Origin of the sequence: Nocardiopsis yanglingensis, assembly GCF_045809185.1 — a bacterium.
GTDB lineage: Bacteria > Pseudomonadota > Gammaproteobacteria > Xanthomonadales > Xanthomonadaceae > Stenotrophomonas > Stenotrophomonas yanglingensis.
Genome location: NZ_JBJNRH010000018.1, coordinates 8,679 through 56,295, shown reverse-complemented (window position 1 = coordinate 56,295; position 47,617 = coordinate 8,679). Strand labels below are relative to the sequence as shown.

At 67.0% G+C, this 47,617-nt stretch carries 43 protein-coding genes; 18 read left to right on the top strand and 25 right to left on the bottom strand.

Translation table 11 applies throughout. The features are described 5' to 3' along the window. Positions 1-445: 445 nt before the first annotated feature. Both ACJ7C5_RS18815 and ACJ7C5_RS18810 read right to left on the bottom strand, forming a co-directional pair. Complete coding sequence (locus ACJ7C5_RS18815) at positions 446-712, bottom strand: DksA/TraR family C4-type zinc finger protein (protein ID WP_412704763.1); 267 nt, start codon at positions 710-712, stop codon at positions 446-448. Between the two features lie 169 nt (positions 713-881). Beyond that, entirely contained in the window at positions 882-1,439 is a 558-nt protein-coding gene (locus tag ACJ7C5_RS18810) for a DUF2058 domain-containing protein (RefSeq protein ID WP_412704762.1), read from the bottom strand. Positions 1,440-1,501: 62 nt separating this feature from the next. On the opposite strand from ACJ7C5_RS18810, the gene ACJ7C5_RS18805 reads away from it, so the two are divergent. From ACJ7C5_RS18805 to ACJ7C5_RS18795, 3 genes are all read left to right on the top strand, one after another. Then, positions 1,502-2,002 carry a M48 metallopeptidase family protein gene (locus ACJ7C5_RS18805; RefSeq protein WP_010482861.1) on the top strand — a complete coding sequence of 167 codons (501 nt, stop codon included), beginning with the start codon at positions 1,502-1,504 and terminating at the stop codon, positions 2,000-2,002. Positions 2,003-2,049: 47 nt separating this feature from the next. Beyond that, on the top strand, positions 2,050-2,748 hold the full coding sequence (locus ACJ7C5_RS18800; RefSeq protein WP_412704761.1) for an RNA pseudouridine synthase: 699 nt from the start codon (positions 2,050-2,052) through the stop codon (positions 2,746-2,748). 129 nt (positions 2,749-2,877) lie between these two features. After that, a complete protein-coding gene (locus ACJ7C5_RS18795; protein ID WP_097049392.1) occupies positions 2,878-4,443 on the top strand; it encodes a phospholipase D family protein in 1,566 nt (521 codons plus the stop codon). A gap of 3 nt (positions 4,444-4,446) precedes the next feature. Here the strand turns inward: ACJ7C5_RS18795 and ACJ7C5_RS18790 are convergent, their stop codons facing one another. Next, the gene (locus ACJ7C5_RS18790) at positions 4,447-5,430 is read right to left on the bottom strand and encodes an HDOD domain-containing protein (RefSeq protein WP_412704760.1); all 984 of its coding nucleotides are present in this window, start codon (positions 5,428-5,430) and stop codon (positions 4,447-4,449) included. Positions 5,431-5,802: 372 nt separating this feature from the next. Here ACJ7C5_RS18790 and ACJ7C5_RS18785 point away from each other — a divergent pair, with 372 nt between their 5' ends. Further along, the gene (locus ACJ7C5_RS18785; RefSeq protein ID WP_093999762.1) at positions 5,803-6,900 is read left to right on the top strand and encodes a Glu/Leu/Phe/Val dehydrogenase dimerization domain-containing protein; all 1,098 of its coding nucleotides are present in this window, start codon (positions 5,803-5,805) and stop codon (positions 6,898-6,900) included. A gap of 47 nt (positions 6,901-6,947) precedes the next feature. Here the strand turns inward: ACJ7C5_RS18785 and ACJ7C5_RS18780 are convergent, their stop codons facing one another. Beyond that, positions 6,948-9,776 (bottom strand): S8 family serine peptidase, encoded by a 2,829-nt coding sequence (locus tag ACJ7C5_RS18780; RefSeq protein WP_412704759.1) that lies wholly within the window; start codon positions 9,774-9,776, stop codon positions 6,948-6,950. 198 nt (positions 9,777-9,974) lie between these two features. Here ACJ7C5_RS18780 and ACJ7C5_RS18775 point away from each other — a divergent pair, with 198 nt between their 5' ends. The 3 genes from ACJ7C5_RS18775 (at position 9,975) to ACJ7C5_RS18765 (ending at position 12,184) form a co-directional block, all read left to right on the top strand. Continuing rightward, entirely contained in the window at positions 9,975-11,150 is a 1,176-nt protein-coding gene (locus ACJ7C5_RS18775; RefSeq protein ID WP_412704758.1) for a thiolase family protein, read from the top strand. A 124-nt stretch (positions 11,151-11,274) separates the two neighbouring features. Further along, positions 11,275-11,616 (top strand): hypothetical protein, encoded by a 342-nt coding sequence (locus tag ACJ7C5_RS18770; RefSeq protein ID WP_004153024.1) that lies wholly within the window; start codon positions 11,275-11,277, stop codon positions 11,614-11,616. A 157-nt stretch (positions 11,617-11,773) separates the two neighbouring features. Further along, entirely contained in the window at positions 11,774-12,184 is a 411-nt protein-coding gene (locus ACJ7C5_RS18765) for a hypothetical protein (RefSeq protein WP_097049389.1), read from the top strand. Positions 12,185-12,499: 315 nt separating this feature from the next. Here ACJ7C5_RS18765 and ACJ7C5_RS18760 read toward each other — a convergent pair whose 3' ends face one another. Continuing rightward, complete coding sequence (locus ACJ7C5_RS18760) at positions 12,500-14,137, bottom strand: acyl-CoA dehydrogenase family protein (RefSeq protein WP_412704757.1); 1,638 nt, start codon at positions 14,135-14,137, stop codon at positions 12,500-12,502. A 113-nt stretch (positions 14,138-14,250) separates the two neighbouring features. On the opposite strand from ACJ7C5_RS18760, the gene ACJ7C5_RS18755 reads away from it, so the two are divergent. Genes ACJ7C5_RS18755 through pdeM form a run of 4 tightly spaced genes read left to right on the top strand, consistent with a single transcriptional unit; the run spans position 14,251 to position 19,940 of the window. After that, on the top strand, positions 14,251-15,249 hold the full coding sequence (locus ACJ7C5_RS18755) for a ligase-associated DNA damage response exonuclease (protein ID WP_412704756.1): 999 nt from the start codon (positions 14,251-14,253) through the stop codon (positions 15,247-15,249). Next, the gene (locus ACJ7C5_RS18750; protein WP_412704755.1) at positions 15,246-16,853 is read left to right on the top strand and encodes an ATP-dependent DNA ligase; all 1,608 of its coding nucleotides are present in this window, start codon (positions 15,246-15,248) and stop codon (positions 16,851-16,853) included. Before ACJ7C5_RS18755 ends, ACJ7C5_RS18750 begins: the two co-directional genes overlap by 4 nt. Beyond that, entirely contained in the window at positions 16,850-19,309 is a 2,460-nt protein-coding gene (locus tag ACJ7C5_RS18745; protein ID WP_412704754.1) for a ligase-associated DNA damage response DEXH box helicase, read from the top strand. The genes ACJ7C5_RS18750 and ACJ7C5_RS18745 overlap by 4 nt, the downstream gene beginning before the upstream one ends. Then, positions 19,299-19,940: a ligase-associated DNA damage response endonuclease PdeM gene (gene pdeM / locus ACJ7C5_RS18740; protein WP_088026751.1), complete on the top strand. Its 642-nt coding sequence runs from the start codon at positions 19,299-19,301 to the stop codon at positions 19,938-19,940. Before ACJ7C5_RS18745 ends, pdeM begins: the two co-directional genes overlap by 11 nt. Before the next feature lies 1 nt (position 19,941). Here pdeM and ACJ7C5_RS18735 read toward each other — a convergent pair whose 3' ends face one another. The 9 genes from ACJ7C5_RS18735 to rlmD form a co-directional block, all read right to left on the bottom strand. Then, complete coding sequence (locus tag ACJ7C5_RS18735) at positions 19,942-20,211, bottom strand: hypothetical protein (RefSeq protein WP_412704753.1); 270 nt, start codon at positions 20,209-20,211, stop codon at positions 19,942-19,944. 180 nt (positions 20,212-20,391) lie between these two features. Continuing rightward, positions 20,392-21,660 carry an FAD-dependent oxidoreductase gene (locus tag ACJ7C5_RS18730; RefSeq protein WP_412704752.1) on the bottom strand — a complete coding sequence of 423 codons (1,269 nt, stop codon included), beginning with the start codon at positions 21,658-21,660 and terminating at the stop codon, positions 20,392-20,394. A 130-nt stretch (positions 21,661-21,790) separates the two neighbouring features. Then, a complete protein-coding gene (locus tag ACJ7C5_RS18725) occupies positions 21,791-21,997 on the bottom strand; it encodes a cold-shock protein (protein WP_005410590.1) in 207 nt (68 codons plus the stop codon). Between the two features lie 88 nt (positions 21,998-22,085). Continuing rightward, complete coding sequence (locus tag ACJ7C5_RS18720) at positions 22,086-22,832, bottom strand: S-methyl-5'-thioinosine phosphorylase (protein WP_088026754.1); 747 nt, start codon at positions 22,830-22,832, stop codon at positions 22,086-22,088. An 82-nt stretch (positions 22,833-22,914) separates the two neighbouring features. Next, the gene (locus tag ACJ7C5_RS18715) at positions 22,915-23,469 is read right to left on the bottom strand and encodes a hypoxanthine-guanine phosphoribosyltransferase (protein WP_005410592.1); all 555 of its coding nucleotides are present in this window, start codon (positions 23,467-23,469) and stop codon (positions 22,915-22,917) included. Continuing rightward, positions 23,469-24,476, bottom strand: coding sequence for a beta-N-acetylhexosaminidase (gene nagZ, locus ACJ7C5_RS18710; protein WP_097049382.1), 1,008 nt, complete (start codon positions 24,474-24,476; stop codon positions 23,469-23,471). Before nagZ ends, ACJ7C5_RS18715 begins: the two co-directional genes overlap by 1 nt. A 162-nt stretch (positions 24,477-24,638) precedes the next feature. Continuing rightward, the gene (locus ACJ7C5_RS18705; protein ID WP_012511804.1) at positions 24,639-25,334 is read right to left on the bottom strand and encodes a DsbA family oxidoreductase; all 696 of its coding nucleotides are present in this window, start codon (positions 25,332-25,334) and stop codon (positions 24,639-24,641) included. Positions 25,335-25,448: 114 nt separating this feature from the next. Next, positions 25,449-25,958, bottom strand: a complete 510-nt coding sequence (locus ACJ7C5_RS18700) for a CYTH domain-containing protein (protein ID WP_412704751.1) — start codon at positions 25,956-25,958, stop codon at positions 25,449-25,451. 9 nt (positions 25,959-25,967) lie between these two features. Continuing rightward, positions 25,968-27,302 carry a 23S rRNA (uracil(1939)-C(5))-methyltransferase RlmD gene (gene rlmD, locus ACJ7C5_RS18695; RefSeq protein ID WP_412704750.1) on the bottom strand — a complete coding sequence of 445 codons (1,335 nt, stop codon included), beginning with the start codon at positions 27,300-27,302 and terminating at the stop codon, positions 25,968-25,970. A gap of 128 nt (positions 27,303-27,430) precedes the next feature. Here rlmD and ACJ7C5_RS18690 point away from each other — a divergent pair, with 128 nt between their 5' ends. Further along, positions 27,431-28,159 carry a response regulator gene (locus ACJ7C5_RS18690; RefSeq protein WP_046985822.1) on the top strand — a complete coding sequence of 243 codons (729 nt, stop codon included), beginning with the start codon at positions 27,431-27,433 and terminating at the stop codon, positions 28,157-28,159. A gap of 225 nt (positions 28,160-28,384) precedes the next feature. On the opposite strand, the gene ACJ7C5_RS18685 is transcribed toward ACJ7C5_RS18690, so the two are convergent. From ACJ7C5_RS18685 to rpoE, 10 genes are all read right to left on the bottom strand, one after another. Continuing rightward, positions 28,385-29,299, bottom strand: a complete 915-nt coding sequence (locus tag ACJ7C5_RS18685; RefSeq protein WP_094002128.1) for an IS110 family RNA-guided transposase — start codon at positions 29,297-29,299, stop codon at positions 28,385-28,387. 621 nt (positions 29,300-29,920) lie between these two features. Further along, positions 29,921-30,640, bottom strand: a complete 720-nt coding sequence (gene recO, locus ACJ7C5_RS18680; RefSeq protein ID WP_093999748.1) for a DNA repair protein RecO — start codon at positions 30,638-30,640, stop codon at positions 29,921-29,923. A gap of 18 nt (positions 30,641-30,658) precedes the next feature. After that, positions 30,659-31,555, bottom strand: coding sequence for a GTPase Era (gene era / locus ACJ7C5_RS18675; RefSeq protein ID WP_006382863.1), 897 nt, complete (start codon positions 31,553-31,555; stop codon positions 30,659-30,661). Then, the gene (gene rnc / locus ACJ7C5_RS18670) at positions 31,552-32,232 is read right to left on the bottom strand and encodes a ribonuclease III (protein ID WP_088026761.1); all 681 of its coding nucleotides are present in this window, start codon (positions 32,230-32,232) and stop codon (positions 31,552-31,554) included. Before rnc ends, era begins: the two co-directional genes overlap by 4 nt. After that, a complete protein-coding gene (locus ACJ7C5_RS18665) occupies positions 32,222-32,605 on the bottom strand; it encodes a DUF4845 domain-containing protein (protein WP_088026762.1) in 384 nt (127 codons plus the stop codon). Before ACJ7C5_RS18665 ends, rnc begins: the two co-directional genes overlap by 11 nt. A 52-nt stretch (positions 32,606-32,657) precedes the next feature. Next, the gene (gene lepB, locus ACJ7C5_RS18660) at positions 32,658-33,452 is read right to left on the bottom strand and encodes a signal peptidase I (protein ID WP_014038087.1); all 795 of its coding nucleotides are present in this window, start codon (positions 33,450-33,452) and stop codon (positions 32,658-32,660) included. Positions 33,453-33,506: 54 nt separating this feature from the next. Beyond that, positions 33,507-35,315, bottom strand: coding sequence for a translation elongation factor 4 (gene lepA, locus ACJ7C5_RS18655; RefSeq protein ID WP_093999746.1), 1,809 nt, complete (start codon positions 35,313-35,315; stop codon positions 33,507-33,509). A 165-nt stretch (positions 35,316-35,480) separates the two neighbouring features. Beyond that, positions 35,481-37,016, bottom strand: coding sequence for a DegQ family serine endoprotease (locus ACJ7C5_RS18650; protein ID WP_412704749.1), 1,536 nt, complete (start codon positions 37,014-37,016; stop codon positions 35,481-35,483). A gap of 74 nt (positions 37,017-37,090) precedes the next feature. Beyond that, a complete protein-coding gene (locus tag ACJ7C5_RS18645) occupies positions 37,091-37,972 on the bottom strand; it encodes a sigma-E factor negative regulatory protein (protein WP_412704748.1) in 882 nt (293 codons plus the stop codon). Beyond that, the gene (rpoE, locus tag ACJ7C5_RS18640) at positions 37,969-38,589 is read right to left on the bottom strand and encodes an RNA polymerase sigma factor RpoE (protein WP_010482816.1); all 621 of its coding nucleotides are present in this window, start codon (positions 38,587-38,589) and stop codon (positions 37,969-37,971) included. The genes ACJ7C5_RS18645 and rpoE overlap by 4 nt, the downstream gene beginning before the upstream one ends. 235 nt (positions 38,590-38,824) lie before the next feature. Between rpoE and ACJ7C5_RS18635 the strand changes: the two genes are divergently transcribed. The 4 genes from ACJ7C5_RS18635 (at position 38,825) to ACJ7C5_RS18620 (ending at position 43,965) form a co-directional block, all read left to right on the top strand. Further along, a complete protein-coding gene (locus ACJ7C5_RS18635; RefSeq protein WP_412704747.1) occupies positions 38,825-40,888 on the top strand; it encodes a 3-hydroxyacyl-CoA dehydrogenase NAD-binding domain-containing protein in 2,064 nt (687 codons plus the stop codon). A 713-nt stretch (positions 40,889-41,601) separates the two neighbouring features. Continuing rightward, complete coding sequence (locus ACJ7C5_RS18630; protein ID WP_125432562.1) at positions 41,602-42,465, top strand: pirin family protein; 864 nt, start codon at positions 41,602-41,604, stop codon at positions 42,463-42,465. A 121-nt stretch (positions 42,466-42,586) separates the two neighbouring features. Continuing rightward, positions 42,587-43,306, top strand: coding sequence for an aquaporin Z (gene aqpZ / locus ACJ7C5_RS18625; protein WP_412704746.1), 720 nt, complete (start codon positions 42,587-42,589; stop codon positions 43,304-43,306). A 197-nt stretch (positions 43,307-43,503) separates the two neighbouring features. Continuing rightward, positions 43,504-43,965: a hypothetical protein gene (locus ACJ7C5_RS18620; RefSeq protein ID WP_093999741.1), complete on the top strand. Its 462-nt coding sequence runs from the start codon at positions 43,504-43,506 to the stop codon at positions 43,963-43,965. Positions 43,966-44,093: 128 nt separating this feature from the next. On the opposite strand, the gene ACJ7C5_RS18615 is transcribed toward ACJ7C5_RS18620, so the two are convergent. After that, the gene (locus ACJ7C5_RS18615) at positions 44,094-44,945 is read right to left on the bottom strand and encodes a pirin family protein (protein ID WP_110713136.1); all 852 of its coding nucleotides are present in this window, start codon (positions 44,943-44,945) and stop codon (positions 44,094-44,096) included. A gap of 215 nt (positions 44,946-45,160) precedes the next feature. On the opposite strand from ACJ7C5_RS18615, the gene ACJ7C5_RS18610 reads away from it, so the two are divergent. Together ACJ7C5_RS18610 and ACJ7C5_RS18605 are read left to right on the top strand one after the other, a co-directional pair. Next, positions 45,161-47,242, top strand: coding sequence for a carbon starvation CstA family protein (locus ACJ7C5_RS18610; protein ID WP_093999738.1), 2,082 nt, complete (start codon positions 45,161-45,163; stop codon positions 47,240-47,242). Then, positions 47,242-47,466, top strand: a complete 225-nt coding sequence (locus ACJ7C5_RS18605) for a YbdD/YjiX family protein (RefSeq protein WP_005410613.1) — start codon at positions 47,242-47,244, stop codon at positions 47,464-47,466. The genes ACJ7C5_RS18610 and ACJ7C5_RS18605 overlap by 1 nt, the downstream gene beginning before the upstream one ends. The last annotated feature ends 151 nt before the right edge of the window (positions 47,467-47,617 follow it).

Below are 47,617 nucleotides of genomic sequence, written 5' to 3'. Positions count from 1 at the left end.
GGGGGGGGGGGCCCCCCCCCCCCCCCCGGGCGGCGGGCGCCCCCCCCCCCCCCCCCCCCCCCCCCCCCCCCCCCCCCCCCCCCCACCCCGCCTTCGACAGATGGCCGCGATCTGCCGGAACGATGCATTGCCCTGGTGGGTGTCGACCTGGGTCGACACGGTAGATCCACGCCATGCGTGGATGACTCATTCGATATCTGACAGATGTGTCGACCAAGGTCGACACCTACCAACAGCCGCGGAAATCTGTCAGAGGCGGGGCGGTGTCGGATTGCGGGGTGTCAGCCGCATGGATGCGGCTGCCAAGCCTACAAGGACGTACTTGCGGCGTCCCCGCACTCCGACACCGCCCCGCCACCCCACGGAATGCCAGCTTTTGCTGTTGCTGTTGCCTTGGCTTGAAGGCTTCGGCAGGTGCAGGGCTGCAAGCCCTGCCGAACAACCTTTACCTCAACTGGCTGTCCTTGCTGCCACGCCGGTTGTAGCCGGCATGCGCCTGCGCTTCATCGTCCAGCGCCTGCTGGCACGCCACGCACAGCCGAACCCCAGGCACGGCCTGGCGCCGCGCCAATGGAATCGGCGCGTCGCATTCCTCACAGTGTTCCAGACCCGGCCCCTGGCGCAGCTGGCGCCGGGCACGCGCAATCGCATCGTCGACGGTGGCGTCGATCTGCTCCTGGACCGCGCCGTCTCCCGCCCAACCGGTGGCCATGGCCATCCTCCGCAGGTGTGTCGCCTGATATGGGGACGATACACCCGCGCACAAAGGAGCTGACCCGTGTTGAGCCGAGCCATGCCCGGTGGACCTTCAGCAAGCTGAGCAAGGGCAGACGGATCCGATCAGGTCAATCGCGACTTAATCCCCTCCGTCCCCTTTTTGCTTACCAGACCAGGTCGTCCGGCACCTGGAACTGGGCGTAGTAGGCGTCGTCCTCGGCGTTGCCGGTGGAGATCTCGGTGGTCGAGCCTGGCTGGCCGTGGTCGACGATGATCGCTTCCGGGGCGCGTTCACGCACCTTCTCGGCGGCGGCACGCGGCAGCAGGGCGTAGCCGTCGCCATGGGCGACGATGACCAGCACGCCCACCGACAGCGCCTTGCGCAGCTTGGGGTCGATCAGCAGGGTGCGGATCGCCGCGCCATCGCTGAAGCGGTACTCGTCGTCGCCCTTGTGGGGCACGGCATGGGCGGTGATGATCTGCTTGGCCTGCGCCTTCTGTTCAGCCAGCTTGGCCTGGGCGTTGCGCTCGGCAGCCAGCGCGCGGTCGCGCTCGACTTTCTCGGCACGGGCCCGTTCAGCCTCGCGCTGCACGTCGGCCGAGGTCGATTCGGCCTTGCCCTGGCGGGCCTTGGCCTGCGCGCTCGCGGCAGCGCTGGCCTGCGACTTCTTGGCCAGGCCGGCCTTGAGCAATTGTTCCTGCAGCGCGTTGGGCTTTGCCATGGTCGATGCGTACCGCGTGTAATCTTGGATGCTCCATTCTACCGACGCCCCGCCGCCCCTGCATGGCAGTCCTGAAGTACCTCACCGGCTATCCCGAACCCCTGGTCGCCCAGGTCAGCGACCTGCTGGCGCAGGGCAAGCTCGGCCCCTGGCTGCAGCAGCGCTACCCCGACCCGCACGAGGTGCGCAGCGACCGCCAGCTGTACGACTACACGCAGGACCTGAAGGACCGCTACCTGCGCAAGTCGGTGCCGCTCAACAAAGTCTGCTACGACAACACGCTGGAAGTGATCAAGCACGCACTGGGCACCCATACCGCCATCTCCCGCGTACACGGCGGCCGCCTCAAGGCCAGCCGCGAGATCCGCATCGCCACCGTGTTCCGCCAGGCACCGGCAGCGTTCCTGCGCATGATCGTGGTGCATGAACTGGCCCACCTGAAGGAAGCCGACCACAACAAGGCCTTCTACCAGCTGTGCCAGCACATGGAGCCGGACTACCTGCAGCTGGAGTTCGATACCCGCCTGTACCTGACCGAGCTGGCCAACCGCGGCCAGCGCTGACCGGCCGCAGCAGCTACACTGCGCGCCCCCTGCCTGACCTTTCCGCCATGGAACCGATCCGTCTCGACAAACGCCTGTCCGCCCTGCTCGGCATCCCGCGCGGCGAAGCGCGACGCTACATCGAAGGCGGCTGGGTCACGGTCAACGGCGACGTGGTGGAACAGCCGCAGCGTCCGGTCGATGACAGCGCCGAGATTGTCGTGGCCGAGCAGGCCAGCGATGAAAAGGCCGAGCGGGTCAGCATGCTGCTGCACAAGCCTGCCGGCGTTGCCGCTGAAACCCTGTGTGCGCTGGTCAGCAGTGGCAGCCGCAGCGAACTTGATGCCAGCGACATCCGTCCGCTTCAGCGTCACTTCCACGGCCTGCAGCTGGCCGCCTCGCTTCCGGCCAGCGACAGCGGCCTGGTGGTGGTCAGCCAGGATCCGGCCACGCTGGCCCATCTGCAGCGCAATCTGGGCCGCACCGAACAGGAATACCTGATCGAAGTGGCCGAAGGCGGCCCCGAGCGCGGGCCGTGGCTGATGGCGCGGCTGCAGCAGGAATCGGGCGGCGCCAAGGTCAGCTGGCAGAGCGAGCAGCGCCTGCGCTTCGCCGGCAAGGGCCTGACGGCCAAGGGTCTGCGCGTGGCGGTTACCGCTGCCGGCCTGCAGGTGACGGCCGTGCGTCGGCTGCGTATTGGCCGCGTGGCACTGGGACCGCTGCCTGCGGGGCAGTGGCGTTACCTGGGCAGCGACGAGCGGTTCTGACCCTTCAACCCCCGGGGTCGGATCCCTTTCCGCGGGAAAGGGCTCTGACCCTATCCACCCATGGTGTGCATCCACAGCAATGGGTCTGTCGGCTTTCATCCACGCACGGCGTGGCTCTACCATCGGGGCATGAGCCTGCCCAAGCCCCTGTGGCGACGCCTGCTGCGCGTCGCTGCAATCATCCTCGCCGCGCTGTTGCTGCTGGTCCTGTCCGGTCTGCTGCTGGCCGACCACCTCACGCCGCAGGCTCAGGGCGCACCCTCGCAGGTACTGCCACTGCAGCGGGCGCAGACCCGTATCGACCAGCAGATCGTGCCCTTGCAGGAGGCCCATCCGGGGCAGTCCGGCGTGGCCTTCCTCAGTGATGGCATGGACGCCTTCGCCGCACGCGCGATGATCACCACGCACGCAGGCCGCAGCCTGGACCTGCAGTACTACATCTGGCACGACGACCTGATCGGTCACCTGATGGCCAAGGCACTGTACGACGCCGCCGAGCGCGGTGTGCGCGTGCGCATCCTGCTTGACGACATGAACGCCAAGGACAAGGACGCGCTGATGATGGCGCTCGATGCGCACCCGAACATCGAGATCCGCCTGTACAACCCGTTCCGCAACCGCAGCGGCATCGCGCGCACGCTGGAGCTGGTGCAGCGCGCTTTCAGCGTGAACCACCGCATGCACAACAAGAGCTGGATCGCCGATGGCCGCATCGCCATCGTTGGCGGCCGCAACATCGGCGAGGAGTACTTCAGCGCACGCGACGATGTGAACTTCCAGGACCTGGATCTGGTGGTGGCCGGCCCCGCCGTGCAGCAGGCCAACCAGATCTTCGACGACTACTGGAACAGCAGCGCGGCGATCCCGATTTCCGCACTGGCCTCGTACACCGATGCGCAGTTGCAGCAGCTGGTGCGGCAGTCGGACCTGGATGCCATGCATGCCAAGGCACAGCCCTACCTGCAGCGCGTGGCCGAATCACGCGCCCTGCAGCGACCCAGCCCGGAGCCGCTGCACTGGAGCGCGAACGTACGCATCGCTTCGGATCCGCCGATGAAGCACCGCGATGACGATCGCCGCGACTGGCTGGTCAACACCCTCAGCGAGGAACTGCGCAGCACCCGCCGCAGTGCGCTGCTGATCTCGCCCTACTTCGTGCCCGGCAACGATGGGGTCGAGGCGCTGTCGGCGCTGGCCGCGCGCGGCGCGCAGGTGGGCGTGGTCACCAATTCGCTGGCCGCCAACGACGTGGCGGCGGTACACGGCGGCTACATGGGCTACCGGGTGCCGCTGTTGAAGGCCGGCGTGCAGCTGTACGAACTGAAGGCGCACGGCCAGCCGGATACCAGCCTGTTCGGCAGCAGCGGCGCCAGCCTGCACACCAAGGCGTTCGTGGTCGATGATCGCCGCGGCTTCGTCGGCTCGTTCAACCTCGACCCGCGCTCGGCCTACCTCAATACCGAGATGGGCGTGTTGTTCGACGACCCGGTGCTGGGGGCGCAGCTGCGCGTTGAATACCTGCGCCTGGCCGGCCCAGAGCACAGCTGGTGGCTGGCGCTGGGGCGCAATGATGACCTGCGCTGGCTGGAGCGCCAGCCACCGCCGCACTGGGTGGAGGCCGAACCCGGGGCCAGCCTGGGCAAGCGCTGGACCGCACGGGTGATCAGCTGGCTGCCGGTGGAATCGCAGTTGTAGCGCTCAGGGCGCTGCACCGGCCGGGTCCTGTCCGGCCTCATCCAGCGTTTCCACACTGCGCCCGTGCAGGCGCCGCCAGATCCAGCGCAGCGCATGCGGCGGCGCCGACGGCAGTTGTTCAAGCAGGGCCAGCATGCGGCTCTGGCTGGCGTGGCCATGGCGGCACAACAGACTGGCAGCGGCCGCAGCGCTGCCTAGACGCAGGCTGTCGGCCAGCGGGCCCTCGGCCTCCGGCAACAGCGCCTGATGCACCGGCTCGGGCAGCTCCCAGGCAGCCGCCACCCGTTGTGCCAGGGGCAACGACCACTGCTGGAGCAGCTGCAGGGCCAGCGCCGGCTCCACGGCTTCACCGCGCGCCTGGGCTTCCTGCAGCAGCTGGCGCATCACCAGCGCAGACCCCAGGCCCTGCACCAGTCCCAGCCACTGCGCGGCGAAGGCATCACCAAAGGTAACCGTGCGTGCGTGGTCTGCGGCCGCGCGCGAGGCCAGCAGTGCGTGCTCCCAGATGATCGTGCTGAACTGCGGAAACACCTCGCACTGCACCTGCATCACCGGCTGCACCAGCACCGCGCTGATGATCTGGCGCACGCCCTCGGTACCGACCAGGGTCACCGCCCGCTGCAGGCTTTCGACCGGGCGCTCATGGACCTTGTAGGCCGGGCTGTTGGCGATGCGCAGCAGGTTGCCGGTCAGCACCGGGTCCTGGCCGATGATCGCGGCCATCACCCGCGCGGAGGCGGCGTCGTCGTTGACGGTCTGGATCAGCTGCGGCAACAGCTGCGGACGCCGGGGCAGGTGCCGGGCCGCCCAGTCGCGGTCCTGCAGCGCGCGTGCCACCGCGTCCCCCAACGCCGGATCCTGTACCGGCGTCGGCTCACCGGCCAGTCGTGGATACAACGCCAACGCGTGCAGGCCGCGCTGCAGATGCGCGGCGATCTCCGCAGACGGCAGGGCCTCACCCTGCAGGCTCGCGGCAGCTGCCGCCACTGCCTGTCGCGATACAGCCGCCAAGCGGGACGGCGCAGCCTCGGTCGAGCGTGCCAGCCAGCCACACAGTAGTCGCCACCAGGCCGGCCTCATCGCCGCCCGCCCTGTCGTTGTGGAGCCCTTGCCGTCACTGACTGCCCTGCCTCTTCACACGAATCCGGCCACCCGCCGTCGTCGCAGCATCGGCCGCACTTTCATCTTCTTTAACCGGAAGGCCGCCGATGTCGACGGCAACGGCCGGGGGAATGGACTAGAATGGCGCCGCGCGACCCGTCACCCTGCACCGACGACGTCGCTTTTTTTGTTTTTGGGACCCTACCGTTCACTGGCCGTTCGCTGCAGTTCGCCGCTGTTCGCGCCATCGGAGACGCCATGCTATTCGAAACCCTCGCCACCACCGGCCACGAACAGGTGGTGTTCTGCCACAACCACGATGCCGGCCTGCAGGCGATCATCGCCATCCACAACACCACCCTGGGCCCGGCCCTGGGCGGCGTGCGCATGCGCCCCTATGCCAGCACCGACGAGGCGCTGGCCGACGTGCTGCGGCTGAGCCGGACGATGACCTACAAGAATGCGCTGGCCGGCCTCAACGTGGGCGGCGGCAAGGCGGTGATCATCGGCGACCCGAAGGTGGACAAGACCGAGGTGCTGTTCCGCGCCTTCGGCCGTTACGTTGACTCGCTGGGCGGGCGCTACATCACCGCCGAGGACGTCGGCACCGACGTCAACGACATGGAGAACATCTACCTGGAAAGCCAGTTCGTGACCGGCGTGCACCAGGTCCATGGCGGCTCCGGCGATCCGGCCCCGTTCACCGCCTACGGTGCGCTGCAGGCGCTGATGGCGGCGATGCGCTTCAAGTTCGGCCATGAGGAAGTGGGCAAGACCAGCATCGCGGTGCAGGGCCTGGGCCACATCGGCATGGAACTGGTCAAGCTGCTGCGTGACCGCGGCGCCAAGCTGTATGTCACCGACCTGGACAGCGCGTTGGTTGATCGCGCGGTCAGCGATTTCGGCGCCGAAGCGGTCAAGCCGGACGAGATCCACGAGGTGAACGCCGACGTGTTCGCACCGTGTGCGCTGGAAGGCGCCATCAACGCCGACACCCTGCCGCGGATCAAGGCGAAGATCATCTGTGGCACCGCCAACAACCAGCTGTCGAGCCTGGAAATCGGCGATGAGCTGCACGCGCGCGGCATCCTGTATGCGCCGGACTATGCGGTCAACGCCGGCGGCGTGATGAACGTGTCGCTGGAGATCGATGGCTACAACCGCGAACGCGCGATGCGCCTGATCCGCAGCATCTACCACAACCTCACCCGCATCTTCGAACTGTCGCAGCGCGAGAACATCGCGCCGCAGCGTGCAGCCGACCGCATGGCCGAAAGCCGCATCCTGTCGATCGGCAAGCTGAAGATGCCGCTGGGCCGCAGCACCCCGCGCCTGGGCAACCTGCGCGGCGGTTGAACCTGCTGATGTCGCGCCGGGGCTGACGTCCCGGCGCGACTGCCCACTCAGAACCCGGTGCTGTAGCGCAGCGCCGCCTGGCGCGCGCCCTCTCCACCGACGCGCTGGTCGAAGCCCAGGCTCAGGCGGCCATTGCGGCCCCACCACGATTCCAGCGCCACACCGAACAGCGCACTGCCGCGCGGCGCGTTCCATCCCGCCAGTGGTGCCCAGGCATCGACACCAACGAAGCTGGCCTGCCAGTCCGCATCCGCACCATCAAGCCGTTGCTGCCATTCGGCATGCCCACGCAGCGTCCAACGCCCCCAGCCACGCTCGCCGCGGACACCGGCCTGCATCTGGCTGCGCTGCACGCGATTGGCATCCCCCCGCAGGCCGAAGCCGAAACCGCCCAGCTCATTGAAGGCATCGGTATCCACACGCGTGGTGCTGGCGCCGAGGTACGGCGTCAACGACGCACCGGCACGCCCCAGCCGGTACCCGCCCTCCACGCTGGCACTGCTGAACCGGCCGCCGTAGCGTGCAGACACGCCATACGCGCCAGCGCCCAGCAGCAGCTGGCGGTCCAGCGCGCGGGTGAACTGGCCACTGCCGAACTGAGCCAGCGCGTAGCCACGCCCCAGATTCCAGCCGGCATACAGCTGCGCCTGCGCCTGGCGATCACGCCCACGATCACCAGCGAAGCTGCTGCCACCATTGCTGCGGGTCTCGCCAAAGGCCACGCCCATCAAGCCGTTGCTGCCCAGCGGCAGATCCTGGCCCGCCATCCAGCCACGGCTGTCGGCAGTATTGCCGGCGAAGCTGCCCTGCCCGGCCTCACCCAGCGCGCTCTGCCAGGTGCCGCGCAGGCGCGGCGCGGCCTGCACGCGGTCGAAGCGCTCGGCGATCGCGCGCCGCGACATGTCGATGCTGTCGAAGGTGGCCGCTTCAGCACGCGCATGCGCTTGACCGGACAGGCTCTGCAGGCTGGCGGCCAGACCGTCATTGCCACCGCCGGTCCATTGCAATGCACCGGCTGCCGCGCCGAACTGCGATCCCTGCAGGCCGGGATTGCCGTCGAGCACCGCGAATGCACCTTCCACACGCTGCGCGGCCGCCTGCGCCGAGGTACTCAATCCACTGGCCGCGGCAGTGACGCTGACCTGTGTCAGGTTCAACCAGGCATTGTTGCTGTCGTAGCCATAGCTGCTCTGCAGCAGGGACACTCCCTGCAGGCCAGTAGACGTGGCCGGGGTGCTGAAGGTGCCACTCAGTCTGCCCGCCGCATGGATCAGATCCTGGCGGGCGCCGTTCTGCGGCACGTAGCCGGTGACCATGCCGTGCACGCGCACACCGCCGTCGATCGCAGCATTGCCGGTGACCTGCAGTGCATTGGCGCCGAGGGCGATCATCAGCTGTGCACCGGCCTGCTGGGTGTAATTGCCCACGATGGTGCCGGTGGTATTGGCCGTGGTGAGGAACACACTGCTGCCGTTGGTCACGTCCCCGATCACCCGTGGCGTGCCACCGTTGAACTGCAGCCCAGTGGAGTCCGGATCGGGCTGACCGAGGATGGTCACGTTGGAACGGATGACGCCGCCGTTCTGCAGCGACAGAATGCCGCGTTCGATGCGGGTGGCGCCGGTATAGCTGTTGTTGCCGACCAGCACCAGCTTGCCGCCGCCCTGCTTGACCAGGCCACCGCCGCCGGTGATGTCGTTGCTCCAGATCGAATTGGTCGAGCCCGCATCCACGTTGGCGACCACATCCCCCCAGTCGAAGCGACCCGGACCGTTGATCGCACGACCGATGTCGAGCAGGCCATAGCCGAACACCGGATCCACGCCCGCGGCGCCGATGTCCTTGGCGGTGCCCAGCAGGGTCTGCCGGACCAGATCGTTGCTGAAGTACGGGAAGCGCTGCCAGACCAGGGCCGCCGCACCGGACACCAGTGGCGCAGCGAAAGACGTGCCGTAGTTCCAGTAGTAGCTGCCACCATTGGCATCCGGGTAGACCGCGCTGCCCGGCGCCGCCAGACAGTAGCGGGCCGCCTGCCCGCAGGCATTGGCATAGCCGGCCAGTGCTCCGGGCGTATACGGATCCACCGCCGTGGCCACCAGCCAGCCACGCTCCAGATCGGCCGCAGGCAGTGAACCGGCCACGCCCTTCTGGCTGGGCAACGCAGCCAGGCTGCTTGGCTCGCTGCGCCCATCATTGCCGGCGGCGAACACCACCAGGCCACCGTGATTGATCACGAACGGCCGGTACTCCGCGGCCACCTGCGCGGTGGTTGGCAGGTCGGTCCAGTACAGGCCGCCCCACGAGTTGTTCATCACCTTCACGTTGTAGTTGATCAGGTCCTGGTGGACCTGGGCCACGCCCAGCGGGCCGCTGAAGGCATTGCCCTTGCCACTGCCGTCATCGGCCGGCGGCTTGTCGGAAATGATCCGTGCCGACACGATCTGCGCGCCCGGCGCGATGCCGCCCGGCCACGACCCCACTGCCGCACCGGCAGCAAGGCTGGCGACGGCAGTGCCATGCCCGACCACGTCGTCGACGCCCAGGTTGTTTTTAGCCGGGTCGATGTAATTGAGGTTGGCGACCACCCGCCCGTTCAAGGCCACCGCATTGCGCTGCACGCCCGAATCGACGATGCCGATGCGTACGCCCTGCCCGGTCAGGCCGGCAGCCTGTGCGGCACGCGCGTTGGTGACTGACAGATGCGCATCGAAAGCCGGCTCCTGCGGCTTGGCCGGCGGCGGCGGGGTGGGAGGCGGCGTGGTCGGCGGCGTAGGCGTGGTCGGCGGCGGATCGATGCGCACATTGCTGCCGCCACCACCTCCACCACAAGCCGTCAGCGCCAGCGCCAGCGCGGTTCCCAGGGCAGACCTCACCATCGTCGTGCGTTCCATCGATTCCTTCCCATGAACGTTGTCCTGCCTTCATCCCGGCAGGCGTGCGGCCGCGCCCAGCGGCGGCCCTCCCCGACCCTCTATACTTGGGCCGACCCCCACGCAGTCTGCCGGGAAACCGGGGCACATCCAACGGCCCCCGGTCTCCTTTCCGAACATTGCTTACGCATCAACGAGATTGCCATGTCCAACATCGTCATCGCCGCCGCCAAGCGCACCGCCATCGGCTCCTTCCTCGGCCAGTTCAACGGCGTGCCGACCCCCACCCTCGGCGCGGCCGCCATCGCCGCCGCCCTGGAGCAGTCGGGTGTCCCGGCCAGCGACGTTTCTGAAGTCCTGATGGGCTGCGTGCTGCCGGCCAATCTCGGCCAGGCGCCGGCCCGCCAGGCTGCGATCGCCGCCGGCATCCCGCTGTCGACCGGTGCCACCACGCTGAACAAGGTGTGCGGCTCGGGCATGAAGACCATCATGCTTGGCCATGATCTGATCAAGGCCGGTTCGGCCCGCATCGTGGTCGCCGGCGGCATGGAATCGATGTCCAACGCCCCGCACATGCTGCCGAACTCGCGTACCGGCAACCGCTTCGGCAACTTCCAGGCGGTCGACCACATGGCCCACGACGGCCTGGTCAACGCCTACGACGGCAAGGCCATGGGCGAATTCGCCGAGTGCGCCGTGGACAAGTACAAGTTCAGCCGCGAAGAGCAGGACGCCTACGCCATCGAATCGGTCAAGCGTGCCCAGGCCGCGCAGGCCAACGGTGCATTCGCCGATGAAATCGTCGCGGTGAAGGTCGCCACCCGCAAGGGTGAGGTCGAGGTCACCACCGACGAGCAGCCCGGCCGCTCCGACATTGCCAAGATCCCGACCCTGCGCCCGGCCTTCAAGAAGGACGGCAGTGTCACCGCCGCCAGTTCCTCCAGCATTTCCGACGGCGCCGCTGCAGTGGTCCTGCTGACCGAGGAAGACGCAGCCGCGCGCGGCATCACCCCGCTGGCCCGCATCGTCGGCCACGCCACCCATTCGCAGGAGCCGGAGTGGTTCACCACCGCCCCGATCGGCGCGCTGCACACGCTGCTGGAGAAGACCGGCTGGTCGCTGGACCAGGTCGACCTGTTCGAAATCAACGAAGCCTTCGCCGTGGTGGCGATGGCGCCGATGCGCGAACTGGGCATCCTGCACGACAAGCTCAACGTGAATGGCGGTGCCTGCGCACTGGGCCATCCGATCGGTGCCTCCGGTGCGCGTCTGGTGGTGACCCTGGTCAACGCCCTGCGCACGCGCGGTGGCAAGCGCGGCATTGCCACCCTGTGCATCGGTGGCGGCGAAGCAACCGCAATCGCCATCGAATTGATTTAAAAAGATTTAACGATGGTTTCGCAAAAATGAATGCGGGATCGCTTGACACCCAATCTTGGCTTGTCATCATGTTGTCGGCGCGCAGCATGCGCGTTGCCTAATTCTAACGACGAGGATTTACACAATGAGCATCAACAAGCTGCTGGTCGCGATGTCCCTGGCTCTGGCCCTGGCCGCCTGCTCGAAGCAGGAAGCTGCCCAGGACGCCGCTGCTTCGGCCAACGAAGCCGCCACCGAAGCCCAGGCTGCTGCCGACCAGGCCGCCGCTGCTGGCGCCCAGACCGCCGACGCTGCCCAGCAGGCCGCTGACACCGCCGCCACCGCTGCTGACGCTTCGGTTGACGCTGCTGCCCAGGCTGGCGCTGCTGCCACCGACGCCGCTGCCGGCGCCGCTGCTGACGCTGCCAAGGCTGCTGAAGGCACCGCTGAGAAGGCCAAGGACGCTGCTGAAGAAGCCAAGAAGTAATAACTTCTTTCTTCACGCTGTTCTGGAAAAGCCGCTGGTTCGCCAGCGGCTTTTTCTTTTCCCGAATGCGCGCGACTGAGCCGCTGCATCGCGACCCCGTCTTCACAACGGCATGAATAGGCTGGCGTCCCCATCCATTGCAGTACCGGAGACCGCCATGAAGATTCGTCCGATCACCACCACCCTGCTGGCCGCCTCCCTGCTGCTGGCCCTGGCCGCCTGCAAGGGCCCGGAAGCCGAACAGGCCAAGCAGGACGCACAGCAGGCCGCCGACAGCGCAGGCGCTGCCGCCCGTGACGCCGTGGACAAGGCCGCCGAAGCCACCCGCGAAGCCGCCGACAAGACCGCCGCCGCCTCCGAGCAGGCCGCTGCCGATACCCAGCACGCGCTGGACAAGGCCGCCGACGCCACCGCCACCGCCGCTGACAAGGCCAAGGACGCCGCAACCGACGCCGCCGCACACGCCAGTGACGCCACCGCCAACGCGGCACAGAAGGTTGCCGACAAGGCCCGCGATGTCGCCAATGACGCCAAGGCCAACGCCGCCAAGGAAGAAGCCAAGCACTAACGGTTCGTTCGCCGGGCATGGCCCGGCGCTACCGACCAGCCGAGCATCGGCTCGGCTCCACAGGAAAAGCCACGGCATTGCCGCGGCTTTTCTGCTTTTTGCTCTCTGCTCTTTCTGTTGATTCCGTGGTGGACGCGTACGGAAAGTGTCCACGGACGCGCGGGTAGGTTGCGCAGGGGCGTAAGCGCCATGGATGGCGCGCCCGAGCCTATAAGGACGTATTCACGGCGCCCCCTGCGCAACCCACCCGCGCGGCCCGCTCACGACGCAGACTCCGCGCCGCCCACCACGAGGGGCTCCGCCGTTGGCCGCCTCCTACGGCAGCGCGCGCGCCAGCATCGCCGACAGATCCACGCCCACCGGCAGCGTCCCGAACACCAGCCCGTGCTCCCCTTCCAGCCGGCTGCGCACGAACGCCTCCGCCATCGGGCTGCGCGCACGCAACAGCAACGCGGCCTGCAACAGCAGCGCAGTACGCTCGCAGAACAGCCGCGCCTGCGATTCTTCCGGTGGCGGCGCCGATGCCCAGCGCTGCAATGCCGCTGCGAAGCGCGCATCACGGTCGGCCACCGCCGCCAGCTCACCACGCAGCGCCGCCAGCGCTTCCGGCTCACGGGCCAGCGCACGCAGCACGTCCAGGCACTGGATGTTGCCGCTGCCCTCCCAGATCGAATTCAACGGTGCCTGCCGGTACAGCCGCGGCAGCATCGACTCCTCCACGTAGCCCGCCCCTCCCAGGCACTCCTGTGCTTCGTTGACGAAGGCCGGCGCGCGCTTGCACAGCCAGTACTTCCCGAGCGCCGTCCCCACCCGTGCCAACGCAGCTTCGTTGGCGTCCACACCGGCACGATCCACGGCGCGTGCGATGCGCATCGACAACACCGTGGCCGCCTCCGACTCCAGCGCCAGGTCGGCCAGCACGTTGGCCATCAGCGGGTGCTCCACCAGCAGCTTGCCGAACGTGCGCCGATGGCGTGCATGGTGCAGCGCCTGCGACAAGGCCATGCGCATCTCCGCCGCCGCGCCCAGCATGCAGTCCAGGCGGGTCATCATCACCATGCCGATGATGGTGGGCACGCCGCGCCCCTCCTCGCCCACGCGCCATGCCTGCGCACCGCAGAACTCGACCTCGCTGGACGCGTTGGCCCAGTCACCGAGCTTGTCCTTCAGCCGCATCAACCGGAACGCATTGCGGTCGCCATCGGCCAGCCGGCGCGGCATCAACAGGCAGGTCAGTCCGCCCGGCGCTTGTGCCAACACCAGAAAGCCGTCGCACATCGGGGCAGAGAAGAACCACTTGTGGCCCACCAGGCGGTAGCGTTCGCCATCGATTGGTTCGGCACGCGTGCTGTTGGCACGCACGTCGGAACCGCCCTGCTTCTCGGTCATGCCCATACCCAGGGTGATGCCGGCCTTGTCCGCCACCGGTACATCGCGCGGGTCATAGACCGGGGCGGCGGCCTTGCGCGTCCACTCTGCAAGATGTGGTTGTGCCTGCAGCACCGCCACCGCGGCATGGGTCATGGTCAATGGACAACTGGTGCCGGCTTCGGCCTGGTGGTGCAGGTAGCTCAGCGCCGCCCGCGCGACGTGTGCGCCGGGCTGCGGCTCGTGCCAGGACAATCCAGCGACACCGTGCGACTTCGCCGTACCCATCAGCTGGTGGTAGGCCGGATGGAACTCCACCGTATCGATGCGGTGGCCCTGCGCATCGTGCGTGCGCAGGCGCGGACGATCACGGTTGGCATCGAAGCCGATCCGGTACAGCTCATCCCCCGCCAGTGCGCCATAAACCGCCAGGCGTGGCGCGAAGCTGCCGGCCCCCTCGCGCTGCACGGCGTCCATCAACGCCACGTCGTCGGTCCACAACTGTCGCCCGGCAAACGGCGGCGGCTGGTTCAGCACCACATGGGTTTCATACGGCGCGTTGCTGCTGAAGCTGGGTCCACTCATCCGGTCCGTCCTGGCGGCAAGAGGTCTGCGGCCCGATTGTGCCGCATCGACTGCCAAGCCCGTGTTCAGGCCGGTTCTCACCCCGTGCACGAGACGCAGGCCACAGTGACCACATGGCAGGCAACGACGATCTGGTGGTGCTGCGCCCGGAGGGGCTGTACTGCGCCGCCGGCGATTTTCATATCGACCCGTGGCGACCGGTAGCGCGTGCGGTCATCACCCATGGCCACGGCGATCATGCCCGCCCGGGCATGGGCGAATATCACTGCAGCGAAGGCAGCCTGCCGATCCTGCGCTGGCGGCTGGGTGACGTGCCGGTGCAGGCGCATGTCGAGGGCGTGCCGTTCCGCCTGGGGCAGGTGCAGGTATCGCTGCATCCAGCCGGTCACGTGCTCGGTTCTTCGCAGGTGCGCATCGACGACGGGCGACAGGTCTGGGTGGCTTCCGGCGACTACAAGCGCCAACCTGATCCAACCTGTGCGCCATTCGAAGTGGTGCCCTGCGATACCTTCATCACCGAGGCCACGTTCGCACTGCCGATCTACCGCTGGCCGGACACGTCGGCGGTGGCTGCGGAGATCGTGGCGTGGCGCCGCGAATGCGAACAACGCGGCGAGGCCGCGATCCTGCTGTGCTACGCACTGGGCAAGGCACAGCGGGTGCTGGCCGAGCTGCTGCCGCTGGACGATCGCCCAGCCTGGCTGCACGGCGCCATCGCCAATGGCGTGGCGGTCTACCGGCAAGCCGGCGTGCCGATGCTGGAGACGCTCACCGTGGCCGAGCAGGGCCGCCAGCCTGATGCCGCCGGCCAGCTGATCCTCGCCCCGCCGTCGGCTGCTGGCACGCCCTGGATGCGCCGCTTCGGCCGCCACCAGCTGGGCTTCGCATCCGGCTGGATGCAGCTGCGCGGCAATCGGCGGCGCCGTAATGTCGATCGCGGTTTCGTCATTTCCGATCACGCCGATTGGCCAGCGCTGCTGCAGACCATCGAACAGACGGGCGCCCAGCGGGTGATCGCTACCCATGGCAATACCGATGCGTTGATTCCGTTCCTGCGCGAGCGCGGCGTGGCTGCCGAAGCCTTCCGTACCGATTTCGGGAGCGAGGAATGAAGGCCTTCGCTGCGCTCTACCAGCGCCTGGATCGCAGCACTGCCACGCTGGACAAACGTGCAGCGCTGGTCGACTACTTCCGCCAGGCGCGCGCGCACGACGCCGCATGGGCGCTGTACCTGCTCAGCGGTGGCAAGGTGGGCGGCGCACGCCGCAAGATCGCCGCCAGCGGCGAGCTGCGCGCCTGGATTGCCGAAGAATCCTGCTTGCCGCCCTGGTTGGTGGAAGACAGCTATGCGCAGGTGGGTGATCTGGCCGAAACGCTGACCCTGCTGTTGGATGATCCATCGCAGCCAGCTGCCGACCGCCCATTGGCCGAATGGATCGAACAGCATCTGCTGGCAGTGGCCAATCAACCCGAAGCAGTGCGCCGTGCGGCGGTTGTCGCAGGCTGGCAGCAGCTGTGCAGCAGCGAACGCCTGGTGTTCAACAAGCTGCTGACCGGTGCCCTGCGCGTAGGCGTTTCGCAGCGACTGGTGCAGCAGGCGCTGGCCGAATGGTCCGGCCTGGACATCGCACGCATCGCCCAGCGCATGCTCGGCGAGTGGGTTCCCTCGCCTGGATTGCTGGCTGAGCTGCTGTCGTCGGACGAACTGCCATCGGACCGACAGCAGCCCTACCCGTTCTTCCTCGCATCGCCACTGGAAGGTGAACCTGCCGAGCGGCTCGGCCCGGTCGATGACTGGTTGCTGGAATGGAAATGGGATGGCATCCGCCTGCAGCTGCTGCGCCGGCGTGGCGAGGTCGCATTGTGGTCGCGTGGCGAAGAGCGGCTGGATGGCCGCTTCCCCGAAATCGAGCAGGCGGCGATGGCGCTTCCCGATGGCTGCGTGCTGGACGGCGAGCTGCTGGCCTGGGACGAGGCCACCGGCCTGCCGCGTGCCTTCACCGCGCTGCAGACCCGCATCCAGCGCCGCAAACCCGGTGCGGCCACCCTTCGCAACACGCCGGTGCGCGTGCTCGCCTATGACCTGCTTGAGCTCGATGGCGCGGACCTGCGCGAACTTCCGTTGCAGCAGCGGCGCGCGCAGCTTAACGAGGTCATCGGTGCGCTGGACGATGTGCGGATCCAGCTGTCGCCCGAGGTTGACGCCGATGATTGGCGACGGGCAACAGCGATGCGCGAGGTGGCACGCGAACGCGGCGTGGAAGGTCTGATGCTGAAACGGCGTGTCTCGCCCTACCAGACCGGGCGACGCCGCGGCGACTGGTGGAAATGGAAGGTCGATCCACTCACCATCGATGCGGTGCTCTTGTACGCACAGGCTGGCCATGGGCGGCGCAGCACGCTGTACACCGACTACACCTTCGGCGTCTGGGATGGCGACACCCTGGTGCCGGTGGCCAAGGCGTATTCGGGCTTGGACGACAAGGAGATCCTCGTGCTTGACCGCTGGATCCGCGCCAACACCCGCGAGCGTTTCGGGCCTGTACGCAGCGTACGCGCCGAACAGGTGTTCGAGCTGGGTTTCGAAGCAGTCAACCGCAGCAGCCGGCACAAATCGGGGATCGCCGTGCGCTTTCCGCGCATCCTGCGCTGGCGCCACGACAAGCCTGCCAGCGAGGCCGATCAGCTGGCCACCCTGCAGGCGCTGGCGCGATGACCCGCAGCCAGGCACTGCGCCGGCTGGAAGACTGGTTCGCGGCACGTGGCTGGCGCTCACTGCCGTTCCAGCGCGCAATGTGGCGGCACTATCTCGCCGGCGAATCCGGGTTGCTGCATACACCCACCGGCAGCGGCAAGACGCTGGCGATGTTCGGCGGCCCGCTGCTGCAGGCCATGATCGACCCACCGCCGTCGCCCCGCCGCGCCAGTTCGGTGCGCCCGCTGCAGGTGCTATGGGTGACGCCCTTGCGCGCATTGGCAAGCGACACCGCACGCGCACTGCAGGCCGTGGTCGATGGATTGGGGCTGGGATGGCGGGTCGGCCTGCGCAGTGGTGACGCCAGCAACCGCGAGCGACGACAGGCGCGCGAGGGCCGCGTCGACGTGCTGGTGACCACGCCGGAATCGCTGGCGCTGCTGCTGAGCTATCCGGATACGCAGCCGCGCATGCGCCAGCTGCGCTGCGTGGTAGTGGACGAATGGCACGAGCTGCTGGGCAACAAGCGCGGTGTGCTGCTGCAGTTGAATCTGGGCGTGTTGCGCGATGCCGCGCCTGCACTGCAGCTGTGGGGGCTTTCGGCAACGCTGGGCAATCTGGATGAGGCGCGCGACGTGCTGCTGCCCGGGCAGCCCGACGCGCCGATCGTTCAAGGGGTACGCCCACGTGCGATCAGCGTGCGCAGCCTGCTGCCGGAACCCGGCGAACGTTTCCCCTGGGCGGGGCATCTGGGTCTGGCGCAGCTGCCGCGCGTGCTGGACGCGTTGATGCAGGCACGCAGCAGCCTGTTGTTCACCAACACGCGTGCGCAGGCGGAACTATGGCATCAGGCACTGGCCGCGGTCTGGCCCGAGGACCAAGATACACTTGCGCTGCACCACGGCTCGCTGGATCCGGCGCTGCGCCAGCAGGTGGAAGACGGACTGCGCGCGGGCGCGCTGCGCTGCGTGGTGGCAACGTCCAGCCTCGACCTCGGCGTGGACTTCCCCGAGGTTGAACAGGTGCTGCAGCTGGGCAGCCCGAAGGGCGTGGCGCGCCTGCGCCAACGCGCCGGACGTGCACGCCACCACCCGGGTGCCAGCGGCGCAATCCTGTGCGTGCCCAGCCATGCGCTGGAACTGGCCGAGTACGCCGCGGTGCGCCGTGCGTTGGCCGAAGGCGTGGTCGAAGCGCGCAGGCCGCCGACGCTGTCGCTGGATGTGCTGGCCCAGCATGCGGTCAGCCGCGCCCTGGCCGGTGGCTTCGACAGCGATGCACTACTGGCGCAGGTGCGGCGCACCCACGCCTTCGCATCGCTCGGCGACGGCCCATGGCAGGCAGTTCTGACCTTCATCGTGCAGGGCGGCCAGGCGCTGGCCCAGTACCCCGATTTCCACAAGGTCGTGCGCGATGACGACGGCTACTACCGCATGCACGATCGCCGCCAGGCACTGCGCCATCGGTTGTCGATCGGCACCATCAGCAGCGATGGCAGCGTGCGCGTGCAGTTCCTGCGCGGTGGTGGCCTGGGCGCCGTGGAGGAGCAGTTCGCCAGCCGACTGCGCCGCGGTGATCGCTTCCAGTTCGCCGGGCGCCTGCTGGAACTGGTGCAGCTGCGCGACATGACCGCCTTCGTGCGCCTGGCACGAGGGCGCGGTGAGGGTGTCGTGCCGCGATGGCAGGGAGGCCAGTTGCCGCTGTCGATGCCGCTCGGTCGCGAGCTGGAGTGGGTACTGTCCGGCGCCGACGACAGTGCCGAATCACGCTGGTTGTCACCCTTGCTGGCATTGCAGCAGCAGTTATCGGCGCTTCCCGGCCCAGAACATCTGCTGGTGGAAGAGGTGCGGCGCCGCGAAGGCCAGTTCCTGTTCGTCTACCCCTTTGCCGGCCGCCACGTGCACGAGGCGCTGGCCGCCTTGCTGGCACTGCGCTGTACCCGCCGGCAGCGCAACAGCATCGGCTATGCGGTGAACGATCATGGCCTGGTGCTGGCACCAGCGCAGGCGATCAATCTGGATGCGGCGCAATGGCGCGCATTGTTCACCACCGATCAGCTGCTGGACGATCTGCGTGCCGCGGTGAATCTTGGCGAGCTGGCGCGGCGCCAGTTCCGTGGCGTCGCACGCGTAGCGGGCCTGCTGGTCCCCAGCCCGCCTGGCGGCATGCCGCGATCGCTGCGCCAGCTGCAGGCCTCGGCGGGCCTGCTGTACGACGTACTGCGCGAGCACGATCCCGACCATCTGCTGCTGGCCCTGGCCGAGCGCGAAGTACTGCACGACAGCCTGGACCTTCCCGGACTGCAGCAGGTACTGGAACGGATCGGCACGCGGTCGCTGTCGGTGCAGCGCCCTTCATCGCTCACGCCACTGGCCTTTCCACTGTGGGCAGAGCGGCTGCGCGGGCAATTCAGCAACGAAGACTGGCGCACCCGCGTGCAGCGCGCCGCACAACAGCTGGAGCGCCGCCATGGCCGATGAACTTCCCCTGCTGCTGGCAGGTGAGCCGCTGACGCTGCTTGGCGCGCGCGCCATCTACTGGCCCGCACGGCAGGCACTGCTGATCGCCGACCTGCACCTGGGCAAGGCCGATGTCTTCCGTCGTTCCGGCATCGCGCTGCCCGCTGGCGGTACCCGTACAGACCTGCAGCGCCTGCAGTCACTGCTGGACACTTACACCTGCCGCGAACTCTGGATCCTGGGCGACATCCTGCATGGGCCGGCACATCGCGCCGCGTGGTACCAGCAATGGTTGGCATGGCGCGAGCGCAATGCCGCGCTGGACGTGCATGTACTGCGCGGCAATCACGATCGGCAGCTACCGCATGCGCAGCTGCAGGTACATATCCACGATGAGGTACGGCTGCAGCCGTTCCTGCTTCGCCATGAGCCGATGCCCGATGCGGCATTGCACGTGATCGCAGGTCATCTGCATCCGCAGATCGCCTTGCCGTCATTGCGGCGGCGCTTCCCCGCGTTCTGGCTGCGCGAGCGCATGACGATCCTGCCAGCGTTCTCCGCGTTCACCGCTGGAATCATGCCCGTACCTGCCCACAGCGAGCGGATGGTCGCCTGTGTGGAGGAGGGCCTGGTGGACCTGCCCGTACGGTGAATCAGGCCGGGCGTACGTCCAGCGCCGGCATCAGGCGGAAATCAGGCGTGTCATCGTCACGTCGCCGCGGCAGCGCCTGGATGGCCACCAGCATTTCCTGCGCACAGGCCCGGATGCGTGCGTGGTGCTCGGGCGATGTATGACTGATCAGGCTGCCGACATGGAATTCGAATACGTCCTCCAGTACGTCGGGCTGGTCCTCGTGCAGCATCTGCAGCAGACCGCGCAGCTTGCAGATTTCCGATTCCAGCTCCTCGACCGCGAACAACATGGCGTCCTCCTCTTCAACATCAGCGGCACATCCGGGCCGCAGCAGGCCGCAACGGCGGCGCCACCCGGGCCACGCGCGATATTGATCACGGAAAGGAAAACGGGCGACGCGGCTGTCGCGTGCTCCCCCCTTCTCGCATATCCGCGGTGAGGCAACCGTTAATTCACGTGACGGCGAGCTTCACGCACCGGCGGTTGCGGCAACGATGCGGGGCGGTTCGGCGGCAGTTGCCAACGCGTCGATGAAGGCCGGATCCAGTGCCAGCGAGCCGAACCAGCCATGCTGCGTGCCACTGAGCACGCGCAGCATGTGGCCACGACCACCGGGCAGGCGCCCCATCGGCCCGAGCAGTACATCACGCGCCTTCGCCCACACATCACGATCGGACTGGAACAGCGGCGTCAGCCAGCGGCTCCAGCGCTGATACACCGCCACATGCGCACGTCGCTGCGCCTGGTAGGCCTGCAGCGCGACCGTGCTGCCGCCGTAGGTGCGCACCGCGTCACGCAGCGCCAGCGCATCCAGCAGCGCCATGTTCACCCCCTGCCCCAGCTGCGGGCTCATCGCATGCGCGGCATCTCCGGCCAGTACCATGCGGCCCTGATGCCAACGCGTCATCACTGCATCGCGATAGATCGCGCGCGCCATCTGGCCGGGGCCGCGCAGATGGGCGAAGCGCGCAGCGGCCTGCGGCCACAGCGTGTGCAGTTCCTCCAACCAGGCGGGCATGCCATCGCTCTGCCAACGTTCGAAGTCGGCGCGTGGCAGGCTCCAGAAGAAGCTCAGGCGCGGCGTGTCATCACCGGGGCGCGTGCCGACCGGCAGCAGCCCGATCATCTTGCGCGCGGCCACGTAACGCTGCCGCAGCTCCTGCACGTGCGGCCAGTCCTCGGCCGGCAGCAGGCACCACAGCGCCCCCCACGGATACACGCGGTCCAGCCCGGCACCACCGGCGATCGTTCCGCGCAGCGTTGATGCAGCGCCATCGGCGGCCACCACCAGATCGAACGGGCCATGCGTGCGCCCGTCGCTGTCGCGCAGACGGCCGTGTTCGGCATCCACCTCGGTAATGGTGGTACCGGCATGCAGCTGGCCCTCGCCTGCACGCGCCTCGTCCAGCAGCGAGAACAAGGCCCCGCGCTGCATGCCCAGGCCGTGCAGGCGCGCATCCAGTCCGTCGTAGCGCATGTCCATCACCGCGCGCTCGCACGGCGTGTCGCCATACAGGCGGTGCACCGGCGCGGCATGTGCGCGCACGGAATCAAGCAGGCCCATCTGCCACAGCACCTGCAGGCCACTGGGCTGCAGCAGGAAGCCTGCCCCGACCGGCCCCGGCGTGGGCACGCGTTCGAAGATCTCCACCTCGTGGCCATCACGGGAAAGCAGGATGGCCACCGCCTGGCCAGCGGTGCCGTAGCCGATCACGGCGATGCGCAGTCGTTCCGTCATGGGCGCATTGTGCCCGAGGCGGGTTGCGAATGCAGAAGGGAAGCCGCGCACGGCATCCACGCATGGCGTGGATCTACTGCGCAAAAAAAAACCCCGCCGAAGCGGGGTTTTCAACGCACTGTCGAGTGGATCACTCGGCCGGCGTGATGTTCGAAGCCTGGGCACCCTTCGGGCCCTGGGTCACGTCATAGGTGACACGCTGGCCTTCCTGCAGGCTGCGGAAGCCCTTGGAGTTGATGGCGGAGAAGTGCGCGAACACGTCGGCGCTGCCATCCTCCGGCGAGATGAAGCCAAATCCCTTGGCGTCGTTGAACCACTTGACGGTACCGTTCGGCATGGTGATGCGAGACCTTATGCAATGAATGGGTGGTGTACGCTGAACCCGCGCACAAGCTGAGTATGCAAAGCTTGCTCGGGGAAGACAATCACCCCCGTGCCAATTCGCCCACCAGTTCCGGAAGTCCGTTGCCGGCCGCCTGCACGTTGGCCAGCACTTCGGCCATCGTAATCTCCTCGCCATCACCACACCCGGCAGCCCAGTTGGCGATGATCGCCAGGCAGGCGTAATCCAGCCCCAGCTCACGTGCCAGCGCGGCTTCCGGCATGCCGGTCATGCCCACCAGGTCGCAGCCGTCGCGGCGCATGCGGGCGATTTCAGCGATGGTTTCCAGGCGCGGCCCCTGCGTTGCGCCGTAGCAGCCACCGTCATGGACCGTGACGCCGGTCACTTTGGCCGCAGCCAGGATCTTGCTGCGCAGCATCGGCGTGTACGGATGGCCGAAATCGACGTGGACCACGTCGGTGCCTTCTTCTTCACAGATCGTGCTGATGCGGCCCCAGGTGTAGTCGATGATCTGGTCCGGGCAGGCCAGCACGCGCGGACCAAAGTGTTCGGTGATGCCACCGACCGTGTTCAACGCCAGCACGCGCTGCGCGCCCAGCTGCTGCAGCGCGGCCAGGTTGGCGCGGTAGTTGATCTTGTGCGGCGGCAGCGAATGCCCCTCGCCATGGCGCGCCAGGAACGCCACGCGGTGGCCGAGCAGCGTACCGACGCGCACCGGGCCGGACGGACGGCCAAAGCGGGTGTCGATCTCGTGGGTCTGCACGTCGTCAAGCTTGGCCAGGTTGTAGACACCGGTACCGCCGATCACGGCCAGGGCGATCTGTTGCATTCGAAGCACTCCATGAAAAGACGAACGCCGGCACCCGAGGATGCCGGCGGCAGAAGAAGACGCGCCGCGGGCGGCTGCGCCGTTATTCCTTCATCGCGTAGATGGCCGGCACGCAGCGCAGGGTTTCGTTGACGTCCATGCCGAAGCCGAACACGTAACGGTCCGGCAGTTCGATGCCGGCGTAGTCGGCAGTGACGTCCGGCAGCGCGCGGTCGTGCTTCTTCACCGTCATCGCGGCGATACGCACGTCGGTCGCGCCCTGTTCCAGGCACCAGGTGCGCACGCCCTGCAGGGTGTAGCCCTCGTCCAGAATGTCGTCGACCAGCAGCACGCGGCGGCCGAACAGCGACGTGGCCGGCTTGTGCTTCCAGACCAGGTCGCCGCCGGTGGTTTCACCGCGGTAGCGGGTGGCGTGCAGGTAATCGAACTGCACGTCCTGGCCGCGCGCGCCCAGTTCCAGCGCCAGCTGGCCGGCGAACGGCAGCGCACCGTGCATGATGGACAGGAACAGCGGCACCTCGCCCTTGTAATCGCGCGCGATGGCGTCGGCGATACCAGCGATGGCCTTGTCGATGGTGGGGCGGTCGACCAGCAGGTCAGCCTGGGCCAGGGCCTGGGAAATGGTGAGGTTGGGCATCAGACGGTTCTTCCAAGGGTTTCAAGCAGACGGGATTGGGTGTCGCCATGGCGGGCATCGGCCAGCAGGCCGTCCCAGCCAAGCGCGCCGCGGCCGAGCAGGCCCAGCAGCGCAGCAGTATTGAGGGAACGGCCCTGCACCGCGTGCAGGGCTTCATCGACCAGTTCCGGGTGGCAGACCAGCACCACGTCGCAGCCGGCATCCAGGTGCGCGTGCACGCGTGCCGGCACGCCACCGGCACTGTGCGAGGCGGCCATGCCGATGTCATCGGAGAACACCACGCCGCGGAAGCCGAGCTCGCCGCGCAGGATGTCCTGGATCCAGCGCGGCGAATAGCCGGCCGGTTCAGGCGCAATCTGCGGGTAGATCACGTGCGCCATCATCACCGCGTCGGCACCGGCGGCGATGCCTGCCTGGAACGGCACCAGGTCCTGCGTGCGCAGCTCGTCCAGCGCGCGCGGATCGATCGCGGTATCCACATGGGTGTCTTCCAGCACCGTGCCGTGGCCGGGGAAATGCTTGAGCGTGGCGGCCATGCCGACCGCATGCATGCCGCGCACATAGGCGGCAGTGAACGCAGCCACCACCTGCGGATCTTCACTGAAGGCGCGGTTGCCGATAGCGCGGTTGCCACGGCCCAGGTCGACCACCGGGGCGAAGCTAAGGTCCAGGCCGCTGGCGCGCACTTCGCTGGCCATCAGCCAGGCATGCTGCTCGGCCAGGGCCAGGGCCTGCTGCGGATCGGTGGCGTACAGCGCGCCAATGTCCTGCAGCGGCGGCAGCTCGCTGTAGCCTTCGCGGAAACGCTGCACTCGGCCGCCTTCCTGGTCCACGCAGATCAGCTGCGGGCGCGGCGCGGCAGCGCGGATCGCCGCGCTCAGATCGGTCACCTGCTGGCGCGAGGCGAAGTTGCGCTTGAACAGCACCACCCCGGCCACGGCATCGTGCTGCAGCCAGTCACGTTCCTGGGCGGTCAGTTCAGTGCCGGCAACGCCGATCAGCAGCATGGTCGATCTCCACAACACGCGCCCGCATGGCGCAGTGCCGCATTGTCGCAGAACCGGCCGACAGGCGCAGTGGTCAAGGCAAAAGGGAAGCGTGGGGTCAGAGACGCTGCGGGGATCTGACCCCGGGGTCGGATCCCCGCGGGGGCTCTGACCCCGATCTGCTCAGACCTTGCAGCCGTCCGGGCCGCAGGCCTCGTCGCCGTCAGCCGAAGCTGCCGGGGCGCCCTGTTCGGCCGCGATCTGTCGCAGGGCGTTGGCGAAGGCCTCTGGGGGCTGGGCCCCGGAAATGGCCCACTTTCCATCGATGACGAAGGTCGGCACCGAGGAAATGCCCAGCGCATGGGCCTGCGCCAGCTTGGCTTCGACCTCGGCCAGGCCGCGGTCGGAGGCCAGCATCTGCGCGATTTCACCCGCGTCGAGGCCGCCTGCCACACCGGCCTTGATCAGCACCGAGGGGTCCGCCAGGTTCTGGCCATGCTCGAAGTGGGCGCGGAACAGCGCTTCGCCGACCGCATCCTGCACGCCGTGCTGGCCGGCCAGCCACAGCACCCGGTGCGCCGGCAGCGTGGTCACCCGCACCTGGCCCTGGCCGAAGTCCATCGGCAAGCCTTCTGCACGCGCAGTGGTCTGGGTCTGGCCGAGAATCTGCTCGGTGCGCTCGACGCCGCCGAACTTGCGCACGTAGGCCTCGCGCAGCGGCACCGGGGTGGCGTCCGCGTCCGGATCCAGCTGGAACGGCTGCCAATGGATGTCGAGTTCAGGCGCGTCCGCGCCCAGCAACTGCACACCCTGCTGGAAACGATGCTTGCCAATCCAGCACCAGGGGCAGACCACGTCGGAGTAGATGTCGATTCTCATCCCCCCGACATGGGGGCCGCCCCCCTCGATAAAAGGGGACGGAGGGGATTAAGTCGTTTTCAGCACAGGTGGGGTAAAGACGACTTAATCCCCTCCGTCCCCTTTTTGGCGGTTTCACCACCCTGAATACGGGTGGCTGGCCAAGGCAACGTTGTAGTAGCGGGCATCATCGGTGACTTCAGCGCCCACCCAGTCCGGCAGGTCGATGACCTGGTCGGCACTGTCCAGCTCGACCTCGGCCACGACCAGGCCGGCGTTGTCGCCGAGGAACTCGTCCACTTCCCAGGTCAGGCCGGCGTGTTCGACCAGATGGCGGCGCTTGTCGATCAGGCCACCCACGCACAACGCCAGCAGCGCGCGCGCGTCCTCCACCGGAATCGGGTAATCGAATTCCTGCCGGGTGTGGCCGATGGTGCGCGACTTCAGGTTCAGCGCGGCGTGGTCGCCCTCGATGCGCACGCGCACCGAGGCGTTCTGGGTGCCGCGGTCGAGCGCGCCCATATCGTTGATATAGCCCTGCGCCATCGGAATCACCCGATGCGCGGCGGTGCGCCAGCGATCACTGCTGACGAGGAATTTGCGTTCGATTTCGATGCCCATCGCGCCATTATGCGCGAAGGGCATGACAGCCGATCAGCGCTTCTCGAACACCGCGATGCTTTCCACGTGTGCGGTGTGCGGGAACATGTCCATGGCACCGGCGCTGACCAGGGTGAAGCCCTGTTCGTTGACCAGATAGCCGGCATCGCGGGCCAGCGAACCCGGGTGGCAGCTGACATAGACGATGCGCTTGAACTGCTTCAGCGGCAGCTGCTGCAGCACTTCGATCGCGCCCGAGCGCGGCGGGTCCAGCAGCAGCTTGTCGAAGCCCTGGCGCATCCACGGGGTGCTGCGCTGGTCCTGGGTCAGGTCGGCGCTGAAGAACTGCGCGTTGGCCAGGCCATTGCGCTCGGCATTCTCACGGGCACGCGCGACGAGGCCAGCATCACCTTCCACACCGACCACTTCGCGCACGCGGCGCGCCAGCGGCAAGGTGAAGTTGCCCAGGCCGCAGAAGAGGTCCAGCACGCGCTCGTCCTCACCCGGTTCCAGCAGGTCCAGGGCGTGGGCGATCATCTTCTCGTTGAGCTTGGCATTGACCTGGATGAAGTCCAGCGGGCGGAACGCCAGTTCGACATCCCACGGCGCCAGACGGAACGACAGCGGTACGCCCTGCCCGTCCAGCGGCTGCACGGTGTCCACGCCACCGGACTGCAGGTAGATCACGAAGCCATGCTGCTGGCCGAAGGCGGCCCAGGCCGCACGATCAGCGTCGCTGAGCGGCTGCAGGTGGCGCACGGTCAGGACCACGGCCTGGTCACCGGCGATGAATTCGATCTGCGGGATGTCGCGCTTGCCATCGAGCGACTCGATGAAGGTCGACAACGCCTCGACCTTGGTGCCGATTTCCGGAATCACGGTCAGGCACTGGCTGAGATCGGCCACGAATCGCGGGTCCTGTTCACGGAAACCGACCAGGGTCTTGTCCTTCTTTTCGACCCGGCGCACCGAGAAGCGGCCCTTGCGCCGGTAGCCCCAGCTCTCGCCGACCAGCGGCGCCAGCACGGTTCCCGGCTTCACGTGGCCGATGCGCTCCAGGTTGTCCATCAGCACGCGCTGTTTGGCGACGATCTGCTGGTCTTCGTCCAGGTGCTGCAGCACGCAGCCGGCGCAGGTGCCGAAGTGCGGGCACTTCGGGGTGACGCGCTGCGGCGAGGCCTTCAGCACTTCCACCGTTCGCGCTTCGTCGAAATGGCGGCTGCGGGCGGTCTGTTCGGCCATGACCAGCTCGCCCGGCAGGGCGCCGCTGACGAAGGTGACCTTGCCGCCCTCGCCTTCACGGCGGGCGACGCCGCGACCATCATGGCTGAGGTCGAGGATCTCGGTCTGGAACGGGGTACGGTCGATGCGGGAGCGGGATCGGGCCACGTGGCAACAGGCTGCGGGCAAAAATGGGGGCGTATTGTCGCAGATCCTGACCGGCAGGGTCCGGACCCGCTTGCGCCCGCCGCCGCCGTGCTTGATGATTGTGGCCAGCTGACATGGAGGCAGCCCTGATGCAGATGACCCCGCGGGCCAGCCGGCCCCGCTTCCTGCTTGTCGAGGACGACATCATCAGCCGCGGTTTTTTCAAAGCGGCGTTGGAAACGTTACCGGCGGACGTGGACACCGCAGATTCACTGGCCAGTGCGCTGGCGAGCGCCGAACCCGGCGCGCATGACCTGTGGCTGATCGACGTCAACCTGCCTGACGGCAACGGCGCGCAGCTGCTGCGTGAACTGCGCCGTTCACATCCCGATACCCCGGCGTTGGCGCATACCGCCGACGGCGATACCTCGATCCATGCGCGCCTGCGCGAGGCCGGCTTCAGCGACACCCTGGTCAAACCCCTCGGCCGCGACCAGCTCCTGAAAGCGGTACGCCGCGCACTGGTCAACAGCCCGGCCGGGATCGTCATGGCACAGGTGCCGGCGGCGGTCGAACTGCAGGTCCAGGACTGGGACGAGACTGCGGCACTGGCCGCGCTCAATGGTCAGCGCAACCACCTGATCGCCCTGCGCGAGCTGTTCCTGGCCGAGCTGCCGGGCGTACGTGACGCGGTCGAGCAGGCGGTGGACCAGCATGACGAGCGCCAGCTGCGCAGCCAGTTGCATCGGCTGCAGGCGAGCTGTGGCTTCGTGGGCGCGGCACGCTTGGCCCGTGCGGTGCGCCAGTTGCATCATGCGCCGGAGTCCGGGCAGGCCCAAGCGGGGTTCCGCGACGCGGTGGCTGCCCTGCTGCATTGAGGGGTGTTCGGCAGGGCTGCGCCCTGCACTGCCGAAGCTGACGTCAAATTCAACGTCAAAAGCGGGCATCCCGTGGGATGGCGGGGCGGTGTCGGAGCGCGGGGACGCCGCAAGTACATCCGTGTAGCAACTGTGTTGAGAGAGGGGCCTCGGCCCCTCCGACAGTCGCGCACGGTAGTGCCGGCCGCTGGCCGGCAGCCTCTTGCAGCGCGCACGGGGCTGGCTTCAGGCGGGGATCGATCCACCTTGGGCGTCGCGCACCCGGGCGTTGAGAATCACCAGCATCTTCCGCATTACCGCCACGATGGCTACTTTTCCTTCCTTGCCTCGGGCTCGCAGCGACTGGTAGAAGTCGCGCAGTCGAGGTTCATGCCGCATGGCCGACATACTGGCCATGTAAAGCACCTGACGGATCTCGGCCCTGCCGCCATGGATGCTTCGTTTGCCACGCATGGTTCCGCTGTCGTGGGACATCGGGGCCACCCCGACCAAGCTGGCGATGCGCTTGCCGCTGATCCTGCCAAGCTCTGGCAGATAGCTGGCCAGTACCGCCTGCAAGCCCGGGCCAACGCCCTTCATCGACTTCAGGACAGCCAGTTGAGGCTGCTGGGCAACCTGCTCGGCAATCTGCTTTCCCAGGCGCCCAACTATCCCCTGCAGGCGACTGATGTTGGCTTGCAGCAGTCGGCGCAACTCGCGATCGGTCACCATCTCCTGCTGCTGTCGCGCTACGGTCAGGGCTTCCATCGTCTGTCGACGTGCCCGTACGAATTCCCGCATTTTCTGCTGCCAAGGCTCCAGCGGTTGGTAGGCGGGCAGTTTGACCAGGGCCGCCATCTGCGCCAATGCATAGGCATCCAACCGGTCGGTCTTGGCCAGCTGACCCAACCCCTGGGCCAGCCTACGGGCCCGCAGGGCATTGGCGCGGACCACCGGATGGCCCGCTACGTGCAGAAAATCCAGCACCGGCCGCTCGTAGCCACCTGTGGCTTCCAGCACGATCTGGCTCGCCGGATGTTTCCTCAGCCAGAGATCCAATTCAGCAAAACCCGAAGCGCTATTGCTGACCTGCAGGATCTCTCCGTCCGTCGTGCCGACATCCAGTTGGCGCTTGCTGACATCAACACCGATCCCGTTCATCACCGGACTCCGTATAGTCTGGAAGGGTCGAGAGCTCCCCCGCTTGCCCAGTCTTATCACTGCGAGTGTCAGCTCCAGCAACTGTTCGGGCGGATCAAGGGAGATTCCGGCGTGGGCGCCAAGCTACATGGCGATCGTCGAGATCCAGGCTTACACGGCGGCCCACGACGGCTCTCGGCACCTACGCTGCCAGATTCCGATCAGATAAGGCTTGGCAGCCGCATCCATGCGGCTGACACCCCGCGCTCCGACACCGCCCCGCCCCGCCTCTGACAGATTTCCGCGACCTGGTAGATCCACGCCATGCGTGGATGAGTCTCTGTCAGATATCGAAATTCAAACTGGGGGTCAGATCCGTTTTCCGAAGGAAAACGGATCTGACCCCATGCCATTCCGACAGATCGCGGGAATCTGTCCAAGGCGGGGTGGGTCCGGTTGAGGGGGCGTGAGCCGCATGGATGCGGCGACCGAGCTTACATGGACGTACTTGCAGCGCCCCCCCTCAATCGGACCCACCCCGCCTACCCACGGAATGCACGCTGTTGCTGTTGCTGTTGCTGTTGCTGTTGCTCGTGCCTTGGCCTCGGCAGGTGCAGGGCTGCAAGCCCTGCCGAACACCCCTCAACGCCGGGGCGCGAGCTGCTCGAGCATTTCCCAGGATTTCAGGCCGCGCGGCCCGAGGTGATGGGCCAGCACCCGCCGCATCGGCAGGCGCAGGCTGGCCAGGTCGGCCGCATCGGGCTCTTCGTCCGCTGCCAGCGCCAGCAGCGCCGAGCCAGTGGCCGCCGCCCGGCGTTCCCCACCACGCTCGCTCAGCAGGCGCTGCGCGCCTTCCTGCGGATCCAGTTCGTAGCGCGCGGCCGGGTCGATCGGCTGGCCGTCGCTGGCGCTGTCCAGCTCGAAACCCAGGCCCAGCGCGGACAGCAGCTCGCGTTCGAAGCGACGCAGGGTCCAGGCCAGGCCGGCGCCCACGGCCAGCCGCGCACGTGCCTCGCCGTAGGCCAGGTACAACTCCGGCAGCGGGTCCTGGCGCGGGGCCAGGCGCAGGGTCAGTTCACTCAGGTAGAAGCCAGCCAGCATCGCCTGGCCGACCAGGCGTGGGGCCGCGTCCAGCGCTTCCGCGCCGCGCAGCTGGGCCAGTTCGCCACGCTGCAGGGCACTGAAGCGGATCCACTGCAGCGGCTGCAGGGCCGCGCGCAGCACCTGGCCCTTGGCAGTGGACACGCCACGCGCGAGCAGGCCAATGCGGCCATGCTGCGCGCTCAACACTTCGACCAGCAGGCTGGTCTCGCGATAGGCCCGTGCATGCAGCACGAAGCCGGTGTCGTCCTCGATCAGCATCGAAGCGACCGTCGCGGCTTATTCGTAGCCGAAGGCCTTCAGCGCGGCCTCGTCGTCAGACCAGCCTTCACGCACGCGCACCCAGGTCTCCAGGAACACCTTGGCCCCGAACAGACGCTCCATCTGCAGGCGGGACTTGGCCCCGATCTCCTTCAGGCGGGTACCACCCTTGCCGATCACGATGGCCTTCTGGCCCTCGCGCTCGACCCAGATCACCGCACCGATGCGCAGCAGGTTGCCATCTTCGGTGAAGCGTTCGATTTCCACGGTGGTGGCATACGGCAGCTCTTCGCCCAACTGGCGCATCAGCTGCTCACGCACCAGTTCGCCGGCCAGGAAACGCTGGCTGCGGTCGGTGATCTCGTCTTCGCCGAACATCGGCGGCGCTTCCGGCAACAGTGCCAGCACGTCGCGTACCAGTGCTTCCAGGCCGTTGCGCTTCTGCGCCGAGATCGGATGCACGGACGAGAAATCGCGGCCGGCCGTGACTTCCTGCAGGAACGGCAGCAGCGCGCCCTTGTCCTTCAGCCGGTCGATCTTGTTGACCACCAGCACCACCGGGATACCGGCGTCGCGCAGAACATTGAAGGCCAGGCTGTCCTCTTCGTCCCAGCGACCGGCTTCGATCACCAGCAGGCCGGCATCGACGCCTTCCAGCGAGCCGCGCGCGGCGCGGTTCATCACCCGGTTCATCGCCCGCTTCTGCACCTTGTGCAGGCCGGGGGTGTCGACCAGCACCAGCTGGCCTTCCGGATAAGTGGCGATGCCCAGCAGGCGATGGCGCGTGGTCTGCGGGCGGTTGGAAACGATGCTGACCTTGGCGCCGACCAGGGCATTGGTCAGGGTCGACTTGCCCACGTTCGGGCGGCCGATGACGGCCACGCTGCCGCAATGATGGGGAGTTTGTTCGCTCACTTGGAATCCAGTTGTTCTAGGACGGCCGCAGCCGCCTGTTGTTCGGCAAGCCGCCGCGAGGCGCCTTCGCCCTCGGTGCTGGCGGCCGGGTCGGCTACGATGCAGCGTACCCGGAAGTGTTTGGCATGGTCGTCACCGGATTCTGACACCAGTTCATACTGCGGCAACGCCTTCTGTCGGGCCTGCAGCCATTCCTGCAGGCGGGTCTTGGGGTCCTTCTCGGGCCGGCCGGAGGCCGGCAGTGCCTCGATCGAAGCGCTGAACCAGGGCAGCACCACCGCCCGGCAGGCCTCGAAGCCGGCGTCCAGATAGATCGCGGCCACCACGGCTTCCACCGCGTCGGCCAGGATCGAGTCGCGACGATGACCGCCGGACTTCATTTCGCCCGGGCCCAGGGTCAGCCGCTCGCCCAGTTCCAGGGTGCGCCCGATCACCGCCAGCGCGCCTTCACGCACCAGCTCGGCACGGGCACGGGTCATCGCGCCTTCGTCAGCCTTGGGCCAGCGTCGGTACAACGCCTCGGCCGCCATCATGTTGACGATGCTGTCGCCGAGGAACTCCAGGCGCTCGTTGTGTGGCGCACCGGCACTGCGATGCGTCAGCGCCTGCTTGAGCAGGGCCGGATCGCGGAAGGGATGACCGATCAGGTCGCCACGTTGGATGAATTTACTGGGCACCGCTTCGTGTCAGGTCCTGGGAAGAATCGAATTTGCCAACCACATCGAGGTTGCCGATCAGCGGGCGACGCACTTCGTAGTTGACCTTGAGGGTCCAGCCATTGTCGCGACGATCGAACTTCACGTTGGCCGGCTTCACATTGTCCGAGTAGTTGATGTACAGGCGCTTGAAGAACAGGTCCTGGATCCGCGACGGCTCCATGCTCCCCACGCCCGGCTCGTTGGCCAGGCTCTTCATCGCCGAGCGCACGGCGTAGTACTCCTGGTACATCGGGAACAGCTTCATGCCGATGTAGAGGAAGAAACCGACCACGATCAGGACCGTCAGGAACGACGTCAGGGTCATGCCACGCTGCGTGTTCATCGTCTTCATTGCGTTCTCCCCAGATACGCGTTGGATGTGAAAATACTCAGTTGATGCCCGATCAGTTGATGCTCGAGCCGATCCGCGACGGCTCGAAGCCATCCTTGCAGAACCAGCCCTGGCAGTTCAGCCAGATCAGGAAGGCCTTGCCGCGCAGGTTCTCTTCCGGCAGCAGGCCCCAGAAACGGCCATCGTCGCTGTTGTCACGGTTGTCGCCCATCACCAGGTACTTGCCGGCCGGCACGGTCCACTGGCCCTGGCCACGCGGATAGTCGGTCTCCAGCACGGTGTGGGTACGGCCCGGCAGGTGCTCGACCAGCAGGTTGGCGCCCTCGCCCTGGCCCTTGTGGCCGGCGTAGATGCCCTTGTTGTCGTACTTCAGCGGTTCGCCATTGAGGATCACGCCGTCGCCTTCGAAGACCACGGTGTCACCCGGCACGCCGATCACGCGCTTGATGAAGTTCTCGCCCTTGGCCGGGTCGTTGTCGCTGTGGCCGGGGAAGTGGAACACCACCACATCACCACGCGACGGCTCGCCGAACGGCACGATCTTGGTGTTGCTGATCGGCAGGCGCAGGCCGTAGGAGAACTTGTTGACCAGGATGAAATCGCCGATCAGCAGGTTCGGCATCATCGAGCTGGACGGAATCTTGTACGGCTCGGCGATGAAACTGCGCACGATCAGTACGATCGCCAGCACCGGGAAGAACGCACGCGAGTAATCCACCAGCACCGGCTCGGAATCGAGCAGGCCCGCGCGCTGGGCGCGACGCTTGGCGAGGTACAGCTTGTCCGCGAGCAGGATCAGGCCCGAGGCCAGGGTCAGCACGACCAGGAGGATCTCAAACAGTTTCATTCAGGGTCCTTTGCAACGTCACCAGACGACCGGCCCCGCAGGGCCGGTGCGGGCTTACTTGTTGTCCATCTGCAGCACGGCCAGGAACGCTTCCTGCGGGATCTCCACGCGGCCGACCTGCTTCATGCGCTTCTTGCCTTCCTTCTGCTTTTCCAGAAGCTTCTTCTTGCGCGAAACGTCGCCACCATAGCATTTGGCCAGCACGTTCTTGCGCATGGCCTTGACCGTGGTACGGGCGATGATCTGCGAGCCGACAGCGGCCTGGATGGCCACGTCGAACATCTGGCGCGGGATCAGGTCCTTCATCTTCTCGCACAGCTCGCGGCCGCGACGGTCGGCATGGCTGCGGTGCACGATCAGCGACAGCGCATCGACCTTGTCGCCGTTGATCAGCACGTCCACGCGCACGAACGGACCCGCGTCGAAGCGCACGAAGTGGTAGTCCAGCGAGGCATAGCCACGGCTGACCGACTTCAGCTTGTCGAAGAAGTCCAGCACCACTTCGGCCATCGGCAGTTCATAGCTGATCTGCACCTGGCTGCCCAGGTAGTTGATGCCGATCTGGCTGCCGCGCTTTTCTTCGCACAGCTTGATGATGTTGCCGATGTACTCCTCGGGGGTGAGCACGTTGGCACGGATGATCGGCTCACGGATCTCCTCGACCTGGTTCACCGCCGGCAGCTTGGCCGGGTTGTCCATGTTGATGATCGAGCCATCGGTCTTCAGGACTTCATACACCACCGTCGGCGCGGTGCTGATCAGGTCCAGGTTGTATTCGCGTTCCAGGCGCTCCTGCACGATTTCCATGTGCAGCATGCCGAGGAAGCCGCAGCGGAAGCCGAAGCCCATCGCCTCGGAGCTTTCCGGCTCGAAACGCAGCGCCGCATCGTTCAGGCGCAGCTTGTCAAGCGCTTCGCGCAGGTCCGGGTAGTCCTCGGCATCGACCGGGAACAGGCCGGCGAACACGCGCGGCTGCATTTCCTGGAAGCCCGGCAGCGGCTTCGGTGCCGGGTCGCCGGCCAGGGTCAGGGTGTCGCCGACCGGCGCACCGTGCACGTCCTTGATGCTGGCGGTGACCCAGCCCACTTCACCTGCACGCAGCGCCGGCAGCACCTTGCGCTTCGGGGTGAACACGCCGACGTTGTCGACCTGGTGGTTGCGGCCGGTGGACATCACCTGCAGCTTGTCACCGGCCTTGATCTCGCCCTGCATCACGCGCACCAGCGAGACCACGCCCAGGTAGTTGTCGAACCAGGAGTCGATGATCAGCGCCTGCAGCTTGTCGGTGTCGCGCGGCTTCGGCGGCGGGATGCGATGCACGATCGCTTCCAGCACGTCCTGCACGTTCAGGCCGGTCTTGGCACTGACCGGCACGGCGTCGGAGGCGTCGATGCCGATCACGGCCTCGATCTCGGCCTTGGCGCGCTCGATGTCGGCGGTGGGCAGGTCGATCTTGTTGATCACCGGCACCACTTCCAGGCCCTGTTCCACGGCGGTGTAGCAGTTGGCCACCGACTGCGCTTCCACGCCCTGGGCCGCATCGACCACCAGCAGCGCGCCTTCGCAGGCGGCCAGCGAGCGGCTGACTTCATAGGAGAAGTCGACGTGGCCGGGGGTGTCGATGAAGTTCAGGTGGTAGGTCTGCCCGTCCTTGGCCAGGTACGGCAGCGACACCGACTGCGCCTTGATCGTGATGCCACGCTCGCGCTCGATCGGGTTGGAGTCGAGCACCTGCGCTTCCATCTCGCGGGCCTGCAGGCCACCACAGAGCTGGATGATGCGGTCGGCCAGCGTGGACTTGCCGTGGTCGACATGGGCGATGATGGAGAAGTTGCGGATGTTCCGCATCGAATCAGAAGACATAGGTGGCGGCGGCGCGCGGCGTCGTCAGGGTAACGGTCGATTATCGCACGCCCGGCGCCCCGCCGCGAAAACGGCCTGATCGGCCCGGGCCCGGAATGGCCGAAGCCCCGCCGGGGCGGGGCTTCGGGGGGATTGACGGGGCCGCCGGAACGGCTTGGGCAGGCCTTACTGGCCGGCCTTCACCGCCACGAACGCGCTGTTGCCATTGCCGGTACGCACCAGCAGCATCACTACGTCGTCCTTCTTGTAACTGGACAGCGCCCGGTTCAGGCCATCCACGCTGCCGACCGGAGTGCGGCCGACCTGCAGGATCACCATGCCCGGAGACAGGCCGGCATCACGCGCCGCCTGGCCCTTGACCCCGGTGATGCGCACGCCCTCGTTGCCGTCCAGGCCGAACTGCTTGCGCTGCGGTGCGGTCAGGTCGCTGACGTCCAGGCCCAGCAGGGCATTGGCGCCGGCCTGCGGCGCCGCATCGGGCTTGGCCGTAGCCGCCGCGCGGGTATTGCCCTGGCCGTCTTCGCTCAATGCGGTCAGCGTGGCGCTGAGGTCACGCGGCTTGCCGTCGCGGATCACACCCAGGGTGACCCGGCTGCCCGGCGCCATCGCGCCGATCAGCGGCGGCAGGTCGGACCAGCTGTTGACCGGGCTGCCATTGACCGAACGCACCACATCGCCGATCTGCACACCGGCCTTCTCTGCCGCACTGCCGGGTACGATCTGGTTGACCAGCGCGCCACGGCTGTCCGGCAGCCCCAGGCCTTGTGCCTTCAGTGAATCGATCGGTTCAACCACCGCGCCGAGCTGGCCACGGGTGACCTTGCCGCTCTTCTTGATCTGCTCGACCGCGCTCATCGCCAGGTCGATCGGGATCGCGAAGCTGATGCCCATGTAGCCGCCGGAGGCGGAGAAGATCTGCGAGTTGATGCCGACCACTTCGCCACGGGTGTTCAGCAGCGGGCCGCCGGAGTTGCCCTGGTTGATCGCCACGTCAGTCTGGATGAACGGCACATAGCGCTGGTCTGCACCACCGGTGCTGCGGCCCAATGCGCTGACGATGCCGGCGGTGACCGAATGATCGAGGCCGAACGGCGAGCCGATCGCGACGACCCACTGGCCGGGCTTCAGCGTGTTGGAATCGCCCACGCGCACGGTCGGCAGGTTCTTGCCTTCGATCTTCAGCAGGGCTACGTCGTATTGCTGGTCGCTGCCCACCACCTTGGCCTTGAACTCGCGGCTGTCGCCCAGCTTGACCTTCACCTCGCTGGCATCGGCCACCACGTGGTAGTTGGTCAGCACGTAGCCATCGGGCGAGATGATGAAGCCCGAGCCCATGCCACGGCCCTTGATGCTGGGACCGCCATCCTGCCCACCCGGACCCTGCCCCGGCATCGGGAAATCCGGGCCGAAGAAGCGGCGGAAGAACTCCGGCATGTCATCGTCGCCGCCCATCGGGCCCCGCGAGGCCTGGCGGTTGTTGCGGACGATGGTGGTGTCGACGTTGACCACGCCCGGCCCGACCTGTTCGACCAGATTGGTGAAGTCGGGCAGCCCACTGACCAGCGGCTGGGCCGGCGCCCGTGGCGCGGCGGCCGGCGCGGCCTGGGTCTGGGCGGCCGGGGCCGGGGCCTGCGCGCAGGCCATCAACGGCAGGGTCAGGGCCAGCAGGCCCATGGCCTGCGTGCGGAGTCGGGGAGTCATCGGACGGCAACCTCCGGATCGGATGGAAAGAGGAATACGGGCCCCGCCGACGGCGGGGCGTGAAAGCGCCCGGCTCAGTCGCGCGGGCGCGGCGGCACCGGCAGGTCATCCTGCAGGCGCGGCTCGAACGGGTAGAACGCGGCGCCCCCGGCATGGGCCGGGAAGCTGGCATTGAGCGCGCTGCCGGCAGCGGGCGTCAGGCTGGAGCGCGGCCACGGTCGCGCCTGCAGGCCACCGACCTCACCGAACGGCAGGTTGCGGCTGGCATTGGCCGGCACGATCGGGGTCAACGGCGCCTGCGCGGAGGCCACGGCCCGCTGCGGCACATCGTCACGCTGGGCGGCGCGCGCGGCCTGCTGGCTGCGCGTCGCGCTGGCACGGCGGGTGTCCTGGCGGCGGCCTGCAGCGGCCATTGCCACCGCTGGCGCCGCTGCCACGGCCATTGCCGCGGTATCCACCGACGCTTCGGTGACGGGCGCCGGGGTGGCCGGTGCCGGCGCCAGTTCGGCCTGGCTGGCGATCACCTGCGGTGCCAACGGCTCGCCTGGCGTGGCTTCCTGCAGCTTCTCGCCGCCCATGAACAAGGCCACCGCCGCCACCGAAGCGGCCAGTGCGGCACCACCGCCCCACGCTCGCCAGCCCGTACGGCGCACCTTGCGGCGCGGCTCGGCCTGTGGCGCGGGTTCGGCCGCGATGGCGGCAGCCACGGCAGCACTGAATCCGGCCGGTGCCAACGCCGAGGCCTGCCCGCGCATCACATCGCCCAGCAGCTGCCAACGTTCCTGGCAACCCGCCAGTTCGGGATCGTGTTCCATGCGACGCAGCAGGAAGCGTGCCTCATCGGCACCCAGCTCGCCATCGACCAGGGCCGACAGCTGTTCGCGGTGGCGCTGGTCCAGGCGCTGCCCGGCGGGCGAGTGGTGGTTCTGCGATTCGTTGAACGGATTACTGGTCATACGCGGCTCTTCTCACGGGTGGCGCTGCCGATGTCCAACAGCGGCCGGAGTTCGGTGTCGATCGCCTCGCGCGCCCGGAAGATCCGTGAACGCACGGTGCCGATCGGGCACCCCATTTTCTGCGCGATATCCTCGTAACTCAGGCCTTCCACCTCGCGCAGGGTGATCGCCAACCGGAGCTCTTCCGGCAGCGCGTTGACGGCCTTCATCACCGTCTGTTCCAGTTCCTGGCGCATCAACTCGCGTTCGGGCGTGTCGGTGTCGCGCAGGCGCGTCCCGCTGTCGAACTGTTCGGCGTCACCGATGTCGATGTCATCGGTCGGCGGTCGGCGATTGTGTGAAGCCAGGTAGTTTTTGGCGGTATTCACGGCGATTCGATGCAACCAGGTTGAGAACTGGGCATCGCCACGGAAACTTCCGATCGCGCGGTAGGCACGGATGAAAGTGTCCTGGGCGACGTCCTGACATTCGCTCCAGTCGGCGATGTAGCGACCGACCAGGGCCACCACGCGATGCTGGTACTTGCGCACCAGGACATCGAACGCGGCGCTCTCGCCGTGCTGCACGCGCCGGACCAGTTCCAGATCCAGCTCCTGAGGTGTATCAACATCGGCCATGAGGGGCCGCACTCCTGTCAGCCCAACCGACGTCGGGCAATGAGACTGCCAATCCCGGGAAAAGTTCAGTCGCCGATCACCTGGCGCCGCACCAGCTTTTAACCACCGTTCCGTTAGCGTTCCGGTCCACGGCCATGGATCCGGGGTCGCCACTCCCCTGCTATTGGGATTTGACGCGGGGGAAACAACCTCTGGATCATAGCCGCTTCTCCATACACAACCGGATGGAACGTCCATGCTCTCAGGCTTCGATGGTCTCCGCTTCAGCCACTGGCACCCCGAGATCCGCGACGACGGCGTGGTGGTTCTCTCCCTGGATCGTCAGGACAGCAGCGTCAACGCCATGTCGCAGGACGTACTGCTGGAACTGGGCGACCTGCTTGAGCGCATCGCGCTGGACCCGCCCAAGGGCGTGGTGATCCAGTCGCTGAAGAAGGCCGGCTTCATTGCCGGTGCGGACCTGAAGGAGTTCCAGGAGTTCGACCGCCGCGGCACCGTCAACGACGCCATCCGTCGCGGCCAGGCCACTTACCAGAAGCTGGCCGAGCTGCCCTGCCCGACCGTGGCGGCCATCCACGGCCACTGCCTGGGCGGCGGCACCGAGCTGGCGCTGGCCTGCCGCTACCGCGTGGCGTCCAATGACAGCAGCACCCGCATCGGCCTGCCGGAGACCCAGCTGGGCATCTTCCCGGGGTGGGGCGGCAGCGCGCGTCTGCCGCAGCTGGTCGGCGCACCGGCGGCGATGGACATGATGCTGACCGGCCGCACCCTGTCGGCCTCGGCCGCGCGTGGCATCGGCCTGGTCGACAAGGTGGTGGCACCGGCGGTGGTGCTCGATACCGCGGTGGCGCTGGCCTTGTCCGGCACCACCCGCCCGTTCAAGCAGCGCGCGACGGCCTGGGCCACCAACACCTGGCTGGCCCGCACGCTGCTGGCACCGCAGATGGTCAAGCAGGTCGCGCGCAAGGCCAAGAAGGACCAGTACCCGGCGCCCTACGCGCTGATCAGCACCTGGCAGCGCAGCGGCGGCAAGCCGATCCAGGCGCGCCTGGATGCCGAACGTCGCGCGGTGGTGAAGCTGGCCAGTACACCGACCGCACGCAACCTAATCCGCATCTTCTTCCTGACCGAGCGCCTGAAGGGCCTCGGCGGTGGTGATTCCGGCATCCGCCACGTGCACGTGGTCGGCGCCGGCGTGATGGGCGGCGACATCGCCGCGTGGGCCGCCTACAAGGGCTTCGACGTGACCCTGCAGGACCGTGAGCAGCGCTTCATCGACCCGGCCATGGAACGCGCGCAGGCGCTGTTCGCCAAGAAGGTGCGTGACGAGAGCAAGCGCCCTGCCGTGGCCGCGCGCCTGCGTGCCGACCTGGAAGGCAACGGCGTGGGCGAGGCCGACCTGGTGATCGAGGCGATCATCGAGAACCCCGAGGCCAAGCGTGCGCTGTACCAGACGCTCGAGCCGAAGATGAAGCTGGATGCGCTGCTGACCACCAACACTTCGTCGATTCCGTTGGTTGAACTGCGTGACCACATCCAGCGTCCGGCACAGTTCGCCGGCCTGCACTACTTCAACCCGGTCGCGCAGATGCCGCTGGTGGAGATCATCCATCACGACGGCATGGCGCCGGAAACCGAGCGTCGCCTGGCCGCGTTCTGCAAGGCGCTGGGCAAGTTCCCGGTACCGGTGGCCGGCAGCCCGGGCTTCCTGGTCAACCGCGTGCTGTTCCCGTACATGCTGGAAGCCGCCACCGCGTATGCCGAGGGCATTCCAGGCCCGGTGATCGACAAGGCCGCAGTGAAGTTCGGCATGCCGATGGGCCCGATCGAACTGATCGACACCGTGGGCCTGGACGTGGCCGCCGGCGTCGGCCGCGAACTGGCGCCGTTCCTGGGCCTGCAGATTCCGGCCGCGCTGCAGACGGTGGAACCGGACAAGCGTGGCAAGAAGGATGGGCAGGGCATCTACACCTGGGAAAACGGCAAGCCGAAGAAGCCGGACGTGGCCAGCGATTACCAGGCCCCGGCCGATCTGGAGGACCGCCTGATCCTGCCGCTGTTGAACGAGGCAGTGGCCTGCCTGCACGAAGGCGTGGTGGCCGACGCGGACCTGCTGGATGCCGGCGTGATCTTCGGCACCGGTTTCGCACCGTTCCGCGGCGGTCCGATCCAGCACATCCGTGCGGTGGGTGCCGACGCGATCGTCGAGCGGCTGAAGGCACTGCAGCAGCGCCACGGCGACCGTTTCGCCCCGCGCCCGGGCTGGGACAACCCCGCCCTGCGCGAACCGGTGGTGTGAGTTGATCGGCCGGGCCTGCGGCCCGGCACCCGCTGGATCAACAGCCAAAGCCAAAGCCCAAAGCCAGAGCCGGAGCAACAGCCGGCTCTGGCTTTTCTGTTTGGTGGGCGGGGCGGTGTAGGTGGGCAGGACACGCCGTAAACCCGTCCATGGGGGCTCGATGGCGCCATCCATGGCGCCAACGGTCCTGCCCACCCACACCGCCCCACCCCTGACAGTTTCCCGGTGGCGGTGGGTGAACTGCGAATCTGGTTGATGACTACTGCGAAGCGGTGGGTGAACTGCGAATCTGGTTGATGACTACTGCGAAGCGGTGGGTGAACTGCGAATCTGGTTGATGACTACTGCGAACTGGTGGGTGGCAACCTTGGTTGCCACCAGGAGCGAAGCGCCCGGCGTTTGATTTTGATTTTGATTTTTTTTTCTTCTCCGTGGCTGGACAGCACACGGAAACCGTCAGAGGCCGGGCGGGGTGGGTTCGCGGGGGTGTCCGCGGCATGGATGCCGCGGCCAAGCCTCCAGGGACGGATTCACGGCGTCCCCCGCGAACCCACCCCCCCCGGCCAAGCGCGGCTTTTGCTTTACACGACCAAGCAACCAGCCACGAGGGGCTGCGCCGTTGGCTGGAACAACCTGTTACCCATACGGGGCATGTCCCCGTCACAGCTGCATGCGATGCTGCCCACCTGATCCCTGCCAGCGAGAACGCCCGCATGACCACCATCATCGCCCCGCGCGTGCACGACATCGGCGGACTCGAAGTCCGTCGCGCCGTCCCCACCCTGCAGGCGCGCAGCATCGGCTCGTTCGTGTTCGTCGACCAGATGGGCCCGGCACTCATGCATCCCGGCACCGCCATCGACGTGCGCCCGCATCCGCATATCGGCCTGGCCACGGTCACCTATCTGTGGTCAGGCGCCATCGGCCACCGCGACACGCTGGGTTCGGACCAGGTGATCCGCCCCGGTGACGTCAACTGGATGACCGCCGGCCGCGGCATCGCCCATTCCGAGCGCACGCCGCAACCGGACCGCGACCATGACAACCCGATCCACGGCATGCAGACCTGGGTGGCACTGCCGAAATCGCATGAGGAAATCGAACCGGCGTTCTACCACCATGCCGCAGCCACCCTGCCCGAGCAGCGCCGCAAGGGTGTCTGGCTGCGGGTGATCGCCGGCCGCGCCTATGGCGAGGAATCGCCGGTGAAGGTGTTCGCCGACACCCTCAACGTAGCGATCGATCTCGACCCGGATGCGGAGATCGATATCGACAATGGCCACCGCGAGCGCGCGTTGTACATCCTCGAAGGTGAGGCACAGCTGGATGGCGTGGATATTCCCGCCCAGCACCTCGTGATCCCCGAAGCTGGTGCGATAGGTCGCCTGCGTGCGAAGACACCGGTGAAGGCGATGCTGTTCGGCGGCGAGCCACTGGATGGCCCACGTCACCTGTGGTGGAACTTCGTCTCCAGCTCGAAGGAGCGTATCGAGCAGGCCAAGCACGACTGGGAAGCCGGCCGCTTCGGCACCATCCCGGGCGACGACAAGGAGTTCATCCCGCTGCCGCAGTACTGAACATCGCGTGTTGCACACATCCGAGGGTGTATCCCTGCACCCGGCGTTGACGCTACAGTCACCCGCTGATCACTGAAATGTGACATAAATCACACTTTCGACCGTCAAAGGAGTGCAACACATGAGCATGGGTAAACGCTTGTCCGCCGAGTTCCTCGGCACGTTCTGGCTGGTTCTGGGTGGCTGTGGCAGTGCGGTGCTGGCCGCCAAGTTCGGAGGTGACGGCAATCCGCTGGGTATCGGTTTCCTCGGCGTGGCGCTGGCCTTCGGCCTGACCGTGGTAACCGGCGCCTATGCGTTCGGCCACATCTCCGGCGCGCACTTCAACCCGGCGGTCAGTGTCGGCCTGTGGGCCGGCGGTCGTTTCCCGACCAAGGACCTGATCCCGTACATCATCGCCCAGGTCGCCGGCGGCCTGCTGGCCGGCTTCATCCTGCTGCAGATTGCCTCCGGCGCCAGTGGCTTCGCCATCGATGGGAGCCAGGCCGGCGCGTTCGCCAGCAATGGCTATGGCGCGCTGTCTCCCGGCGGCTACAGCGTGGCGGCCGCCTTCCTGTGCGAAGTGGTGCTGACGGCGGTGTTCCTGATCGTGATCATGGGCTCCACCCACGGCAAGGCACCGGCCGGGTTCGCGCCCCTGGCGATCGGCCTGTCGCTGACCCTGATCCACCTGATCAGCATTCCGGTCACCAACACCTCGGTGAACCCGGCCCGCTCCACCGCCGTCGCGTTCTTCGCCGGCATCGGTGCGGTCAGCCAGCTGTGGCTGTTCTGGGTCGCCCCCCTTCTGGGCGGCGCGATCGGCGGCATCATCTACAAGTGGATCGGCAACGACCGCTGAGGCCTGTGCGGACCATTGCGGCCGACCTTCGGCCGCAATGGTTACGCTTGTAACCGCAATTTGTGCGATCACTCACGTTCCGTTAAGGTTGAGTTGACCGTCCGTGCACATGCCGGTCGGGGTGGCATCCGGGGATGGGATGCCAACGCTGCCCGTCCATCTGGCGGCGCCAAACGACACACCACCTTGGGGGATGCATGAAGTTCGCGCCTGTAGTGTTGTCGAGCCTGCTGTTCGCCGTGGCCCAGGCCGCCGCCGCACAGGCTCCCACCGAATGTCCTTCGCTGCCGGCCAGCAGTGGCCTGCAATGGCAGCAATTGGTGCAGACGGACTTTCTGATCTGTCGCGCCAGTACCGGGGATGGCCGTGAAGTACTGAGCCTGATGCTCAGTGCACGTGACCCGTCCATTCCGTTGAACCGCTCGCTGCGCCAGGAAAAGGGCAGCTTCGGCGGTGAATCACTCTACTGGTACCAGCCAGACCTCGGTGGCCAGCAGCCTCCGGGCTATGCCGAACGCCGGATCAGCGTGGTCAAGCTCGACAAAGGGCGTTACGCGCAGATTTCGCTGTATCCGGACAGCCCGCAGGAACTGGGCTCGCTGCAGCAGTTGGCGCAGGGCATGAGCCTGACGCCATCGGCCGTGGCCGCCGGGCGCTGACCATGACGGGGATGCCTGCCTGGCAGCATCCCCGCAATGCGGCCCGATCACAGGGTAGTGCCGGCCGCTGGCCGGCACCTCGATCCGCCGTGACCGCAGGCAGTTACCGGCCAGCGGCCGGCACCGCCTCAGAACTTGCCTTCCTGGAAGTCGACGAAGGCCTGCATCAGTTCCTGCCGTGTGTTCATCACGAACGGACCATGCCGCATCACCGGCTCGCGCAACGGACGGCCAGCCACCAGGATCAATCGCGCGCCTTCGTTGCCGGCCGAAAGGTGCAGCTGTTCGCCGCCGCCCAGCACCGCCAGTTCCTGGCGCGCCACGTCACGCGCAGCGTCCTGCTCACCTACGGTCACCGCACCTTCGAACACATAGGCAAACGCGTTGTGCCCTTCCGGCAGCGCATAGGTCCACGCGCGATCCGGCGCCAGCGTGATGTCCAGGTAGAGCGGATCGGTGGCCGGCTGCACGATCGGCCCGTGGGTGCCGTCGACCGTGCCGGCAATTACCTTCACTTCCACACCGGCATCCGGCTGCACCACGGGAATGCGCTCGGGCGCGAACTCCTGGTACTTCGGCTCGGTCATCTTCTCCTTCGCCGGCAGGTTCACCCACAGCTGGAAACCGCGCATCTGCCCGCTTTCCTGTTCGGGCATCTCCGAATGCACCAGGCCACGGCCAGCGGTCATCCACTGGACGCTGCCCGGGGTCAGCAGGCCTTCGTTGCCATGGTTGTCGCGATGCCGCATGCGCCCGTCGAGCATGTAGGTGACGGTCTCGAAACCACGGTGCGGGTGCTCGGGAAAGCCTGCGATGTAGTCTTCGGCACGGTCGGTACCGAACTCATCAAGCAGCAGGAACGGATCCAGGTCCGGCAGCGTCGGGCCGCCGATGACGCGGGTCAGGCGCACGCCGGCACCGTCGGAGGTGGGCATGCCACGGATGGTGCGCAGTACGCGGACCGGTTCGGGAAAGCTCATGGCGACTCCTGTTGGATGGATGCCACTGAAGATGGACGCCACACGACCGTAGGCCAATGGATGGCTCCGCAACCGATTGTTCCATCCCTGATGTTCGCTGCACGTCAGCGCGCCCTGCGTACGACCAAAGTACTACCGCCGATTCGTCCTGTGCCAATTGACCCTGTCGAGGGCACGCGGGACTCTTTGTCTGTCTTTCCGGGAGAGAGCACCTCATGAAAGGGTTTTCCAAACTGGGCTGGGCGGTACTCGCCCTGCTCGGCGCGTTCTGTCTGGGCACCGTGGCGCTGCGCCGCGGCGAACACATCAATGCCCTGTGGATCGTCGTCGCGGCGGTGTCGCTGTACCTCGTCGCCTATCGCTTCTACAGCCTGTTCATCGCCAACAAGGTGATGCAGCTCGATCCGACCCGGGCCACCCCGGCTGTGATCAACAACGATGGTCTGGACTACGTACCGACCAACAAGCACGTGCTGTTCGGCCACCACTTCGCCGCCATCGCCGGCGCCGGCCCGCTGGTCGGCCCGGTCCTGGCCGCGCAGATGGGCTACCTGCCCGGCCTGCTGTGGCTGGTGGTGGGCGTGGTGCTGGCTGGCGCGGTGCAGGACTTCATGGTCCTGTTCCTGTCCAGCCGCCGCAATGGCCGCTCGCTGGGTGACCTGGTAAGAGAAGAGATGGGCCAGGTGCCTGGAACGATCGCGTTGTTCGGCGCGTTCCTGATCATGATCATCATCCTGGCAGTGCTGGCGATGGTGGTGGTCAAAGCGCTGGCCGAAAGCCCCTGGGGCATGTTCACGGTGATCGCGACGATGCCCATCGCGATCCTGATGGGCGTGTACATGCGCTACATCCGCCCGGGCAAGATCGGCGAGATCTCGGTGGTTGGCCTGATCCTGCTGCTCGCCGCGATCTGGTACGGCGGCAAGGTCGCCGCCGACCCCGTGTGGGGCCCTGCGTTCACCTTCACCGGCACCCAGATCACCTGGATGCTGATCGGCTACGGTTTCGTCGCCTCGGTGCTGCCGGTGTGGCTGCTGCTGGCGCCACGCGATTACCTGTCGACCTTCCTCAAGATCGGCACCATCATCGCACTGGCCATCGGCATCCTGGTGGTGATGCCGGAACTGAAGATGCCGGCACTGACCCAGTTCGCCGCCAGCGGTGATGGCCCGGTATGGAAGGGCGGCATGTTCCCGTTCCTGTTCATCACCATCGCCTGCGGTGCGGTCTCCGGTTTCCATGCACTGATTTCCTCCGGCACCACGCCGAAGCTGCTGGCCAATGAAGCGCACATGCGCTACATCGGCTACGGCGGCATGCTGATGGAATCGTTCGTGGCGGTGATGGCGCTGGTGGCCGCATCGATCATCGACCCGGGCATCTACTTCGCAATGAACAGCCCGGCGGCGGTGATCGGTGCCGATGCGGCCTCGGCGGCGCACTACATCACCAACACCTGGGGCTTCACCATCACGCCCGAGCAGCTGACCGCGACCGCGGCGGCGATTGGCGAGCCGACCATCCTGCATCGTGCAGGTGGCGCGCCGACACTGGCGGTAGGCATCGCGCAGATCCTGCACGAAGCCATTCCCAGCAGCAGCGACGCGATGATGGCGTTCTGGTACCACTTCGCGATCCTGTTCGAAGCGTTGTTCATCCTGACCGCGGTGGACGCCGGCACCCGCGCCGGGCGCTTCATGCTGCAGGACCTGCTGGGCAACTTCGTGCCAGCCCTGAAGAAAACCGAGTCGTGGACCGCCAACATCATCGGTACCGCCGGCTGCGTGGCGCTGTGGGGCTACCTGCTCTACACCGGCGTGGTCGATCCGTTCGGTGGTATCCAGACGCTGTGGCCGTTGTTCGGCATCTCCAACCAGATGCTGGCCGGTATCGCGCTGATGCTGGGCACGGTGGTGCTGTTCAAGATGAAGCGTGACCGCTATGCGTGGGTTACCGCAGTACCGGCAGTGTGGCTGCTGATCTGCACCACCTACGCCGGCTTCATCAAGATCTTCGACAGCAACCCAGCGCAGGGCTTCCTGGCACAGGCACACAAGTTCCAGGCCGCGCTCGCCAGCGACACGATCACCGCACCGGCCAAATCGGTGGCGCAGATGAAGCAGATCGTGGTCAACGCCTACGTCAACACCGGCCTGACCGCGCTGTTCCTGCTGGTGGTGGGCGCAGTGCTGGTGTATTCGATCAAGACCATCCTGGCGGCCCGCCGCAACCCGCAGCGCAGCGACCGCGAGACCCCGTACGTGGCACTGAAGCCGCATGAAATGGTGGATCTGTGATGAGCACGCAACTGGTTCCCGCCGGCCAGTACCAGGCGCACCGCCGCATCTGGCGGCGCCTGGTGCAGACCGCACGGCTGTGCTGTGGCATTCCTGATTACGACAACTACGTCCGGCACATGCTGGAAAAGCATCCGGACCAGGAGCCGATGGACTACAAGACGTTCTTCCGCGAGCGCCAGGAAGCGCGTTACGGTGGGCGCAACGGTGGACGCTGCTGTTGAGGGTTGGGTTCAACAGCTCTCGATTGACGTTGAGTAGATCCACGCCATGCGTGGATGAAACCTGGCAGACATCGAGTTGAATCCGGGGTGGGGGGGGGGGAGTAAGGGGCAAGGGGACGAACCCCCCCCCCAGGAAGTAGTGGCGAAAGAA

Bases quoted from the DNA above. Each gene is read 5' to 3' on its own strand.
- ACJ7C5_RS18815 (WP_412704763.1), bottom strand. From the start codon at position 712: ATGGCCACCGGTTGGGCGGGAGACGGCGCGGTCCAGGAGCAGATCGAC.
- ACJ7C5_RS18810 (WP_412704762.1), bottom strand. From the start codon at position 1,439: ATGGCAAAGCCCAACGCGCTGCAGGAACAATTGCTCAAGGCCGGCCTG.
- ACJ7C5_RS18805 (WP_010482861.1), top strand. From the start codon at position 1,502: ATGGCAGTCCTGAAGTACCTCACCGGCTATCCCGAACCCCTGGTCGCC.
- ACJ7C5_RS18800 (WP_412704761.1), top strand. From the start codon at position 2,050: ATGGAACCGATCCGTCTCGACAAACGCCTGTCCGCCCTGCTCGGCATC.
- ACJ7C5_RS18795 (WP_097049392.1), top strand. From the start codon at position 2,878: ATGAGCCTGCCCAAGCCCCTGTGGCGACGCCTGCTGCGCGTCGCTGCA.
- ACJ7C5_RS18785 (WP_093999762.1), top strand. From the start codon at position 5,803: ATGCTATTCGAAACCCTCGCCACCACCGGCCACGAACAGGTGGTGTTC.
- ACJ7C5_RS18780 (WP_412704759.1), bottom strand. From the start codon at position 9,776: ATGGTGAGGTCTGCCCTGGGAACCGCGCTGGCGCTGGCGCTGACGGCT.
- ACJ7C5_RS18775 (WP_412704758.1), top strand. From the start codon at position 9,975: ATGTCCAACATCGTCATCGCCGCCGCCAAGCGCACCGCCATCGGCTCC.
- ACJ7C5_RS18770 (WP_004153024.1), top strand. From the start codon at position 11,275: ATGAGCATCAACAAGCTGCTGGTCGCGATGTCCCTGGCTCTGGCCCTG.
- ACJ7C5_RS18765 (WP_097049389.1), top strand. From the start codon at position 11,774: ATGAAGATTCGTCCGATCACCACCACCCTGCTGGCCGCCTCCCTGCTG.
- ACJ7C5_RS18760 (WP_412704757.1), bottom strand. From the start codon at position 14,137: ATGAGTGGACCCAGCTTCAGCAGCAACGCGCCGTATGAAACCCATGTG.
- ACJ7C5_RS18755 (WP_412704756.1), top strand. From the start codon at position 14,251: ATGGCAGGCAACGACGATCTGGTGGTGCTGCGCCCGGAGGGGCTGTAC.
- ACJ7C5_RS18750 (WP_412704755.1), top strand. From the start codon at position 15,246: ATGAAGGCCTTCGCTGCGCTCTACCAGCGCCTGGATCGCAGCACTGCC.
- ACJ7C5_RS18745 (WP_412704754.1), top strand. From the start codon at position 16,850: ATGACCCGCAGCCAGGCACTGCGCCGGCTGGAAGACTGGTTCGCGGCA.
- pdeM (WP_088026751.1), top strand. From the start codon at position 19,299: ATGGCCGATGAACTTCCCCTGCTGCTGGCAGGTGAGCCGCTGACGCTG.
- ACJ7C5_RS18735 (WP_412704753.1), bottom strand. From the start codon at position 20,211: ATGTTGTTCGCGGTCGAGGAGCTGGAATCGGAAATCTGCAAGCTGCGC.
- ACJ7C5_RS18730 (WP_412704752.1), bottom strand. From the start codon at position 21,660: ATGACGGAACGACTGCGCATCGCCGTGATCGGCTACGGCACCGCTGGC.
- ACJ7C5_RS18725 (WP_005410590.1), bottom strand. From the start codon at position 21,997: ATGCCGAACGGTACCGTCAAGTGGTTCAACGACGCCAAGGGATTTGGC.
- ACJ7C5_RS18720 (WP_088026754.1), bottom strand. From the start codon at position 22,832: ATGCAACAGATCGCCCTGGCCGTGATCGGCGGTACCGGTGTCTACAAC.
- ACJ7C5_RS18715 (WP_005410592.1), bottom strand. From the start codon at position 23,469: ATGCCCAACCTCACCATTTCCCAGGCCCTGGCCCAGGCTGACCTGCTG.
- nagZ (WP_097049382.1), bottom strand. From the start codon at position 24,476: ATGCTGCTGATCGGCGTTGCCGGCACTGAACTGACCGCCCAGGAACGT.
- ACJ7C5_RS18705 (WP_012511804.1), bottom strand. From the start codon at position 25,334: ATGAGAATCGACATCTACTCCGACGTGGTCTGCCCCTGGTGCTGGATT.
- ACJ7C5_RS18700 (WP_412704751.1), bottom strand. From the start codon at position 25,958: ATGCCCTTCGCGCATAATGGCGCGATGGGCATCGAAATCGAACGCAAA.
- ACJ7C5_RS18690 (WP_046985822.1), top strand. From the start codon at position 27,431: ATGCAGATGACCCCGCGGGCCAGCCGGCCCCGCTTCCTGCTTGTCGAG.
- ACJ7C5_RS18685 (WP_094002128.1), bottom strand. From the start codon at position 29,299: ATGAACGGGATCGGTGTTGATGTCAGCAAGCGCCAACTGGATGTCGGC.
- recO (WP_093999748.1), bottom strand. From the start codon at position 30,640: ATGCTGATCGAGGACGACACCGGCTTCGTGCTGCATGCACGGGCCTAT.
- ACJ7C5_RS18665 (WP_088026762.1), bottom strand. From the start codon at position 32,605: ATGAAGACGATGAACACGCAGCGTGGCATGACCCTGACGTCGTTCCTG.
- lepB (WP_014038087.1), bottom strand. From the start codon at position 33,452: ATGAAACTGTTTGAGATCCTCCTGGTCGTGCTGACCCTGGCCTCGGGC.
- lepA (WP_093999746.1), bottom strand. From the start codon at position 35,315: ATGTCTTCTGATTCGATGCGGAACATCCGCAACTTCTCCATCATCGCC.
- ACJ7C5_RS18650 (WP_412704749.1), bottom strand. From the start codon at position 37,016: ATGACTCCCCGACTCCGCACGCAGGCCATGGGCCTGCTGGCCCTGACC.
- ACJ7C5_RS18645 (WP_412704748.1), bottom strand. From the start codon at position 37,972: ATGACCAGTAATCCGTTCAACGAATCGCAGAACCACCACTCGCCCGCC.
- rpoE (WP_010482816.1), bottom strand. From the start codon at position 38,589: ATGGCCGATGTTGATACACCTCAGGAGCTGGATCTGGAACTGGTCCGG.
- ACJ7C5_RS18635 (WP_412704747.1), top strand. From the start codon at position 38,825: ATGCTCTCAGGCTTCGATGGTCTCCGCTTCAGCCACTGGCACCCCGAG.
- ACJ7C5_RS18630 (WP_125432562.1), top strand. From the start codon at position 41,602: ATGACCACCATCATCGCCCCGCGCGTGCACGACATCGGCGGACTCGAA.
- aqpZ (WP_412704746.1), top strand. From the start codon at position 42,587: ATGAGCATGGGTAAACGCTTGTCCGCCGAGTTCCTCGGCACGTTCTGG.
- ACJ7C5_RS18620 (WP_093999741.1), top strand. From the start codon at position 43,504: ATGAAGTTCGCGCCTGTAGTGTTGTCGAGCCTGCTGTTCGCCGTGGCC.
- ACJ7C5_RS18615 (WP_110713136.1), bottom strand. From the start codon at position 44,945: ATGAGCTTTCCCGAACCGGTCCGCGTACTGCGCACCATCCGTGGCATG.
- ACJ7C5_RS18610 (WP_093999738.1), top strand. From the start codon at position 45,161: ATGAAAGGGTTTTCCAAACTGGGCTGGGCGGTACTCGCCCTGCTCGGC.
- ACJ7C5_RS18605 (WP_005410613.1), top strand. From the start codon at position 47,242: ATGAGCACGCAACTGGTTCCCGCCGGCCAGTACCAGGCGCACCGCCGC.